This is a genomic window from Oceanicaulis alexandrii DSM 11625 (genome assembly GCF_000420265.1).
Lineage (GTDB): Bacteria > Pseudomonadota > Alphaproteobacteria > Caulobacterales > Maricaulaceae > Oceanicaulis > Oceanicaulis alexandrii.
The window spans coordinates 2,144,007-2,201,677 of the sequence record NZ_ATUP01000001.1 but is presented as its reverse complement, the minus strand read 5'-3'; the positions used below and the strand labels follow the sequence as shown (position 1 = coordinate 2,201,677).

Annotated in this window: 45 protein-coding genes and 1 tRNA gene (2 of these 46 cut by a window edge); 19 read left to right on the top strand and 27 right to left on the bottom strand. The window is 63.4% G+C overall.

Going from position 1 to position 57,671, the window contains the following annotated elements; translation table 11 throughout:
- Positions 1-220 carry the 3' portion of a dGTP triphosphohydrolase gene (gene dgt / locus G405_RS16825; protein ID WP_084683462.1) on the top strand. 1,127 nt of this gene lie to the left of the window's left edge, so only the last 220 of its 1,347 coding nucleotides appear in the window; its start codon lies beyond the left edge, outside the window; its stop codon occupies positions 218-220.
- A gap of 75 nt (positions 221-295) precedes the next feature.
- Here the strand turns inward: dgt and G405_RS0110470 are convergent, their stop codons facing one another.
- On the bottom strand, positions 296-1,897 hold the full coding sequence (locus tag G405_RS0110470) for an alkaline phosphatase (protein WP_022701473.1): 1,602 nt from the start codon (positions 1,895-1,897) through the stop codon (positions 296-298).
- 119 nt (positions 1,898-2,016) lie between these two features.
- On the opposite strand from G405_RS0110470, the gene G405_RS16590 reads away from it, so the two are divergent.
- Positions 2,017-2,910, top strand: coding sequence for a diacylglycerol/lipid kinase family protein (locus G405_RS16590; protein WP_169447516.1), 894 nt, complete (start codon positions 2,017-2,019; stop codon positions 2,908-2,910).
- On the top strand, positions 2,907-3,689 hold the full coding sequence (locus tag G405_RS15740; protein WP_022701471.1) for a metallophosphoesterase family protein: 783 nt from the start codon (positions 2,907-2,909) through the stop codon (positions 3,687-3,689). The genes G405_RS16590 and G405_RS15740 overlap by 4 nt, the downstream gene beginning before the upstream one ends.
- Before the next feature lie 75 nt (positions 3,690-3,764).
- Here the strand turns inward: G405_RS15740 and G405_RS0110455 are convergent, their stop codons facing one another.
- The 6 genes from G405_RS0110455 to G405_RS0110430 all read right to left on the bottom strand — a co-directional run bounded on the left by G405_RS0110455 (position 3,765) and on the right by G405_RS0110430 (position 15,929).
- Entirely contained in the window at positions 3,765-5,453 is a 1,689-nt protein-coding gene (locus G405_RS0110455; protein WP_084683460.1) for a serine hydrolase domain-containing protein, read from the bottom strand.
- Between the two features lie 117 nt (positions 5,454-5,570).
- Entirely contained in the window at positions 5,571-7,652 is a 2,082-nt protein-coding gene (locus G405_RS0110450; RefSeq protein WP_022701469.1) for a M13 family metallopeptidase, read from the bottom strand.
- 184 nt (positions 7,653-7,836) lie between these two features.
- On the bottom strand, positions 7,837-9,867 hold the full coding sequence (locus G405_RS0110445) for a M13 family metallopeptidase (protein WP_028284729.1): 2,031 nt from the start codon (positions 9,865-9,867) through the stop codon (positions 7,837-7,839).
- Positions 9,868-9,979: 112 nt separating this feature from the next.
- On the bottom strand, positions 9,980-13,201 hold the full coding sequence (locus G405_RS0110440) for an efflux RND transporter permease subunit (RefSeq protein ID WP_022701467.1): 3,222 nt from the start codon (positions 13,199-13,201) through the stop codon (positions 9,980-9,982).
- Positions 13,202-13,222: 21 nt separating this feature from the next.
- Complete coding sequence (locus G405_RS0110435; protein WP_022701466.1) at positions 13,223-14,500, bottom strand: efflux RND transporter periplasmic adaptor subunit; 1,278 nt, start codon at positions 14,498-14,500, stop codon at positions 13,223-13,225.
- Positions 14,501-14,546: 46 nt separating this feature from the next.
- Positions 14,547-15,929, bottom strand: a complete 1,383-nt coding sequence (locus tag G405_RS0110430) for an efflux transporter outer membrane subunit (protein ID WP_233346024.1) — start codon at positions 15,927-15,929, stop codon at positions 14,547-14,549.
- 202 nt (positions 15,930-16,131) lie between these two features.
- Between G405_RS0110430 and G405_RS15735 the strand changes: the two genes are divergently transcribed.
- From G405_RS15735 to phoB, 6 genes are all read left to right on the top strand, one after another.
- Positions 16,132-17,562 (top strand): sensor histidine kinase, encoded by a 1,431-nt coding sequence (locus G405_RS15735; RefSeq protein ID WP_022701464.1) that lies wholly within the window; start codon positions 16,132-16,134, stop codon positions 17,560-17,562.
- Positions 17,563-17,698: 136 nt separating this feature from the next.
- Positions 17,699-19,390 carry a phosphate ABC transporter permease subunit PstC gene (pstC, locus tag G405_RS0110420; RefSeq protein WP_022701463.1) on the top strand — a complete coding sequence of 564 codons (1,692 nt, stop codon included), beginning with the start codon at positions 17,699-17,701 and terminating at the stop codon, positions 19,388-19,390.
- Entirely contained in the window at positions 19,383-21,128 is a 1,746-nt protein-coding gene (gene pstA / locus G405_RS0110415; RefSeq protein ID WP_022701462.1) for a phosphate ABC transporter permease PstA, read from the top strand. Before pstC ends, pstA begins: the two co-directional genes overlap by 8 nt.
- 13 nt (positions 21,129-21,141) lie before the next feature.
- Positions 21,142-21,960 carry a phosphate ABC transporter ATP-binding protein PstB gene (pstB, locus tag G405_RS0110410; RefSeq protein WP_022701461.1) on the top strand — a complete coding sequence of 273 codons (819 nt, stop codon included), beginning with the start codon at positions 21,142-21,144 and terminating at the stop codon, positions 21,958-21,960.
- 37 nt (positions 21,961-21,997) lie between these two features.
- Complete coding sequence (phoU, locus tag G405_RS0110405) at positions 21,998-22,705, top strand: phosphate signaling complex protein PhoU (protein WP_022701460.1); 708 nt, start codon at positions 21,998-22,000, stop codon at positions 22,703-22,705.
- Positions 22,706-22,719: 14 nt separating this feature from the next.
- Positions 22,720-23,406 (top strand): phosphate regulon transcriptional regulator PhoB, encoded by a 687-nt coding sequence (gene phoB, locus G405_RS0110400; protein ID WP_022701459.1) that lies wholly within the window; start codon positions 22,720-22,722, stop codon positions 23,404-23,406.
- Between the two features lie 104 nt (positions 23,407-23,510).
- Here phoB and G405_RS0110395 read toward each other — a convergent pair whose 3' ends face one another.
- The 15 genes from G405_RS0110395 to G405_RS0110325 form a co-directional block, all read right to left on the bottom strand.
- Positions 23,511-24,713 (bottom strand): acetyl-CoA C-acyltransferase, encoded by a 1,203-nt coding sequence (locus G405_RS0110395; protein ID WP_022701458.1) that lies wholly within the window; start codon positions 24,711-24,713, stop codon positions 23,511-23,513.
- Positions 24,714-24,748: 35 nt separating this feature from the next.
- Entirely contained in the window at positions 24,749-25,672 is a 924-nt protein-coding gene (locus tag G405_RS0110390) for an SDR family NAD(P)-dependent oxidoreductase (protein WP_022701457.1), read from the bottom strand.
- Positions 25,673-25,767: 95 nt separating this feature from the next.
- A complete protein-coding gene (locus G405_RS0110385; RefSeq protein ID WP_022701456.1) occupies positions 25,768-26,298 on the bottom strand; it encodes a hypothetical protein in 531 nt (176 codons plus the stop codon).
- A gap of 222 nt (positions 26,299-26,520) precedes the next feature.
- Entirely contained in the window at positions 26,521-28,512 is a 1,992-nt protein-coding gene (locus G405_RS0110380) for a methyl-accepting chemotaxis protein (protein WP_084683459.1), read from the bottom strand.
- Between the two features lie 77 nt (positions 28,513-28,589).
- Positions 28,590-29,453, bottom strand: coding sequence for a M23 family metallopeptidase (locus G405_RS0110375; RefSeq protein WP_022701454.1), 864 nt, complete (start codon positions 29,451-29,453; stop codon positions 28,590-28,592).
- Positions 29,450-30,124: a hypothetical protein gene (locus G405_RS0110370; protein ID WP_156861469.1), complete on the bottom strand. Its 675-nt coding sequence runs from the start codon at positions 30,122-30,124 to the stop codon at positions 29,450-29,452. Before G405_RS0110370 ends, G405_RS0110375 begins: the two co-directional genes overlap by 4 nt.
- 29 nt (positions 30,125-30,153) lie before the next feature.
- On the bottom strand, positions 30,154-33,312 hold the full coding sequence (locus G405_RS15730; protein ID WP_022701452.1) for an efflux RND transporter permease subunit: 3,159 nt from the start codon (positions 33,310-33,312) through the stop codon (positions 30,154-30,156).
- Positions 33,296-34,561, bottom strand: coding sequence for an efflux RND transporter periplasmic adaptor subunit (locus G405_RS15725; RefSeq protein WP_022701451.1), 1,266 nt, complete (start codon positions 34,559-34,561; stop codon positions 33,296-33,298). Before G405_RS15725 ends, G405_RS15730 begins: the two co-directional genes overlap by 17 nt.
- A gap of 26 nt (positions 34,562-34,587) precedes the next feature.
- A complete protein-coding gene (locus tag G405_RS0110355; RefSeq protein ID WP_156861467.1) occupies positions 34,588-34,911 on the bottom strand; it encodes a hypothetical protein in 324 nt (107 codons plus the stop codon).
- A 136-nt stretch (positions 34,912-35,047) separates the two neighbouring features.
- Positions 35,048-35,124, bottom strand: a tRNA-Arg gene (locus tag G405_RS0110350).
- 171 nt (positions 35,125-35,295) lie between these two features.
- Complete coding sequence (locus tag G405_RS15720) at positions 35,296-36,990, bottom strand: methyl-accepting chemotaxis protein (protein WP_022701449.1); 1,695 nt, start codon at positions 36,988-36,990, stop codon at positions 35,296-35,298.
- A 136-nt stretch (positions 36,991-37,126) separates the two neighbouring features.
- Positions 37,127-39,124 carry a TonB-dependent receptor plug domain-containing protein gene (locus G405_RS0110340; RefSeq protein ID WP_022701448.1) on the bottom strand — a complete coding sequence of 666 codons (1,998 nt, stop codon included), beginning with the start codon at positions 39,122-39,124 and terminating at the stop codon, positions 37,127-37,129.
- A gap of 25 nt (positions 39,125-39,149) precedes the next feature.
- A complete protein-coding gene (locus G405_RS0110335) occupies positions 39,150-39,653 on the bottom strand; it encodes a hypothetical protein (protein ID WP_022701447.1) in 504 nt (167 codons plus the stop codon).
- Between the two features lie 170 nt (positions 39,654-39,823).
- The gene (locus G405_RS0110330; RefSeq protein WP_022701446.1) at positions 39,824-40,807 is read right to left on the bottom strand and encodes a P1 family peptidase; all 984 of its coding nucleotides are present in this window, start codon (positions 40,805-40,807) and stop codon (positions 39,824-39,826) included.
- A 106-nt stretch (positions 40,808-40,913) separates the two neighbouring features.
- Positions 40,914-43,334 (bottom strand): TonB-dependent receptor plug domain-containing protein, encoded by a 2,421-nt coding sequence (locus tag G405_RS0110325; RefSeq protein ID WP_022701445.1) that lies wholly within the window; start codon positions 43,332-43,334, stop codon positions 40,914-40,916.
- Between the two features lie 170 nt (positions 43,335-43,504).
- Here G405_RS0110325 and G405_RS15715 point away from each other — a divergent pair, with 170 nt between their 5' ends.
- Together G405_RS15715 and ggt are read left to right on the top strand one after the other, a co-directional pair.
- Positions 43,505-44,455, top strand: coding sequence for a LysR substrate-binding domain-containing protein (locus G405_RS15715; protein WP_084683458.1), 951 nt, complete (start codon positions 43,505-43,507; stop codon positions 44,453-44,455).
- A gap of 48 nt (positions 44,456-44,503) precedes the next feature.
- Positions 44,504-46,246, top strand: a complete 1,743-nt coding sequence (ggt, locus tag G405_RS0110315) for a gamma-glutamyltransferase (protein WP_022701443.1) — start codon at positions 44,504-44,506, stop codon at positions 46,244-46,246.
- 59 nt (positions 46,247-46,305) lie between these two features.
- On the opposite strand, the gene G405_RS0110310 is transcribed toward ggt, so the two are convergent.
- Together G405_RS0110310 and G405_RS15710 are read right to left on the bottom strand one after the other, a co-directional pair.
- On the bottom strand, positions 46,306-47,775 hold the full coding sequence (locus G405_RS0110310) for a RimK family protein (RefSeq protein ID WP_022701442.1): 1,470 nt from the start codon (positions 47,773-47,775) through the stop codon (positions 46,306-46,308).
- A complete protein-coding gene (locus G405_RS15710) occupies positions 47,772-48,320 on the bottom strand; it encodes a GNAT family N-acetyltransferase (RefSeq protein WP_022701441.1) in 549 nt (182 codons plus the stop codon). The genes G405_RS0110310 and G405_RS15710 overlap by 4 nt, the downstream gene beginning before the upstream one ends.
- A 202-nt stretch (positions 48,321-48,522) precedes the next feature.
- On the opposite strand from G405_RS15710, the gene G405_RS0110300 reads away from it, so the two are divergent.
- Together G405_RS0110300 and G405_RS16990 are read left to right on the top strand one after the other, a co-directional pair.
- Positions 48,523-48,708, top strand: a complete 186-nt coding sequence (locus G405_RS0110300; RefSeq protein WP_022701440.1) for a hypothetical protein — start codon at positions 48,523-48,525, stop codon at positions 48,706-48,708.
- Between the two features lie 75 nt (positions 48,709-48,783).
- Positions 48,784-48,951: a hypothetical protein gene (locus G405_RS16990; protein ID WP_022701439.1), complete on the top strand. Its 168-nt coding sequence runs from the start codon at positions 48,784-48,786 to the stop codon at positions 48,949-48,951.
- Between the two features lie 49 nt (positions 48,952-49,000).
- Here G405_RS16990 and G405_RS0110290 read toward each other — a convergent pair whose 3' ends face one another.
- From G405_RS0110290 to G405_RS0110280, 3 genes are read right to left on the bottom strand one after another with little or no spacing between them, the layout of a single operon-like run.
- Positions 49,001-50,467, bottom strand: a complete 1,467-nt coding sequence (locus G405_RS0110290) for a sensor histidine kinase (protein WP_022701438.1) — start codon at positions 50,465-50,467, stop codon at positions 49,001-49,003.
- 26 nt (positions 50,468-50,493) lie between these two features.
- A complete protein-coding gene (locus G405_RS0110285; protein WP_022701437.1) occupies positions 50,494-51,915 on the bottom strand; it encodes a dihydrolipoyl dehydrogenase family protein in 1,422 nt (473 codons plus the stop codon).
- Positions 51,912-52,670, bottom strand: a complete 759-nt coding sequence (locus G405_RS0110280) for a TVP38/TMEM64 family protein (RefSeq protein ID WP_022701436.1) — start codon at positions 52,668-52,670, stop codon at positions 51,912-51,914. The genes G405_RS0110285 and G405_RS0110280 overlap by 4 nt, the downstream gene beginning before the upstream one ends.
- Positions 52,671-52,939: 269 nt before the next feature.
- Between G405_RS0110280 and G405_RS15705 the strand changes: the two genes are divergently transcribed.
- The 6 genes from G405_RS15705 to G405_RS0110250 form a co-directional block, all read left to right on the top strand.
- Positions 52,940-53,602, top strand: coding sequence for a glutathione S-transferase family protein (locus G405_RS15705; RefSeq protein WP_022701435.1), 663 nt, complete (start codon positions 52,940-52,942; stop codon positions 53,600-53,602).
- Between the two features lie 140 nt (positions 53,603-53,742).
- The gene (rpmH, locus tag G405_RS0110270) at positions 53,743-53,877 is read left to right on the top strand and encodes a 50S ribosomal protein L34 (RefSeq protein WP_022701434.1); all 135 of its coding nucleotides are present in this window, start codon (positions 53,743-53,745) and stop codon (positions 53,875-53,877) included.
- Positions 53,878-53,900: 23 nt separating this feature from the next.
- Entirely contained in the window at positions 53,901-54,296 is a 396-nt protein-coding gene (gene rnpA / locus G405_RS0110265; protein WP_022701433.1) for a ribonuclease P protein component, read from the top strand.
- A 15-nt stretch (positions 54,297-54,311) separates the two neighbouring features.
- Positions 54,312-56,333, top strand: coding sequence for a membrane protein insertase YidC (gene yidC / locus G405_RS0110260; protein ID WP_022701432.1), 2,022 nt, complete (start codon positions 54,312-54,314; stop codon positions 56,331-56,333).
- Between the two features lie 96 nt (positions 56,334-56,429).
- Positions 56,430-56,996 carry a ribosome biogenesis GTP-binding protein YihA/YsxC gene (gene yihA, locus G405_RS0110255; protein WP_022701431.1) on the top strand — a complete coding sequence of 189 codons (567 nt, stop codon included), beginning with the start codon at positions 56,430-56,432 and terminating at the stop codon, positions 56,994-56,996.
- 59 nt (positions 56,997-57,055) lie between these two features.
- A protein-coding gene (locus G405_RS0110250; protein ID WP_022701430.1) for a DUF1036 domain-containing protein crosses the window boundary here: on the top strand, positions 57,056-57,671 show its 5' portion. The gene runs 362 nt beyond the window's last position; only the first 616 of its 978 coding nucleotides appear in the window; its start codon is at positions 57,056-57,058; the stop codon falls past the right edge of the window.

Below are 57,671 nucleotides of genomic sequence, written 5' to 3'. Positions count from 1 at the left end.
GTCATCAATTCTCCCCATATTTGAAGAACTCTACAGAAATAACTGGGAACCAAGCAAGCTCAGCAATTACAATGAAAAGATGGTTAGAGCCCTCGGTATTGATCTCAGAGATATCACAAATTCACGTGAAGCTCTTCACGCGTTAGCTGATTTCACTTCGGGAATGACTGACCGGTATGCAGTAGGCACTGCCCGCATGATAAGCGGAAGTGGAGTATAAGCATTTCTTTCTTCACACACAAAAAAAGCCCCGGTCACATCGACCGGGGCTTTGTCGTTTCAGGACTGACGCGACCTAGTCGTCATCATCCTCGTCTTCATCGTCGTCATAATCCGCATCCACCATCGCGGCGGTGGCGCTCCAGCCGTAAGCGTGGGTGATGACGTGGTGGAGAGTGTGTTGCTCCATCGAGCCGTCCACCAGATGCGCCCAGGGGCCGACGGCGTAGGCGATGACGTCTTCGCCCGAATGGGTTTCAGAGCCCATGGGCACCGCCGCTTGCTGGCGATAATCAGGGTCCATGACGATTTCGTCGGTCAGGGGCTCGGCATCGTCGCCGCGCGGACGCAGCGGTCCGCCATTGTGATAGCCCAGCGTGGTGTAGGGACGACCGTCGCCCGCCGGCAGCGGCGGGGTTTCAGCGTCACTGAGGTTCGGGGCGGGCGGTCGCACCAGCCCGAGGATCGGATTGCCGCGACGCGGATAGCCCGCAATGGTGAACACATGGCCGTGGTCGGCGGTGACGAGGATCAGCGTCTCGTCGAGATCGACCATGGACTGCGCCCGATCAATGGCTTCAGAGAACGCCAGCGCGTCATTGAGCGCGCGCGCGGCGTTGGCGCCATGGTGGGCGTGATCGATCCGGCCACCCTCAACCAGCAAATAATAGCCGTCGTCATTGTTGGAGAGCCGCTCGATGGCGAACTCGGTCAGCTCGGCCAGGGACGGCTCCACCGCCGCATCGCGATCCAGTTCAAAGCTGAGATGGGAGTTGGTGAACAAGCCCAGCACCGGCGCGTCGTCATCCGCATCCAGCGCGTCAAACCCGGCGCGATCCTCGATATAGACGCCGCCCAGATTCGCCCATTCGGCAGTGAGATCGCGGTCGGCGCGCTGGCCGCCCTGCTCCTGGGTGACAAAGGCCGCCCGGCCGCCCCCCAGCGCCAGATCAAGGCCATCGCCATACTCCCCTGTGCGCGTGCCGATCAGCTGTGCGGCGATGTCGGTGCAGCCCGCCGCTGCGGCATCTGCCGGCAGCGCCGTGTCGGTTTCCCAGTTGCGGCTCGTGACATGGGCGTAGGTGGTGGCGGGGGTGGCGTGCGTCAGCCGCGCCGAGGAGACGATGCCCGTGGACAGGCCGCGCGCTTCCGCCATCTCGACAAGCGTCTGCGGCACCGGGCCGCCCTGACAGGGTTCGATGGTGTCGCGTGCATAGACCGAGATGGCGCCTGAATGGGTTTTCACACCGGCATGAATGGCGGTCGCGGTCGCGGCGCTGTCTGGCACTTGCGCATTGTCGGAATAGGTCTTGATCAGCGCCGAATGGCCCCAGCGCTCGAACGGCAGGTAATTCTCCTCGCCGCTCATGCCGCGGTTCTGGCCGTCGAGGATGCGGGCGGCGGTGATCGTGCTGAGGTTCAGACCATCACCGATAAAGACGATGACGTTACGCGCCCGACCTTCGCGTTCGGGCCGCGCCAGACGATCCAGAATTTCGCTTTGCGCCAGCGTGCGCCAGTCTGCGCCCGGTCCGTCAAATTCGGCGGGAGCGACGGCGGCGGCCTCGGGTGCGTCATCATCACGGCCCGACCAATCGATATCGGACTGAACATTGACGGACTGACAGGCGGTGAGCGCCAGGGCGCTGACGGATAAAAGTATGGCGCGGACGATCATGATGGATCCCTTCTCAAACTTGGGCGTTGTTTAGCGCGGGAATGTGACGGATCAAAGCATCTCCCCTGACTTCCCTGCACGCGTGGCCTAGGGTGATCGCCTTCTTGGAGAGTAGACGCTTGAAAACCTTGTCCCTTGTGCTCAACGCCCATTCTGGAACCACGCGAGAGCTGGGACGGGACAAAGTGCTCGACGCCGTCACGCGGTCCGCCGACTGGGCGAAGGTGATCGTCCATGACTGCGGCGACGGGTTTGAAGACTGCATCAGCCAGGCCTGCGCCGAGCCGTCAGACTATATCGCGGTGGCCGGCGGGGACGGCACGGCGGCGGCGGTGCTCAACCAGCTGGTGCGCACCCGGTGCAAGACGCCGGTCATTCCCCTGCCATTGGGGACGGCGAACCTTTTGCCCAAACGGCTTTATGGCGAGCGCTCCATCGAGACCATTCTGAAAGAAGCGCCGGACTATCCCGTCGAGCCGTTGCACGCCGGCGAGGTGGAGGGGCATCTGTTTTTCTGCGCCCTGATGGCGGGCTTTCCCGTCCGGGTCGGTCAGGCGCGCGAGGCCTTGCGCCCCGACGGAGACGGCCGCCGTCCGTTGCGCGCCCTGACGCGGTTGCGTCAGGCGCTGCGCGCATTCCTGAAGACCCGGTTGCGGCTGACGCTGGATGATGACGAGGTGCGCAAGCTCAGCCGCGCCAACGCGCTGATGACCATTCCCGGCGGCGCCATGACAATGATCCACGGCGCCCGTCCGGGCGATGAGGTGCTCGAGCACATTTTCACCCATACCGATGACCTGGGCGACGCCCTGGGCGCGATGACCGGATTTCTGGGTGAGATGCTGAATATGGGCGAGCTCGCGCCCCAACGCTCCTATGAGAGCGCTGTGCTGGACGGCCCGTCGAAAGTCACGGTGATGCTGGATGGCGAAACCCTGACCCTGAAGACTCCGCTGCGCATCACCTTAAGGCCCAACGCCGCCCTGTTCGCTGCTCCGGAGGCCCAGGCATGACTCGACTGGCGCAGATTTCAGACCTGCATTTCGGCGCGGAATCCCCCGGCCTGCCCGACGCCTTGCTGGAGAGCCTCGCTGCGCTCAAACCCGACGCGGTGATCGCATCGGGCGATTTCACCCAATATGGCCGCCGACGCGAGTTTGACGCCGCACGCGATTTCTTCAGCGCCATTGATGCGCCTGTCATCGCGGCGCCGGGCAATCACGATACGCCCTATCTTAACCTCGCCGCCCGTGTCGCCGCGCCCTGGGCGCGCTTTGAAAAACGGCTCGGCCAGGGCGTCACGCCCAGCTGGCGTTCTCCGCTGGCGGCGGTGGAATCTTTTCTGACAGCGCGCGGCCTGCAAGCCCAGCTCGACTGGTCGCTGGGCCGGGCCAATCCCAGGCACGCCGCCAAAATTGGACAGATGCTGTCTGATTTTAACGGTCTCAAAGTCGTCGCCGCCCACCATCCGCTGGTGGCCCCGGGCGGCCTGCATGGACGCGCGAAGACTCATGGCGGTCGCGAAGCTGCAGAGATCTTCGCCCAATGCGGCGTCGACCTGGTGGTGACGGGCCACCTGCATCAGGTGTTCGCCCTGCCCCAACGCCGCCCCGACGGCAAGGCGTGCTGGTTTGTGGGCGCCGGCACGGCGCTGTCTCACCGCACACGCGGCGAACCGCCCAGCTTCAACCTGTTTGAGCATTCCCTGGAAGGCCTGAGCCTGACCGTCTATGCCGCGCAAGACGGCGAGAACCGCTTCGCCCCGATCAAGACCCAGGCGCTGCACGGATAGCGCGTCCCATGCGCTTAAGAAAAACCCCGGACGCGGCGCGCCCGGGGCTGATCCAGTTTCAGTGGCGTCGAACGCTTACTCGGTGACGCGCTCCGCCAGGATTTCCTGACCGCTCTGTTGCAGCGTGACAGACGGAGCCGGATCGCCTGAAGAGAAGACAAGGCGCGCATCCACGCCGGACACCAGAAACTCAACGTCGCTGATGGCGTTGATGGCGATGGGGTCCTGGCCTGTGAGCTGGGCTTCCAGAACGCCGGTCTCGGTGAACCGGATCTCAAGCACCGCAGCGCCCAGCGCATATGCGCCCACATAGGCTTCAAGCGTGCTGGCGGGCAGTTCGATGACGTCAGGTTGTTCTGGCACGGGGCCGGACCAGAGCGCGGGTTCCGCCTCGCTGGCGCCTTGCTGGTACATATTCATCTGAGACGTCCCATCGGATGAGGACACGATCTCAAACCAGGTCAGGCTGTTGGGGCCGTAAAAGAACCGATTGTCGCCCGCCGGAAAGACCTCGCTGGCGCTGCCACCAGAGCGCAGCGTGTACAGCTGGCCGTCACGAGCGAAGAACTGACGCGTGTCGTCCGTGCCTTCAATCGCATAGACCCCGTACAGATCTTCCAGGCTCGTCAGATCGGTCTCGACCGCTTCAAACAGCGGATAGGGATCGTTCAGCGCATAACTGGCGATGCGCCGCATCAAGACGCCCGCATCAAGCGGCGGTTGGTCTGAATTGGCCAGCACGGTGACGTACAGATTGTCGTCCGGCACATAGACGCTGTCAGTGTTGAAGCCGAAGATCCCGCCGCTATGGCCGATCGCGGGATGCCCGCGCACATCGTCCACAGACAGGCCGAAGCCATAGGGAATCTCCGTCCCGTCCGCCATCTGGGTCGGCGCCGTCATTTGCTGATAGAGCTCCGGCGAAACGATCTCGCCGCCATTAAGCGCTTCAAGCCAGAGCGCCAGGTCCTGGGTGTTTGCGATCAGCGCCCCGGCAGCGTGGGGCACGCTCATGTGAATGGGTGTGGACGCTTCAATCTCACCGTCATCGTTGAGGGTGTAGCCAGACGCCATGTTCGCCATGGACGCGCTGTCCCCGCCATAACGCAGCGTCTCAAGACCGAGCGGTTCAGCGATGCGCGCCTCGACAGCCTCGTGCCAGGCCATCCCGGTCTTCATCTCGATGATGGCGCCGAGAAGAACATAGCCTGAATTGTTATAGGCATAGGTCTCGCCCGGAGCGTTGGGCGCAGGAAGCTCTGAAAACTCGGCGATCAGCGCCTCGGTCGTATACGCCCTGTTGGTGTTGGCCTCGACCATCCAGCCCGGAATGCTCGTATAGGACTGAATACCGGAGGTGTGGTTGAGAAGCTGGCGCACGGTTGCGCTGGCGCCCGGCGCATCAAAGCCCTCAAACAGGTCACCGATGGTGTCGTCGAGGGAGAGTGCGCCCTCGTCCACGAGCTGCAAGATCACGGCGGCGGTGAATTGTTTGGTGATGGAGGCGAGGCGGAAGACGGTGTCAGGCGTCACAGCGTCCCCCGTTTCCAGATTCGCCAGCCCGGCCCCGCGCGCGTAAACGACATCGCCATTCTGGCGCACCAGAACCGAAACGCCCGGCGTTTGCGCCGTCCAGTGGGCCTCAATCAGGGCGTCGGCCTGGTCGGCCCAATCCGGCGCGGGATCGGATTGAGCAAAACCTGCGTTGAAGCCCGCGCCCATCAAGGCGACGGCGGATAGTCCGGCGCGTAACATGCTTGGCATTCGTCTCTTCCTTCTTTCAAGGCCTGGTCCCGGCGCCCCACCCTGTTGCGGGGCAAAAAATAACCCCGGGCGGCGAGCCACCCGGGGTCGTCAGTCATAATGATGCACGAAGTGCGCTTACCAGATGCGCACGCGCTGTTCTGGCGGCAGATAAAGCTCATGCTCTTCGGTGACGCCGAACGCTTCGTACCAGGCGTCCAGGTTCCGAACGACGCCATTGATGCGGTATTGCGGCGGGCTATGAGGTCCTTGCACCAGCTGAGCGCGCAGGGCGTCGTCGGTGTACAGGTTGCGCCAGACTTGCGCCCAGCCCAAGAAGAAACGCTGATCGCCGGTCAGACCGTCGATCACCGGCGCTTCGCCGCCATAGACTTCGTCCACATAGTCACGCCAGGCGGTGTAGGCCATTTGCAGGCCGCCCAGATCGCCGATGTTTTCGCCCATGCTCAACCGGCCGGAGACGCACATGTCGTCGATCGGACAGAAGCCGTCATACTGCTCGGCGAGCACGGAGGAGCGCTCTTCAAAGCGGCTGTTGGTTTCTTCCGTCCACCAGTCGCGCAGACGACCTTCAGAGTCGTACCGGCGGCCGTTATCGTCAAAGCCGTGGCCGATCTCGTGACCGATCACGCCGCCAATGCCGCCAAAGTTCAGCGCCGGGTCAGCGTTCGGGTCAAAGAACGGCGCCTGCAGGATGCCGGCGGGGAAGGTGATCTGGTTTTGCAGTGGATTGTAGCTGGCGTTGACGATCTGCGGCGGCCAGCCCCATTCGCGCGGGTCGACCGGATTGGCCAGGTCTTCCAGCTGTTCGGCCCAGCCGCGTTCGGCCATGCTCACCCGGTTGCCGAAATAGTCATCGGCGGAAATCTCAAGGCCCTCATAGGTGTCCCAGATTTCCGGATAGCCGATGCGCGGTTCGAAGGTGGACAGCTTGGTCAGCGCCTGTTCGCGCGTCTCGTCATCCATCCATTCCAGCTGCTCGAGGCGGCCGCGGAAGGCGGTGGTCAGACGGTTGACCAGGTCTTCCATCTGGGTTTTCGAACTCGGCGGGAAGTGACGCTGCACATAGATCTGGCCCACGGCGTGGCCTAGGGCGCCGCCCACCAGATTCACGCCCCGGCGGTCGCGCGGACGCTGTTCGGTCTGACCGCGCAGGGTCTGGCCGAAGAACTCAAAGCTCGCCTGATCAAATTCGGCCGGCAGCCAGGAGGCGCGGTCGGAGATGAAGTGGAAGGTCATCCACGCCTTGATGGTGTCGATGTCGGTCTCGGCGAAGATCGCGGAGGTCTGCTCGATGGCGGTGGGCTGCACCACGATCAGGTTTTCAACGTCCAGACCCAGCGCCTGAGCGCCTTCGACGAAGTTGAAGGACGGCGCCAGCGCATCCAGCTCGTCCATGGTCATGACGTTATAGGTCTGCGTCACGTCGCGGCTGTCTTCGCGGGTCCAATGCGCCTCGGCGATGCGGGTTTCCAGCGCCAGGATGGCGTCGGCGTTGGCTTCGCCGTTCTCAAGGCCCGCCAGCTCATGCAGGCGGATGATGTAGTTGCGATAGCCGTCGCGATATTCCTGGAAGCGCTCGGTGTCTTCGAGATAGTAGTCGCGATTGCCAAGGCCCAGACCGCCCTGGAACAGGCGCAGCGCGTTGACCGTGGGATCGGACGGATCCGCCCAGACCGCGAAGCCGTAAGGCGACTGATGGTGGATCGAGTTGAACAGGGCCGCTGCATCGTCCAGCGTCTCGACCGCGTCGATTTCAGCCAGATACGGCTGAAGCGGGGCGACGCCCGCCGCTTCGATGGCGTCGGCGTTCATCCAGGAGGCGTACAGATCGCCCACCAGCTGGCTGTTGGAGCCGGCTTCACCGCCTTCAGCGGCGGCGTCGTCAATGATCGCCTGAACCTGTTCCTCCGCTTCCAGCGCCAGGATCGAGAAGGTGCCGTAGCGAGAAAACTCGCCCGGAATCTCGGTTTCCGTCAGCCAGGTCCCGTTGGCGAACTGGTTGAAGTCATCACCGGCGTGAACGCTGGAGTCCATGCCGTCCACGTCAAAACCGAAGGTGCCATAGACCGGCGCGGCGGCGGTTTCGGTGGCGGCGACTTGCGCGCCAGAGTTTGAGTCAGCAGGCGCGTCGGCCGGGCCGCACGCCGCAAGGCTGAGCACGGCGAGCGCCGAGCATGACAGCAGCATTTGTTTCATATGATTTTCCCCTTGATCGTCACAGATGACGTCTGCCCGGCGCGCCGGGTGATGTCATAATTGTGCCGCACCCTCACGTTCGCCAAGATGGATAGCAAGTGAAATTGCTGAAAGTCTGGGCTAACCCCATGAAAAAGCCCGGCGCCGAGGCGCCGGGCTTCAACGGTTCCGATCAGAGGCTGGTCTACCAGATCGAAACACGTTGTTCGGGCGGCAGATAGAGCTCATCGCTCTCATCCACGTCGAACGCGGCATACCAGGCGTCGATATTGCGCACCACGCCGTTCACCCGATACTCGGACGGGCTGTGGGGGTCGGTCCGCAGACGGCTGATCAGATTGTCCTCGCGATACAGGCGACGCCAGACCTGAGCCCAGCCGAGGAAGAAGCGCTGATCGCCGGTGAAGCCGTCAATGACCGGCGCTTCACCGTCATAATGCTCGTCCACATAGGCGCGCCAGGCGGAGTACGCCATTTCCATCCCGCCCAGATCGCCAATGTTTTCACCCAGGGTGAAACGGCCATTGACGGTGTGGCCTTCGAGCGGTTCGAACTGGTCATACTGGGCGACCAGAGCGTCCGAGCGTTCGACAAAGCGCTCATTGGTCTCCGCCGTCCACCAGTCGCGGATGCGGCCCTGGGCGTCAAAGCGGCGACCCTGATCATCAAAGCCATGGCCGATTTCGTGCCCGATCACCGCGCCGATGCCGCCGAAATTGACCGCCATATCGGCGTTCGGGTCAAAGAACGGCGCCTGCAGGATGCCGGCGGGGAAGGTGATCTGGTTCAAAAGCGGATTATAGCTGGCGTTGACGATTTGCGGCGGCCAGCTCCATTCGCGACGATCCACGGGACCGGCGAGATCTTCCAGCTGTTCCGCCCAGGCGAGTTCGGCCATGCGGATCCGGTTGCCGAAATAGTCGTCCGCTGAAATCTCGAGACCGTCATAAGTGTCCCAGACTTCCGGATAGCCCACGCGCGATTCAAAGGTGGAGAGTTTCTCCAGCGCCTGCTCGCGGGTCTCGTCATCCATCCAGCTGAGGTTTTCAAGGCGAATGCGGAACGCGTCGCGCAGGCCCAGCACCAGCTCGTCCATCTGGGTTTTGGATTCCGGCGGGAAGTGCCGGTCCACATAGATCTGGCCCACGGCATGGCCCAGCGCCCCACCGATCAGATCCACGCCGCGCTTGTCGCGGTCGCGCTGTTCTTCGACGCCATTGAGGGTGCGCGAGAAGAACTCGAAACTGGCCTGATCAAAGTCATCGCCCAGCCAGCTGGCCCGGTCAGACAGGAAGTGGAAGGTCATATAGGCCTTCAGCGTGTCCAGATCCGTTTCGGAGAAAATCTCACCGGCGTCCGCGATGGCGCTCGGCGTGGCGACCATGAAGCTTTCCTGGCCGCCCAGGCCGAAACGCTCGAGATTGGCGCGGAAATCAAATGGCGGCGCGAGCGCCTCCACTTCATCCAGGCTCAGCACATTGTAGATCTCGGTGATCTCGCGGGTGCGCTCCTGGGTCCAGTGAACCTCGGCCAGCGCCGTTTCCAGCGCCATGATCGCCTGGGCCTTGTCGACGCCGCCGTCAATGCCGGCCAGATCGAAAATGCGTTCGATATAGGCGAGATAAGCCTCGCGATAGCGGGCGGAGGACTCATCGTCTTCCAGATAGTAATCGCGATCGGGCAGCCCCAGACCGCCCTGCCCCATATAGAGGGTGTAGCGGCTGGTGTCGGCAGGGTCGGGGATCACGCCCACGCCCCAGGGAGAGGCGTAATGCACGCTGGCGAACAGACGCGCCACATCCTCCCAGCTATTGGAGGCGTTGATCTCGTCGAGATAGGGCTGCGCCGGCGCCAGGCCGCGCGCATTGATCGTGTCGGCATCCATCCAGGACTTGAACAGATCCCCCACCAGCTGGGCGTTGGAGCCCGGTGCGGCGTCTGTGGCGGCGGCTTCGTCGACAATTTCGCGCACATGCTCGTCCGCTTCGATGGCGAGCTTGGTGAACATGCCGTAATTGGAGCGGTCGGACGGAATTTCCGTACGCTCAAGCCAAGCCTGGTTGGCGTACTGGAAGAAGTCGTCGCCCGGGTCGAGCGCGGCGTTCATGCCGGTGGCGTCAAAGCCGAAATCGCCCAGAACCGGGTCCTGAATGGCGAAGGCGGGCGCGGCGACGGCGAGCGCGATGAACGCGGCGCCGGTCATAAGATGTTTCATCATTTTCCCCTTTGAGATTTTTATTGCAGGCGCCTCAAAAAGATCGGCGTCAAAGGTAAAAGCTGTCGCGCGGAGCCTGTGAGGCAGCACTCCGCGCGACAATCCGGAGGGTTTATTCGGCCGGAGCCGCGCCCTCTTCAGGATGGCCCACATCAACGCCGTCCAGGCCAGAGTCATGACCACTATAGCTGTCGCCGACGCGGGGCTGTTTCTCGCCGGTCCACATGCCCTTGAAGAAGCGGCCGATATCCGCGCCGATCGCATAGAGCGCCGGCACCATCAGCAAGGTCAGGAACAGGGCGAAGATCACCGCGAAGCCCAGCGAGATCACCATGGGCTTGAGGAACTGCGCCGCGGTGGAGCGTTCCGCGATCATCGGCAGGATGCCGATAAAGGTGGTGACCGTGGTCAGCAGGATCGGCCGGAAGCGTTGCACGCCCGCATCCACCAGGGCCTGCATGGCCCCCACGCCGCGATCGCGCAGCCGGTTCACAAAGTCCACCAGCACCAGGTTGTCGTTGATCACGATCCCGGCCGCCGCCCCGATGCCGAACATGGAGAACAGCGCGAAGGGCTCGCCCAGGATCAGGTGGCCGAACACCGCCCCGGCATAGGCCATGGGGATGGCGGTCATGATCATGATGGGCTGGGCGTAGGACCGGAACGCCACCGCCAGCAGGACATACATCATCACCAGCATCATCAGCTGATACTTGATGACTTCGGCCAGGAACTGGGCTTCGCCCTCCGCCTCGCCGATAGCGCCGGTGGAGATGCCCGGAAAGCGCTCTTCCCACTGCGGGAAGAACTCTTCCTGCAATTCCTCGCGGATGCTGGCCGCCGCGTCATTGTCGGTCAGCTCGGCGCTGACCGTCACGGTGCGCTGACGCTCACGACGACGGATCTGGTTGATCCCCGGCGCAAACTCGGCGTCGACCACGGCCGCCAGCGGCACTTCCCGGCCGTCACTGGTGCGGATGCGTAGATTGTTCACCGCATCCAGGCTGTTGCGAGCCTCCCGGGGATAGCGAACCATCACCCGCACATCCTCGCCGTCACGCGGCAAGCGCTGGACTTCATAACCGTAGAACGCCTGGCCGACCTGGCGGGTCACGTCCGCCAGCGTCAGGCCCAGAGCCCGGGCGTCGGGACGCAGCGTCAGACGCAGCTCGTCCGCGGAGGACTGCAGATTGTCCACGATGTCATAGGTGGTCTCGAACGTCGCCAGATGCTGGCGCAGCTCCGCCGCCGCCGCTCGCAGAACGTCGAGATCGGGATGGTTGATGGCGAACTGGATCGCCGGACCATTGCCGTTCAGCGTCGCCTCGAAACGGATTTCCTCCGCGTCCGGCACAGGGCCGAGCGCATCGCGCAGACGCTGCGCCACATCCGCTGTCGGGATCCGCCCCGGACGGTTTTCCGGCGGGGCGATGTTGATCCAGGCGCGCACCGCGCCGTCCACGGCGAGGGTGGAGCGCGAGCGGATCATGTCGTCTTCGTCCGGAAACTCCTCGCGATACGCCTGCTGAACTTCCAACTCGGCCTCGTCCAGACGCGCCCGGATTTCGTCGGTGCGCGACCAGGGCGTGCCTTCGGCCAGCTGGATGTTCACCCGGATCAGATCGCTCTCGATTTCCGGCATGAAGGCGGACTTCACATAGCCGTTCGCCTGCAGGGCGATGGCCAGGCCGAACACGCCGATGAAGAACATCAAGGTGGCGTAGCGCAAGCGGATCGCCGTCGCCAGGATCGGCCCGTAAACGGCGTGCGCGAACCCGAGCAGGCTATCGGCGATCATCGCCTGGAACTTGATGAAAGGCCCGAAGAACCCGTCCGTGCGCTGCGGTTTGATATGCGCCAGGTGCGCCGGCAGGATCAAAAGCGATTCAATCAGCGAGAAGCCCAGGGCCGCAATGATCACCAGCGAGATCTGACGGGTGAACTGAACCTCAGGTCCCGACAGCATCATCCAGGGCGCGAACGCCATCATGGTGGTGATCACGGCGAACACCACAGGCTTGGCCACCATCTGGGTGCCCACGACCGCGGCCGTCAGGCCCTGTTCGCCCCGTTCCACACGGGCGTGAATGTTCTCACCCACGATGATGGCGTCATCGACCACCACCCCGATCACGATCAGGAAGGCGAACAGCGACAGGAAGTTCAGCGTCAGACCGATCATCGGCAGCACCAGGAAGGCGCCGGCGAAGGCCGTGGCGATACCGATGGTCACCCAGAAGGCCACGATGGGCCGCAGGAAGAGCACCAGAATGCCCAGCACCAGCACCAGACCCAAAAGGGCTGACGAGCCGATCACCTGCAATTGCGAATTGAACTGGTCGGCGCCGTCCCACCACACCGACAGCTGAACGGTGGAGGGCAGTTCGGTGTTCTTGCGCTCGAGATACTCCTTCATGGCGTTGGACACGTCGATAATGTCCGAGCTGCCGGTGGAGCGGATCGCGATGATCACCATCTGCTCGCCATCAAAGGTGGCGTTCAGATTGGCGTCCACCAGACCGTCAATCACGGTCGCCACATCGCCGACGCGCACCACGCCGCCATCAGGCGTCTGACGCACGATGATGTTTTCAAAGTCGTAAGCGGTGTCCGCCAGCTCTCGCGAGGCGATGCGCACATCGCCCAGATCCGTCCGGACCGAGCCGGCCGAGGTGTTGATGGAGGTGCTGGCGATAGCCTGGGCGATCTCGGCGAAGCCCACGCCATAGCGGCGCATGTCTTCTTCCGACACTTCAATCGCGACTTCCTCGCCCAGCGTGCCCATGATCTCGACCAGAGAGGCGCCGGGGATGGTGGAGGAAATCTCGTTGCGGATTTCACGGGCGATCCGTTGCAGATCACGGCGGTCAATCTCACCATGCAAGGCGAAGCCGGCGATCTGGTCGGAGTTCTGCCAGCGCGAGACCTGCGGGCGATAGGATTCGCGCGGCAGGTTGTTGATGGAGTCCACGCGCAGCTTGATCTCGTCAATAAAGGCCGAGGCTTCCTGGCTGGGCAGACCGGACACATAGACCGAGCCTGAGCCTTCACGGGCGACGGCGGAGAGTTCGTCCACCCCGTCCAGATCGCTCAGCGCTTCTTCAATGCGCACGATGATCTGTTCTTCAATCTCCTGGGGCGACGCGCCCGGCCAGGCGACCGAGATCGATGCACCGGGGAAGACGGCGCCGGGGTTGTTCTCCCGTTGCATGGAGAAATACCCCACGACGCCGCCGATCAGCGCGATCAGCATCAGAAGGTTGGCGGCCACCGAATTCTTGGCCCACCAGGCCAGGATGCCGGTGTGTTGGTCATGTTCAGGATTATGAACCATGATCGTTCTCCTCAATCCTGATTAATTGGCCCGCGACGCGGTGGTGGTCTGTTCGACCATCGCATCCGTGGCGGGTTCATCTTCGGACTCGTCTTCGGCCTCAGGCTCGGGGTCGAGCGGATCGCCATTGGCGTCCAGCGCGCGCACCAGCATGCCGTCGGCTGCGCCGCGCAGCGGCGAGGTGACGATGCGGTCGCCCGGCTCAACGCCAGCGGTGACCACAACGCGCTCCGCGCTGGTGTCGATCACCGTCACGCGATGGATGGCCAACGTGCCGTCCAGCTGCGCCACGAACACCTGGTCCGCGCCGCGCAAGGCGCTGCGCGGCAGCACGATGGCGTTCTCCAGCTCGCGCCCGTCAATGCGAGCCGTGACGAACAGGCCCACAGCCAGCGGGGCGCCGGCGGCTTCAGCCGCTTCCCCGTAAGGGTCTTCAACCTCGATGATGGCGCTCATGGTGCGGGTCTGCGGGTCGATGGCGCTTTCAGAGCGCACCAGCAGGCCTTCCCAGTTGCGCACCTGGCCGGCCACGTTCGCGCTCAAATGCGCCGGGCGGCCCGGATTGGTTTCATTGGCGTGGAAGGCCAGCGGCAGGTTCAAGGTGGCCAGCTCGGCATTCGTCAACGGCAGACGCACCTGCACCCGGTTCGTGGCGAACACGCGACCCAGTCGTGCGCCCGGGCCCACATACTGGCCCAAGTCAGCGGACTTGGCGCGCACCCGGCCTTCAAACGGGGCGGTGATGCGGGTGCGGCTCAGATTGAGGCGGGCTTCATCCAGGGTGGCCTGAGCAGACGCCAATTGGGCACGCGCTTCGGCCATTTGCGGTTCACGCAAAGTCAGCGGGCTGGCTTCGCCTTCACCCAGAGAGGCCCATTCTTCACGCGCCAGCTCGGCTTCGGCCTGTTCACGCACCAGCGCCTGGCGGCTCTGGGCGACAAGGGCTTCCGCACGGGTGACGGCGAGGCGGTAGTCGGCGTCTTCCAGGCGAACGAGCACTTCGCCCGCCTCAAAGAAACCGCCATCCACGAAATTGGGGTTCACATAGGTGATCCGGCCCGACACTTGCGCCGTCAAATCGATCTCGGTGAGCGGGGTGACCTCGCCCTGGGTGGTGACCGACAATTGCACCGGGCTCAACTCGGCTTCGGTGACGAACACCGCAGACGGCCGCGCGACGACTTCAGCGCGCTCAGCCTGCGGCGCAGCCGCCGCCAGCACGACGTACAGAACGATGAATGCGAAGAGCACCGCGACCGGCAACCCTATAATCAACAAACGACCAACAAACTTGCTCATGACCAACCTCTATTATGCCTGACCGGTATGCCGGTCTTATGATGTCCTAGTTATCGATATTGGATGCAGTGACGCCGCCGCCGGCGCGAAAATCGCCCGCAATGGCCAGATGCAGCGCGATCCGGTTGTCGACCCGGTCATTGCGCGCTGTGATCAGCTGCGACTGCGCGGAGATCTGTCGTGTCTGCGCGTCAATCAGTTCAAAGATCGTGGACAATCCCGACGCGTACTGACGCTCGACCAGCGCCAGCGCTTCGCGGGCTTCATCCGCCGCAACGGTCAGCGCTGCGACCCGCTGGTCCAGACGGCGGTCCGCCTCGATGGCGTCCTCCGCTTCACGCAGCGCCGTCAGCGCCGTGCTCACCAGCCGGGCGGACAGTTGCTCGGCCTGGGCGTCAGCCTGATCGCGCTGCGCGCGCAGGCGGCCGCCCTGGAAGATCGGCGCGGTGATGGACCCTGCGACGGTGCGGACCAGATCGTCAAAATCGAGCGCATCGGCCAGATCCGCGCCGCCATCGCCCAGGCTGGCCCGCAGGCTCAGACCGGGATAGAGCGCTTTTTGCGCCGCAGAGGCGGAATAGCCCGCCGCCGCCAGACGCGCCTGAGCCGCCACCACGTCAGGACGACGCGCCAGCATGGCTTCAGGACGCCCCGGATTGGGCAAAGCGCCCAGCGTCGGCAGATCTTCGGCCGGCAGGATCTGGGCGGAGGGATACCGGCCCAGATTGACCTCCAGAGCGCGCGCTGCGTTAGACACCGCCCGCTGGCGCGAGGCCAACGTGGCTTCAGACGACGCCAGAGCAGAGCGCGCCGTGCGCACGTCCGAAGAGCGGACAACCCCGCGCTGGAAGCGACGCTCGACGATTTCAAGCTGATTGGTGCGCGCCTCGACATCGGCCTGGGCGAGCGCGGCCTGCTGGCTGGCGCCGATCAGGGCGTACCAGGACCGCGCCACTGAGGCCGCGATCGACAGCCGCGCCCCGTACCAGTCCGCACGGGCGGCGTCAGCCGTCAGCGCGCCGGATCGGGCCTGATCGCTTAACCGGCCCCAGACATCCGCCTGCCAGCTGGCTTCAAGACCTGAGGACCAGCCCGTATTGCCCGGCGTCTGGTCGGTATATCCGCCAGACGCGTCCAGAGACGGCAAACGCGCTGCGCCGGAAACCCGCGCCCCGGCCTGCGCCGCATCAAAGTTGGCGAGCGCCGCAGCGACGGTGGGGTTGGCGTCGAGCGCTTCAGACACCAGAGCCTGCAAAATGGGATCCTCAAACGCCGCCACCCAGTCAGAAGCGGACGCATCCATCTCCGATGGGATCGCTGAAAACGTTTCAGGAGAAACGACAAGGTCCGATGCGCCTGGCGTGACGACGCTGGCGCAAGCGCCCAGCAGCAAAGGCGCAAAAAACGGTGAAATACGCAAAAGGGACACGGGCCCTCCCCCGAACAAAAAGTACAAAACCTGAATTGCACCCTATAAGCGCGCTCTCGAAAGTCAATCAAAGATTATCGAAAAACGCTAAAAGTTTCTCGAATTACAAAAAATTTAGGCGCTCACACTTAGCGTCAGACATGTTGAATCCATAAAACAACAAGGGTTTCCGAGGTGTCACATTCCCGTGCTACCAAAAGGCATGGCTGAAGACCGCACCCCTGCTCCAAAGCGCCTCACCGGTGATCGTCCGCGTCGGCGCGACATCGCCCTGACCGCCTCGATCGGACTCAGCGTCATGCTGGTTCTGACCCTGGCTGGCGAATTGTCAGCGGGCGCGTTTCTAGGGGGAAGCCTGGCCTTTATCGCCTTGGGATTGATCTATTATCTCACCGCTCTGACCACCGCCGAGCCTCGCCCGCGGCCGGCGACAGTGAACACGCCGCGCGACCTGGAGGGCGAAGCCAGCGTCACCATGCTGGAGCGTCTGCCCATCCCGGTTCTGCTGATCGGCGCGGGCGGGCGAATCGAGCGCGCCAACCCTGCTGCGCGGACGTTTCTGGGCTTGGGATCGGAACGCGGGCTTCTATCGACCGTGCTGCGGCAGCCCCGCGTGCTGGAAGCGGTGAGCGCGGCCCTGCGCGGCGATCGAGGCGCGACGGTCGAGTATTCCACCCTGGCGCCGCTGGAAAGCCATGTGCGCGCTTTTGTGGAGCCGATCCGCCTGTCTGCGCCCGGACCCATGCCGTTCCGCGCCATGCTGGTGCTGGCCGACGACACCAACTCCAAGCGCGCCGAACGGATGCGCGCAGATTTTCTGGCCAACGCCAGTCACGAATTGCGCACGCCGCTCGCCTCGCTGGCCGGCTTTATCGAAACCCTGTCCGGCCCGGCGCGGGACGATGAAGAAGCCCGAGACCGGTTCCTGGGCATCATGACCGTCCAGACCGAGCGCATGCGTCGCCTGATCAATGATCTTCTGTCGCTGAGCCGCGTCGAGATGAACGAACACATGCCGCCCACCGGGCTGGTTGATCTTAACGCGTTGACCGTCGACGTGGCCGAAGCGCTGGCTCCCGTGGCGACGAGCCGGAACATCACCTTGAAGCTTGATGAAACCGAGAACGGCGTCGCGCCGGTTCGTGGCGAGCGTGATCAACTCTACGAAGTGATCGAGAACCTGGTGCAAAACGCCATCAAGTATTCGCCCGACGGCTCCCGGATCGACATCAGCGTCAGCCATAGCATTTCGCGCGACGCCGCCGAGCATCTGGGCGCGCGCATCGCCCCGGATTCAGGACGGTTGACCCTGACCGCACCCGCGCTGGATCCAGACGCCCGCTTTGGCGTTGTCCGCGTACAGGACCAGGGCGGCGGCATCGAGCGGCGCTATCTGCCCCGGCTGGCGGAACGGTTCTTCCGAGTGGACGGTCAGAAAAGCGGACCAACCTCGGGGACCGGATTGGGGCTGGCGATCGTCAAACACATCGTCAATCGCCACCGCGGCGGCTTCACTGTTGAAAGCGCTCCCGATATCGGTTCGGTTTTCACGGTCTTCTTCCCGGTCGCCACAGAGTCAAAAGGCTCAACGCAGGCTGAAGGGCAACGGATCGAAACCAGCGCAGGACAATAAGCCGACCGTCTGCGTCACGAAACTGTCATCATTCCTTCATATTGGATTGATCGATCCCGACCATGTTCCCGGCTCAATCAGTCTGAAAGGGCCCTGATCCGTTTCTTGCGGAACCGAGCCCTCACCCGGTGGGTTCATGCAATCGTCTCTCTTTGCTGTCTTGGCGCTTTTGGTGCTGACAGCTGTCGGATTTCTGGTCGGTCGTCGCCGCGCTGTCGCGGTGTCGAACGGGCGTGCGTCCTGGTTGCATTCCCTGCCCAATTACTACGGCTATTATCTGGCGCTGTGGACCGGACTGCCCGCCTTCATTTTGCTGGCTGTTTATGGCCTGTTCGGCGCAAGCCTGGTCAACACGCTGGCCTTTGGCGAGCTTGAGCGCGAAGCCGCGCCGCTGATCCGCGAATACGAAGCCCAGATCGCCGCCGACGCGGATTATCAAGCTCTGGCCGAGCAAGCGCTGCGCATTGAAGCCGAGGCGCAATCGGCGCGCGACGCCATGTCCCGCGCCGAACGTGAGGGCGGCGACGCCGAGCGTTATTTGCGGGCCCTCGGGGCGTTGACCGCCGAGCGCAATGAAATCGCCGCCGAGCGTGAAGCGCGCCGGACGATGATCGCAACCTCCGTCGCCGCCCGCGCGCCGCATACCGTTCCAGGCGTACGCGCCCGCGCCGGTTTTGAGTACTGGCGGGCGCCCAGAGAGCGGCGCGAGCTTTTCATCGCTGACGCCCGCGCGCTGGCCTTCAATGAGGGCCTCGCCAGCCGCAACACCGAAGATGTGCGCGCCGCCGCGCTGGCGCTGCGCCCCTGGGAGGACCTGTTTCGCTGGAGCGCGGCGGGCGTCGCCCTGTCCCTGGCGCTGGCGGGGCTGGCTTTCGCCCGCACCCGCATCAAGACGGACTTTCGCGCCCGCGACCGTGTGGAAGGCATGGTCAGCCTGGCGCTGATGATGACCTCGGCCATCGCGATCCTGACCACATTGGGCATTGTCTTCTCGCTGTTGTTTGAATCGATCCGCTTCTTCGCCTCCATCGACTGGCGCATACACGAGTTCCTGTTCGGTCTTCACTGGAGCCCGCAAATCGCCATTCGCGCGGACCAGATTGGCCAGTCGGGCGCCTTCGGCGCTGTGCCGCTGTTCGCCGGCACGGCCTTGATCACCCTAATCGCCATGACCGTGGCCGCGCCCATCGGTTTGCTCTCCGCGATCTATCTGTCGGAATACGCCAGCCCCCGCATGCGCGCCTGGGCCAAGCCTGCGCTCGAGATTCTGGCGGGCGTGCCCACCGTGGTCTACGGCTTCTTCGCGCTGTTGACGGTGGGCCCGTTCCTGCGCCAGTTCGCCCTGATGCTGGGCTATGAAGACGCCGTCACCCAGTCCGCCCTGTCCGCCGGGCTGGTGATGGGCGTGATGATCATTCCGTTCGTCTCCTCGCTGTCGGATGACGTCATTAACGCCGTGCCTCAGGCGTTGCGCGACGGCAGCTACGCCATGGGCGCGACGAAGTCCGAGACCGTCCGGCATGTGGTGTTTCCCGCCGCCCTGCCCGGCATAGTCGGCGCGCTGCTGCTGGCGGTGTCGCGCGCGGTGGGCGAAACCATGATCGTGGTGATGGCCGCCGGACAGGGCGCGAACCTGACCGCGAACCCGCTGGAATCGGTCACCACCATCACCGTTCAGATCGTCATGCTGCTGACCGGCGACCAGGAATTCGACAGCCCCAAAACCCTCTCCGCCTTCGCGCTGGGGCTGGTGCTGTTTGTCATGACGCTGATCTTGAACATCATCGCGCTGCGCGTGGTGCAACGCTTCCGGGAACGCTATGAGTAACGCGCCGTCCATACGCGACGCGGTTCAGGCGCGCCTGGCCCGCCGGCATCGCGCCGAGCAACGTTTCCAGTTCTACGGACTGGCGGCGATCAGCGCAGCCGTGTTGTTTTTGTGCCTGCTTCTGGGCTCGATCATCGTGCAGTCGCTGCCCGCCTTCACGGCGCACCGGATGGTGCTGGATGTGCAAATCCACGCCGAGATCGCCGATCCGCGCGGCGATCGCAGCGAAGCCTCGCTCAGGCGCGGCGCGTATAACACCTTGATTCAGAACAGCCTGCGAGAACAGTTTCCGGAAGCTGACACGGTCAGCGAGCTGCGCGAACTGTACGGACTCTATAGCGCGGTCAACGCCGCACGCCTGCTCAATCAGGTCGTCAACGCACCTGAATTGATCGGCGAACGCGTATCTTTCTCTTTTCCGCTGTCTGATGACGCCGACCTGTATCTCAAAGGCCTGGCCACAGATGAACGCCGTCTGTCGGGCGACGCGCCGATCACATTGAGTCAAAGCGCGAACGGCCCCGTCGAGATTCAGTCCGCAAGCGCCGACCCGGTCTTCGCGGACTTCGTCAACAGCGTGCGCACCCGCCTGGAAGTCGCTGCCGATGAGGCCCGGCTGCGCGCCGCGCGAGCCCGCGAAGACGCGCAGGCCGAACTGGACTCCGACGCCCGCGACAGCCTGGACTTTGAAGCCCGGCGGGCCGAGGCCCTGGCGGAGCGACTGAGCGCAGAAGCCCGATCAGACAACGTGATCACGCTGGGTCCGCAAACCGCCTCGTTGATGTTGCGAGCGCAGGGCGGGGTGCTGCGGGTCAATGAAATCCGTGCGGACGCCCGGCAGGCGACCGGCGAATGGCTGATCGCGCCGGACGACGCGGCGCGCACCGTCGAGCGCTGGTCGCTCTGGGTCATTGAAACGCCCGCCATCGCCCGGCGCATCAGTGATCGCCAGATCGTCTGGGCGCGGGCGTTGAAAGAGCGCGGCCTGGTCAAGAACGGGCTCAACACCACCCTGTTCACCAGCGCCGACAGCCGCGAGCCGGAACTGGCGGGCGTGGCCGGCGCGCTGGCGGGCTCGGTGCTGACCATGATCATCACCATGTTCCTGGCGGTGCCGATCGGTGTGGGCGCGGCGATCTATCTGGAAGAATTCGCGCCCAAGAACCGGCTGACCGATTTCATCGAGGTGAACATCAACAATCTCGCCGCCGTGCCCTCCATCGTGTTCGGGCTGTTGGGGCTGGCGGTTTTCATAAACCTGTTCGGCCTGCCGCGGTCCGCGCCGCTGGTGGGCGGCATGGTGCTCGCCTTGATGACGCTGCCCACGGTGATCATTTCGGCCCGCGCTTCACTGAAAGCGGTGCCGCCCTCCATCCGCGAGGCGGCTCTGGGCGTGGGCGCCTCGCGGACCCAGGCGGTCTTCCACCACGTTCTGCCGCTGGCCATGCCGGGCATCCTGACCGGTTCGATCATCGGTCTGGCGCAGGGCTTGGGCGAGACCGCCCCTTTGCTTATGATCGGCATGGTGGCGTTTATCGCCGACCCGCCCACGCTGGGGCTCGCGGGCTTCACGGAACCGGCCACGGTCATGCCGGTTCAGATTTATATCTGGTCTTCAAGCGCAGAGCGCGCCTTCGAAGCGCGCACCGCCGCAGCGATCCTGGCGCTGTTGACGCTGCTGATCAGCTTCAACGCCGTCGCCATCTATCTGCGGCGCCGATTTGAGAGGCGCTGGTAAGGTGAACACACTGATGAAACCTGATGTCCAAGCTCAGGGTGAGCCGACGCGCTATCACCCGCTGACAACGCAGCTTCCCATCAAGGTGGCGACGCAAGACGTCAGCGTGCGGTATGGCGACAAGCCGGCGCTGGAAAACGTCTCGCTGGAAATTCCAGACCGGGCGGTCACCGCCTGCATCGGTCCGTCTGGCTGTGGCAAGTCCACCTTCCTGCGCTGTCTGAACCGCATGAACGACACCATCGACAATGCGCGTGTCTCCGGCTCCATCCGCATCGACTCAGAAGAGGTGAACGGACGCGATGTGGACCCGGTGGTGCTGCGCGCCCGGGTCGGCATGGTGTTCCAGAAGCCCAACCCCTTCCCGAAATCCATTTTCGAGAACGTGGCCTATGGCGCCCGCATTCACGGACTGGCGGACACCAAGAGCGAGCTTGAAGACATTGTCGAGACCAGCCTGGTCAAGGCCGGGCTCTGGGCTGAAGTCTCAGACCGTCTGCACCATCCCGGCACCTCGCTGTCGGGCGGCCAGCAGCAACGCCTGGTGATCGCGCGCGCTATCGCGGTGAACCCCGAAGTCATCTTGATGGACGAGCCGTGTTCGGCGCTCGATCCCATCGCCACCGCGCGCATTGAAGAGCTGATCGACGAACTGCGCGAGAATTACACGCTGATCATCGTCACCCACTCCATGGCCCAGGCGGCGCGGGTGTCGCAAATGACCGCCTTCTTCCACCTTGGAAAGCTCGTCGAGTACGGGCCGACCGAAGAGATTTTCACCAACCCGCTCGACCAACGTACGCAGGACTACATCACCGGACGTTTTGGATAAGCCTCACGCGGCAACGGACCTTTGAAAGGCCATCGCAATGAACACGACGCATAACGCGCCGCACATCGTCAAAGCCTTCTCTGAAGAGCTTGAACAATTGACCGCAGATGTCGCGGCCATGGGCGGTCTGGCCGAAAGCATGGTCAGGGATGCGCTGCATGCCGCGACCAGTCGTGACGGCGATCTGGCCGACGAGGTGCGCCTTCGTGACGCCCGAGTCGACCAGATGCAGCGTGATATCGAGAAGAAGATCATCCGCCTGCTCGCCCTGCGCCAGCCCATCGCGCAGGATCTGCGCGTGTGCATTGCAGCGCTGAAGATCGTGTCCGATCTCGAACGCGTTGGCGATCTGGCCAAATCCATCGCCCGCCGCGTGCATACGCTGAACGCGTCCGAACCCACCGCGCTCAACAGCGCGGTGGAACGGATGGGGCGTGTGGTGCAAAGCCATCTCCATCAGGTTCTGGACGCCTACGCGACCGGCGAAGCCAGCCGGGCCGTCGCTGTCTGGGAACGCGATGACGATGTGGATGAGCATTACAATGCTCTGTTCCGCGATCTCGTCACCGCCATGCGCGAAGACGGTTCGATGATCGAACCGGGCGCGCACCTTCTCTTCATCGCGAAGAATCTTGAGCGTATCGGCGACCATGCAACCAATGTCGCCGAAGTGGTCCATTACCTGGTTACCGGGCAAGAGCTGACGGCTGATCGGCCGCGCGGCCCTCGTCCTGAAACGTCCTGACGAAGGGGATCGCCATGCAACCGCATGTCCTGGTCGTAGAAGACGAAGACGCTCTGTCCGAGCTGCTTCAGTACAATCTGAAAAAAGAAGGCTTCCGGGTCTCCCTCGCCGCCGATGGCGAAGAGGCGATGATGCTGGTGGAGGAGCGCCAGCCCGATGTGGTGGTGCTCGACTGGATGCTGCCGAAAATCTCGGGCATCGAAGTCTGCCGCCGGCTGCGCAGCCGTCATGAGACGCGCAATCTGCCGATCATCATGCTGACTGCACGCGGCGAGGAAGCAGACCGGATTCGCGGGCTCGACACCGGGGCGGACGACTACATCGTCAAACCCTTCTTGATGAAAGAGCTGTTTGCGCGGGTCCGCGCCGTTCTGCGCCGCATCCGGCCGGGCCTGGCGGAAGACACGGTCAATGTCGGCGACATCACCATCGACCGGGTGGCCCACCGCGTGGTGCGGGCTGACACGGAAATCCATCTCGGCCCGACCGAATTCAGGCTGCTCGACTATCTGATGCAGCACCCCGGACGGGTGTTCTCACGCGAGCAACTGCTTGATGCTGTGTGGGGCTCTGATGTTTATGTAGAGGCGCGCACCGTCGACGTGCATATTGGTCGCCTGCGGAAGGCGTTGAGCATCGGGGGCGAACTCGACCCGATCCGCACCGTGCGGTCAGCGGGCTATGCGCTGAACGCCGGATAGAATTCAAATGCGGCGATTTGGGAACTGCAGACCCTGAAACGCTGTTAAAAAAGGCCGGCCTGGATCACCAGGCCGGCCTTTAACATTTCGGGATATTGAGCGCCTTACAGCACTTCAAACAAGCCCGCAGCGCCCATGCCGCCGCCGACGCACATGGTGCAGACGACGTATTTCACGCCGCGGCGTTTGCCCTCGATCAGCGCGTGGCCGACCATGCGAGCGCCGGACATGCCATAGGGGTGACCCACCGAGATCGCGCCGCCATTGACGTTGAGATTCTCGTTCGGGATGCCCAGCTTGTCGCGGCTGTACAGGACCTGCACGGCGAAGGCTTCATTGAGCTCCCACAGGCCGATATCATCCATGGTCAGGCCGTTCGCTTTCAGAAGCTTGGGCACGGCGTAGACCGGGCCAATGCCCATCTCGTCAGGGTCCAGACCCGCCACCGCGATGCCGCGATAGGCGCCCAGCGGCTCAAGACCGCGTTTTTCAGCCTCTTTGCCTTCCATCAGCACGGCGGCGGAGCCGCCATCAGACAGCTGGGACGCGTTGCCCGCCGTGATGAACTTGCCTTCCTTGATCTGCTGACCATGAGCAAAGACCGGATTCAGACCCTGCAGGCTTTCCAACGTGGTGGACGGGCGGTTGCCTTCGTCCTTCTCAAGCGTGACCTGTTGTTTGGAGATCTCGCCCGTGGCCTTGTCCTTCACCAGCATGGTGGAGGGCAGCGGCACGATCTCGTCGTCAAACTTGCCCGCCGCCTGCGCGGCTGCGGTGCGCTGTTGCGATTGCAGGGCGTATTCATCCTGGGCTTCGCGGGACACGCCATAGCGCTCGGCGACGATCTCGGCGGTTTCCAGCATGGACATGTACAGGTCCGGGCGGTGTTCGTTGATCCACGGATCAAACGCCTTGTGCAGATTCATATGCTCGTTCTGCACCAGAGAGATGGATTCCAGGCCGCCGCCGACGGTGACGTTCATGCCGTCAGAGATGATCTGCTTGGCGGCGGTGGCGATGGCCATCATGCCCGAGGCGCACTGGCGGTCCATGCTCATGCCTGACACAGAGGTGGGCAGGCCGGCACGAATGGCGGCCTGACGGCCGATATTCTGGAAGGTCGAGCCCTGCTGCATGGCGGCGCCGATGATCACGTCCTCGATCTCGTCAGGCGCGACCTTGGAGCGTTCGACGGCGTGCTTGATGGCGTGGCCGCCCAGTTCCTGGGCCTGGGTGTCGTTAAAGGCGCCGCGATAGGCCTTGCCGATCGGCGTACGGGCGGTGGAGACGATAAGCGCTTCACGCATGGTGAGGCTCCTTTGCTGGCGTTAAGGGGGGGGACCTAGCCCAGGGCGAGGTCGAAATGCTTGGCGGCGTACTGGATGAATTTGAAGGTCTGGCGCGCGCCTTCTTCATATTCTTCCTGGCCATGATCAGAGGTGATCTTGTCCATATTGGCCATGACGTTCTCGGCCGTCTGGTCTTCAGGCGGCAGATAGACGCCCGGCGTCTCGTAAATCTTGGTGGCGGCGTACCCGCCGGCGCCGGCGCACAGAATGGTGCGGTCTGGCGCGTTTTCGGCGCACAGGGCGACCAGGCCCGCGGTGACGCTTTCGGGCGTCATCAGCTTGGCGGCCTCTTCAGGGATCAGCCCTTCGGTCATGCGGGTATGGGCGGTGGGCGACAGGGTGTTGACCTTGATGTTGTTCTTGCGCCCTTCCAGATGGAGGACGTTCATCAGGCCCACAACCCCCATCTTGGCGGCGCCGTAGTTGGACTGGCCGAAATTGCCATAGATTCCAGAGGATGAGCTGGTCATCACGATTCGGCCATAACCCGCCTCTTTCATGTGATCCCAGACCGCTTTGGTGCAGACAACCGCACCCCACAGATGGACCTCCATCACGGCGCGGAAGTCCTCAAGGCTCATTTTTGTGAAGCTCTTGTCGCGCAAGATCCCGGCATTGTTCACCAGGATGTCGACCTTGCCCCAAGTCTCGCGCGCGGCGGCGACCATGGCGGCGACTTCATCGGGGTTGGTGACATTGGCGCCGTTGGCCATCGCCTCGCCGCCAGCGGCCTTGATCTCTTCGACGACGGTTTCGGCGGCGCTGAGCGAAGAGCCTGTGCCATCCACGGCACCGCCCAGATCATTGACGACGACTTTGGCGCCGCGACGCGCCAGCTCCAGCGCATGAGACCGGCCCAAACCGGCGCCTGCGCCCGTGACGATGGCTACGCGCCCGTCAAAACGAATATCGCTCATGGCAATATGCCTCCCTGATCAATCGGTCTTTTCGCTTATGCGAACCGGTTTTGATCAGGAAAGCAATTGCTGCGGCGCCGCGCAAGCTAGTTAAGCTATAAAAGAAATGCCGGTTCAGACACGGTGTCAAAACCGCTGCGGCTGATAAAGGCCTGTACCGACGCGGCGGAGAGCCCGGCGATAAAGGCCGTATCGGCGAGCGGGTGTCCGCCATCGGACGATCGGCTGACAGCGCTGCGCTCATCGCCTTTGGCGCCCACATGACGTTCCCAGTCCTCAATCGCCAGTTCGATAGCGGTCGGGTCCAGGTTGAGCGCATCCACACAGGCGGACAACCGCGCGCCCGTCATATGGCGCAGGTCGAGCACAATCTGAAGCTTGAGCACTTCTACAATCGGCCAGAGTCTCATGCGCCCGCCATGGGGGCGCACGCCATGAACAGCCTTGATGAAACCCAGACGCTGCAGGTGACGCAATACGCCGGTCGAGACGGGCCGATCCACCGCTTCGGTGATCACTTCGTCATCAGTGAGCAGTTTTCGCAAACGCCAATCGTAAACAAGCAAGGCCCCAAGAGCGCCAGGGTCACGCAGGGTGAAATCCGTCCGTTCGGCGAAAGCTGGCATATCTGCCCCCTATTTATCCGTGCGAATCTCAATATTGAATACATATATTGAGTTCGTCTAATAAACAGATTCGTCGAATTGTCTTAACGAAGCATTTCCACGATTCCTGAGTTATACGCAAATAACTCTCAGAAAATTCGATTAACCCCTTGGATTAAATATAAAAACCCCGGAAACGGGCGTTTCCGGGGCACGAAAATAAAATCACCTAAGCGTGTATTGCTAGAAGCGCACTTGCAATCCGCCGCCTTTTCCATCCGACCAGCGCACCTGGCAAGACATTGTTTTTCCTTCATATTCCAACTGGAAATGGCGTCCGATATCGATTGACGTCAACCCTTTGACTTTGAAACCGCCCTCGCTCTGATCCACCAGCTTCACTTCACGCCGTTCATCACCGCTTGTCAGCACGATCGTATCGCCAACGACAGGAGTCCGGTTTGACTGGCGACGATCCGTCTTGGTCTCGCCTGCACTGAGATGCTTCGACACCTCTTCAAGCAAGCTGACCACTTCGCTGCTGGCGGTCTCAAGCGCTTTGAGCTCTTCAATGGCTCGATCCTGATCGCCGGCTTCATGGGCCTTCAACGCAGCGCGGGCGACTTCATGGACCCTGGCGTGCGGCGCTTCGAGCGCTTGCATCGGGGCGATCCGCTTCAGCGACTCATCGGCGGTTGAATCAAACCACCGGCCCAGCCGGCAGCTATGATGGTCCGGCACATCTGCTGACGGCCAGGTCTCCTTGCCGAGCACGACCTCGACCACGCGCTTCTTGAACAAGACGTGATCGATTTTCGCCATCTCGCACAAGGACCGGTCAGAGCCATTGCGGTGCCATTGCCCGGCAGTCCCGGCGAAGCGCGAATTGCTCGCCCGCAAGGCCTCTGCGATGGCGGACAGGCGCTCGGCGTTATCTTCAGTCAGATCCGACATCTCTCCGGCGTGTTCGGAGATTTTGGTGCTTGAGTCCTTTTGCTGTTCGAGAATCCCGGCGACTTCACTCATCCCGCGCGTCACAGAGCCCATCCGGCTGCCCGCTTCTTCGATCTGAACGCTGGTTTCATCGAGCGTGCTCTCGCCTGTCTGCAAAGCCTCATGGGTTTCAGCGAATCCAGCGCTGATCGCTTCAATCCCGCGCTGCAGCGCCTCGATCTTGCCGCCGATATCCTCGGTGGCGGAGGCGGCCTGACTGGCGAGCGCCTTCACCTCGCTGGCCACCACCGCAAACCCCTTGCCCGCTTCACCGGCGCGCGCGGCTTCGATCGTCGCGTTCAGCGCCAGAAGATTGGTCTGATCGGAAATGGACTGGATCACCCCCAGAAAGTCGGTGATCTCCTGGGAGGCCTGTTGCAACGCCTTGAGGCTCTCTGTTGACCGTTGCGCCGCACCGGTCACGCTCGTGATGGCGGATTTGGCCTGCATCATGCTCTGCACGCCGTCGCGCAGCGCTTCATGGGTCTGCTCAGCCTCACTGGACGCCGATTGCGAGGTCTCCGCGATCTGCTGCATGGCCTCGACCAGTTGGCCTACGGAGTCCGAAATCGCATGACTGCCCGTGGTGGTTTTTGCAGTCGAGCTGCTGAGCACCGCCAGGTTGAGCATCACCTCATTGAGCTCGACAATCGTGCTCGCGACGGTTCTCAGGCTCGTATAGTCGTTCTCCTCGCGCCAGCTCTGGCTTTCTTGCTGGTTGACGCCCATGGAATAGGTCGCATCCGCCACTCCCATGTCCAGAAACATGCGTGAAATCAGGATCTGCAAATCACCCGCCGCGCGCTGCGGCGTAAAGCGGTGCGCCTGCAAGATGGCCGGGATCGCCTCCATCAAAACGACGCCATACCCGGCGATGAACCAGTCAGAGGAAAGCCCGATGCGCACATGCGCTTCGCCGACTTTACGGGCGCGCGCGTCAAAGGCGTCATCAACCGGGCTGCAGAACATGGCGCGCCAGTGCTCAGTCTGTGACGCCTTGAGCTTGGCCACGCCCTGCTGGGAGCCTTGCAGAATCGCGTTCAGGTGCGGCTGGTTCTGAATATGCGTGTAAAAATGATCCAGAATGCGCGGCAAGGCCGGTTCGAGTTGCGACCAGATCGCCTTGGCTCGGGCCCCATTGGGGTCGGCCTTGTCCAGAAAGCTCAGTAATTGCCGTCCCGATGCCGCACCCTCTTGAGGGGCCGGATCCATCGCAGCCTGTCTTGAAAGCGCCGACGCCATTTCCACCTCCTGGTCACAGAGGTTCAGAACGGACCATCATTCCACTTGTAGATGTGTTAATCATACGCGTCAGGCGCTTAACCGTGATCGCTCTCGCCTTCAGACAACAGCTGCTGATAGCTGTCCACAAGCGCGACATAGGGTGGAACATTGACGTTCTGCAGGCCATGAGGCGTCTCAAGCGCCATCTTGATCTCGAAATGCAAGTGAATGGTGGTGGGCGTGCCGCCAAACTCGTTAGACACGAAGCCCAAGCGCTCGCCTTTGTTGACGGTGTCACCCGGCTCCACCTGTAAGCTGTCGCGCTCCAGATGCAGATAGGTGTAGCGAACGCCGGTCTCGCTCATCAGGCGGACCGAGTAACTGCCCACAGACGTGATCACGCCGTCATCAGCAGCCACGGCCCAATGCACCGCGTCCTGACAGGTTGCGGGACGGATATCCTGCCCCTGATGACCCGTGCCGGACGGACAGAGCGGCGCGGAGTATGATCGCGTTTCGCAAAAATTATCGCGCCAGGCATAGGCATAGTTCGCGGCGTCGCACTGGCCGCCCCCCGGCCCCAGATAACCGCCATGCCCATAAACCTGAGAGTTGGCGTAAGCCTGTCCGGCCTCCAGCGGAAACCGCATCTGCGGGGCATAATTGATCTGCTCGGTCTGCCCCGATCCACTGCCCGGCGTCAGATCGCCCGGCGGCATGAATGACACCGGGTCACCCGACGCATCAACAACAGGCCCTTCCGGCTCAGGCTCCTCAGGCGGTTCGACGGGAGGTTCAGCCTCTTCCTCGGACGGCTCGGCCTCTTCAGCGGGCGCCTCCTGTTCGGCAGGCGTATCAGGGGGCGGCGTGTCCGAAGCGTGCGGCCAGAACACCAGCACTGCGCCGCCGACAAAAGCGACCAGAAGCGCGAGCCCGTAGTCGACTGAACGCCGGCTCATCCCGCGCCCTCCCGTCCCCGTGTTCCGGGCATCACTTGCAGCGATTGCATCAAACGCTCGCCATACTCGGGCTCAACGCAGCGCACATCCTGCTCAGGAGCGTCACACTCGAGCGTGATGGAATAGGCTGCATTGTAGCGGTTGAAGCTGAGCTCTCGCCCCGAACGCGTGCGCGTCGTGCGATAGCCCTCGGGGCCTGATCCGCGCAGGAAGCGTGCAGATCTCGCATCCTCGACCGGTGCATGGGCCAGCCGGGTGCCGAACACCTCGATGATGACGCCTTCGCCCTGGATGACGAGCGTGTAAAAGTCTCCGCGGGCGAACAGAAGGACCTCGGCCTGACGCTCAAACCCCAGCGCCGCAGTGCTCGGCGTCAGGATCGGAACCTCTGTCTCGATGGATTGGCCAGCCTCAAGATTGCGCGGCAGCACCGGAAAGATCACAGGCCGCGCCGCTGTCAGCCGCCCGGCGCTCTGGCTTCGGGCGACATCAGCGCGCACCGCGTCCCAGTCCACTTCGGCCGCGACCGGCTGGTCTGGCCGGGGGATATTCTGGGGCTGAGCGAGACGGGCCGGCTGCGCGGTCTGGGCCTGCGCCGCAAAACCGCCGCAGATGGCGAGACTTAGCCCCGCCAGCATGGCTCCCAAACCTCGACTGCGCCCGTCAGACATGCGCGCCTCCCGACGCCAGAATACCAGATTTACCCTAATTCTGGCGCGGTTTTTTGCGATCCTGTCGGCCCTCCTTGTATTTCAAGATCTTGCGGGTGTTCGGGATAGGCTGGCGCGAACCAGGCGTAGACCGCAGGCAGGATGAACAGGGTCACCAGGGTCGAACTGACCAGACCGCCGATCACAACAACCGCTAGCGGGCGCTGCACTTCCGAGCCCACGCCATCGGCGAACAATAAGGGCGCCAATCCCAGCAAGGTCGTGGACGCCGTCATCAGAACAGGCCGGACTCGCAACAGCGCGCCCGTCACGCTCAACGCGCGGCGATCGCGCTGCGTGACCGCCAGACGGTCCAGAAAGGACACCAGGACCATGGCGTTGCCCAGCGCAATGCCGAACAGGGCGATAAAGCCCACGGACGCTGGCACCGACAGATTCAGCCCCGACGCCCACAGCGCCACCAGCCCGCCAACCAGCGCCAGCGGGATGTTCAACACGATCAGGACCGCGCTTTTGAGGCGGTTGAACGACATGAGCAACAAGACAAAGACCAGCGCCAACGTCACCGGGATGATCATGGCGAACCGGGTGTTCGCCTGTTGCTGCAACTCGAACTGGCCGCCCCATTCCACGAGATAGCCGGGCGGCAGATCCACCTCTTGCTCTACGGCGGCGCGCGCCGCTTCCACGAAGGAGCCGATATCGCGCGCCCTCACATTGCTCTGAATGGTGATGAAACGCCGTCCGTTCTCGCGCGTCACCTGACGTGGCCCTTCAATGCGCTCCACCCGCGCCAGGGCGCCCAGCGGCATGCGCTCGCCATTGGGCCCCTCTATCAGGGTGCGGGCGATGCGTTCAGGCGTGTCCCGATCGGCTTCGGCATAGCGGGCGACAATGTCAAACCGGCGCACCCCGTCATAGACCTGCCCCGCCTGGGCGCCGCCGACCGCCTGTCGGACCGTCTCCAGAACGTCTGCGACCTGCAGGCCGTAGCGGGCGATGGCGGCGCGATCCACCACGATGCTGATCTGCGGCGCGCCGGTGACCTGTTCCACCTGCACATCCGCTGCGCCGCGCACGCCGCCCACCACCGAAGCGATGCGGTTCGCCTGTCGCGCCAGCACATCCGTATCAGGACCAAACAGCTTGATGGCGATCTCGGCGCGCGATCCCGTCAGCAGCTCATCGGTCGCGGCGGCGATCGGCTGGGTGAAGTTGAACTGGGCGCCGGGGAAATCCTCGAACGCTTCACTCATCTGATCAAGCAACTGAGCCTGATTGCGGGCCGTCACCCAGTCTGACCGCGGTTTGAGCGCCAGAAAGGCTTCCGCATTGTTGACTGGATCGGCATGGGCGCCCACCTCGCCGCGACCCACGCGCGTCACCACACGCTCGACCTCGGGAAAGCGCTCAAGCACTTGCCGTTCAAACCGCGTAACGGTCTCGCCCGCCGCTTCGAGTGAAATCGACGGCGCCATGGTCAGACGCACCAGAATATCGCCCTCGTTCAGACGCGGCGAGAACTCCGAACCGAGCCGGGTATACGCCAGACCGCCCATGAGCAGCATCACCGCCGCCAAGCCGGCGGCCAGGCTGCGCCGACCCACGAAAAACCCGATCGCCCGCCCCATCAGCCGGTCGATCCGTCCTGCGCTGACCGCCTGAGCGCGCGAGACTCTCAAAAACCGCGATGCGGACGGCGCGATCACCAGCGCAAACACCAAAGACCCCGCCATGGCGAGGATGACGGAGAAAGCGAGCGGCCGGAAGGTCTTGCCCTCCACACCCTGCAAGGTGAGAATCGGCAGGAAGACCAGCATCACAATGGCGATGGAGACGCTCAAGGGTTTGAGCACCTCCGTCACCGCACCGGCGATGACGCTCGCGCGATCGCTGTGCGCCGTCTCGGACACATGCCGACGAGCGTTCTCGACGATGACCACGGCGCCATCCACCATCATGCCGATGGCGATGGCGATCCCGCCCAGAGACATCAGGTTCACAGACACCCCGAAGCCCCGCATGGCGATCAGGGCGAAGGCGACCGAAAACGGGATCGAGGCGGCGACGATAAGTCCAGGTCGCCAGCCGCCCATGAACACCATCAGGACCAGCCCCACCAGCAACGCCCCCTGCCAGAGCGCGGTCGTCATGGTGGAGACCGCCTGCCCGACCAGTTCGGACTGGTCATAATAGGGCCGCGCCACCACACCGTCGGGCAAGGCCTCATTAATGGCGTCGAGGCGCGCCTGGACGCCCTCGATAACGGCGGTCGTATTGGCGCCGATCAGTTTGAGGACCAGTCCGGCGACGATCTCGCCCTCGCCATTCATGGTGGCCAGCCCCTGCCTCGGGGCGCCGCCTACGGCGATCTCGGCGATCTGGCTCATCAACACCGGCACGCCGTCCACTGCCTTGACGACCACCTGGCGCAAATCCGCCTCACCTTGCAAAAGCCCCTCGGCGCGCACGGTGTATTGCTCGCCATTCTCCACAATGTATTGCGCGCCGGCGTTCAGGTTCGCGCGTTCGAGCGCGGTTACGACTTGGCTCATGCTCAGATCGTACTGGACCAGCGCCTGGGGGCGCACATTGACCTGGTACTGGCGCTCAAACCCGCCCAGCGACAACACTTCAGCGACCCCCGGCACAGTCTGGAGGTCAAGCTTCACCAGCCAGTCCTGCACCGTGCGCAGACCGATCAGATCGCCATCCGCGCTGTCGAGATAGTAAAACAGGACCTGGCCCAGCCCCGAGGCGAGCGGCCCGAGTTCAGGCTCGCCAAAGCCGTCCGGGATAGCGTCTCGCGCCGCCGCCAGACGTTCAGACACCAGCTGGCGCGCCAGATAAATATCCGTCCCGTCTTCGAAATACACCGTCACCACGGACAGGCCGAAGCTTGAGTTCGAGCGCACCTGCCGCACGCCGGGCAGGCCGCTCATCACGGTCTCCACCGGGAAGGTCACATAGCGCTCCACCTCCTGGGGCGACAGCCCGTCCGTCGTCGTGAAGACCTGAACCAGCGGCGGGGTGATGTCGGGAAAGGCGTCCACCGGCGTGGTGCGCCAGGCCCAGACGCCCGCAGCTAGCACGGCCAGGAAAAGCAGCGCCGCGAGGCTGCGCGCCGAGACAATGTTTCGAACCAAGCTGAAAGCCGCCGAAGGCGCGGCGTTAATGGGCGTGGCCATCACCAAACTCCCCTTTTTGAAGTTCGGCCTTGAGCGCAAAGGCGCCCTCCACCACAAGCGCATCGCCCAAAGCGAGCCCGGAGACGATCTCGACATAGTCCGGCCCGCGACGGCCCAGGCGGACCGGGCGCGCCTCAAACCTGTCGCCCTCAGGGACGAACACCACCGTCTCGCCCTCCAGCATCTGGATGGCGCTCGCCGGCGCCCGCAGGCTTTGCGCCGCCGCTGCGTCCTCAAGCTCGACCGTCACGAACGCGCCGGGCATCAGCCGCCCGTCCGCATTGTCCACGATCAGGCGCGCCAGACCGGTCCGGGTCGCCTCGCCGATCTGGGGCGCCACGAAACTGACGACCGAGGCGATCTGCTCCGCGTCAGCAAGCCGGATGCGGGCGCGAGCGCCCTGACGGACCCGCAACATGTCCGGCCCGTAGATCGCCGCATCCACCCAGACCTGGCGGGAATCGGCGATGACGAAGGTCGGCTCCACATCGCCAGCCTCGGCGAATTCACCGCGCACCGCATGGCGCTCGGTGATCACGCCGTCCATGGGCGCGATCAAGGCGTAACGGCTGAGCGCCCCCGTCTCAGGATCCGCCAAGGCGTCGCGGGCGGTCTCATCCACGCCCAGCGCGTCCAGCTGGTATTGCGCGCTTCTGACGGCGATGCGGGCTTCTTCCAGCGCCCGGCGCGCGGTCTGAAACCGGCTTTCGGTGGACACGCCGCGGTCAAAAAGTTCGCGCTCGCGCTCAAATTCGGGCCGCACCAATTCCAGCGACGCCAGGGTCGATAGATAGGCCGCCTTGGCTTCGGCCAGCTCCCGGCTGTCGAGCACCGCCAGCACATCGCCTTGCCGCACCTGATCGCCGACGCTGGCGAACACGTCTCGGATCACGCCCTCAACCGGCGCCGAGACCAGAGCGATGCGGTTCTCATCAAAGCGCACCTCGCCGGGCAGCTCGACCCAGCCGTCGACCGGCCCGCGGCTGACCGCGCCCAGCACCACGCCGAGCGCATCGCGCTCGGCGTCGGTCAGCGCGATATCGGTGTGGGAGTCAGCGTGGCCGGACGGGTCAGACTCACCCGCCTCACCAAGAGGCGCGTGGCCGTCAGCGTGATCATTCTCGTCCGCATGCGAATGTGAAAGCTCTCCCGGCGCAGCATCGCCGCACCCGGTCAAAGCCAGGCTCCACGCTGCGCTGCACGCGGCGAGGAAGAGGGCCAAGCGCCCCCGTTCATAAGTCAATGTCATGTCAGTCCCTGGAGGTCAGTGCGTCTTCAAACGGATAAGACGGTGACGCTCCGGGGCGGTGAAAATGGCGGCGCAGCGGGGATGGAGGTGAACGCCATAGGCTTCAAAACCCGACGGATCGGCAAAGCGGCGCGCGCTTCTGTGACGGCCAGATCGGGGAAAATCACCAGATGGTGCGTGGCGCACACATCCGCGCACGGCCCGTCCGCGTCATGCTCTTCTTCGGCGTGATGGATGGAATGCCCGGGTCCCGCCTCGGTCACCGCGTCCACAGCCGCGCACGCGATCTGTCCGCCGAGCAGGATGAGGGCCAGCGAAACAAACACGATTTTGAACGCGCGAAACATCATGATCGTGAAACTAGACAGCACCGTCTTCGCGGGCAAGCCGGGCCGAACAGACTGCACATTCACAAACGGAACAGAGCCCGCCAAGTTTCTGACGAGCTGAAAGATCAAAGATTATAGATTTGGGTTTTGGGAAGAATGGCGCGCCGGGGAAGATTCGAACTCCCGACCCCCAGATTCGTAGTCTGGTGCTCTATCCAGCTGAGCTACCGGCGCCTGTGTCGCTTGCGGGAGCGCGTTGCGTCCCTGTCGGCGAGGCGCGGAAACTAGCCAAGGGATTTGGCCTTGGCAAGCGTCCTGACTGCGCTTTTCTCACCTTAACTGCAAACGGGCCGGCCGCAGCTGAGACCTGGGGTCTCTTCACTGCGACCGGCCCGCTGAAAAGCCTTACGCTGCGCGGACAGCCGAGAGGAATTCGCGCACCCGGCTGGCCAGCCCGCCCGCTTCCTGGCGGACAGTGGCGGCGGTTTCCTGCACGGTGCCGGCCTGACCACTGGTCTCGTCCGCAGAGCGGCTGACCTGTTCGATATTGGCGGAGACGCGCTGGGTTTCAGACGCTGCGCTCTGCGCCGAGCTGGCGATCTCGTTAGAGGCTGCCCGCTGCTCGTCAATGGCCGCATTGATGGCCGAGGCCACGTTCAACATTTCCTCAATCACGCCGCGCACTTCATCCATGGCGCTTTCCACGGCGCCGGTGGCGGACTGGATCTGGGTGATCTGATTGGAGATCTGCCCGGTCGCCCGGCCGGTCTGTTCGGCCAGCGTCTTCACTTCACTGGCCACCACAGCGAAGCCCTTGCCGGCTTCGCCGGCGCGGGCCGCCTCGATGGTGGCGTTCAGGGCCAGCAGATTGGTCTGCTCGGCGATGTCGGAGATCAGCTTGACCACCTGGTCGATTTCATTGGCGGCGCTGGTCAGTTGGGTCATCTCGGAGGAAGCGCGCTCCATCCGGTCCTTGGCCTGGCCCGACACATCGCTCGAACGTTCGACCTGGGCCGCGATCTCGGAGACCGAGGCGGAGAGTTCTTCAGCCGCCGAGGCCACCGTGGCCACAGCTTGGGACGCCACGGCGCCGGCGCCTGACACTTCGCCTGCGCGGCTGGTGGTGTTGGCGGACGCGCCAACCAGCACTTCAGCGGTTTCCTGCAGCGCGCTGGCGGACATGGTCACCGCTTCCAGCGTGCGTTCCACGGCAGAGTCAAAATCAGCCGCCAGGGTTTCAATCTTGCGGGCGCGTTCAGCCTCGGCCTCAGTTGCGCGTTGACGCTCTTCTTGCAGCTTGAAGGCTTCCTGGCCGCTATTGCGGAAGGTCTCAAGCGATTCAACGATCGAACCGAGTTCGTCTGCGCGCTTGAGAGAGGCCACTTCGACCGCGAAGTCACCGCCCGCCAGTTTCTGTGTGGCGTTCGCGATCTTTTTCACCGACTGGCTGACCGCTCGGCCAAAGCCGAAGGCGACCCCAGTCAGACCCAGAGCCACCAGCAGGGTGACAATGGCGAACATCCATTTGGTCTGAGCGGCAGACGCCTTCGCGGCGTCCGCGCCCGCCTGGGCCTCGGCGACTGCGGTTTCACTCAGATTGACGATATCCGCGTTCATTTGCGCGAACACTTCATCAAACGGCTCGACAAAACCGACGGCGCTGGCGAAATCCATTTCCAGCATGGAGCCCACGACCTCAAGGCCGCCGGCGTAAAGCTCCAGCTGTTCGTCAAGATTGGCGAAGACGGCCTGACTCTCCGGGCCGGCTTCGGCGCCCATCAGGGCGAAGCTTTCCCGCAGCTCGCCCACGCGGGCGATATAGCCGTCAAAAGCGGCGAATACGTCCACCGACTGCCCCGCTGCGACAGCGGTCAGCGTCTGGTAGACATCAGCGTTCAGGGATTCGGTTTCAGTTCTCAGGGAATCGAGCGCAATGACGCCCGTCAGGCGCTGGACGGTTTCTTCCTGGCTTTTGGCCACCCCGTTGAGGGCGAACCCGCCCATCAGGGCGATGCCGATCAAGGCCAGAACCGCCAGAGCCGGCGCGACGCCAAACTTGAGCGAAAATGGCCAGTCATTAAATCTCAGACGCTTGAACATGATAGCGCGACCCCTTGTAATCCCAGCGCGAGCATATGGTTATCACCAACCTAAGCCTGATAGTTTAATAGGTTATGGATGCTCGTTGCGGCATCGCCGCCCCGTCACAGACGAGGCGGCGATACAATCAGGCCTTTTAGAAGTTCGCCCGCAGGCTCACCCAGTACCGCGCCTCGGTCTCATAAACCGGGGTGGTCAGCTCGCCATCATCGAAGTTGACGTTCTGGGCTGTCACCGACAGGTCCAGATTGTCGGTGAGGGCGTAGCTGGCGCGGCCAGAGAAGGACACATGACCATCGATCTCACGCGATGACACCAGGCCGAAAACCGGCTGGAACGGCATGGTCGTTTCCGACACATAATTCATGTAGCCGTCCAGGCTCAGCTTGCCGCCCGTCCAGCCCACATGGGCGTTGAAAGTATGCTCGGGCGTCACGCCTTCAAAGTCCAACAACGTCGTCGTCGGGAACGGCGTCAGATCATCTTCAACAGACTTGTAGGTGTAGTTGACGTCCCAGTTCACGCTCTCGCCGATCATGCCCGCGAGCGAGCCTTCAAAGCCCCAGAGCTGGCTTTCACCCCGGTTTCCGAACACATAGGCCGGAAGCGGTGCATTAGGCGGGAACACTGTCGGCGCACCACCCAAGGACGATTTCACATCGTCGGTGTTTTGCCAGAACAGCGCCGAGCGCAGCTGAACGCCATTGGACAAGGTGCGATCATACGCGACTTCCAGATTGTCCACGATCGCCGGCTGGATCGACGGATCGCCGATCAGGACCGCAGTGCCAACCGGCAGCAGGAAGCCCATGTCGAACATGGTTGGCGCCTGAATGCCGCGGGCGGCGGAGAGGCGAACCGTGCCGCCGAATTCCGGCGTGTAGACCAGAGCCGCGTTATAGCTGAACTCTTCGATGCTGACGTCAAAGTCAGCCTGGGTATACGGATAGAGCGCCGGGTTCGGCGAGCCGTCACGGCTCCAGTCCACCATGTCATAGCGAACCGCCAGAGTGGTCTCGAGCGAGCTGGAGAACTTGTGGTTCCACATGCCCGAGAACGCCAGGGTTTCATAGTTCAGATCACCGGCCGTCGTATCCGGGAAGGATGCAGTCTGGGCGGTGCGGAATTCGACCGCTACGCGGACCGTATCATTCGTACCGATCTTGATCAGATCCTGCAGCTTGAACGAAGTCAGTTCGCCTTCAAGATCGCCAAAGCTGTAGGCAATCTCGGAATCATTGCGATACGCGCTGAGCGTGATGTAGCCAAAGTCCGTGTCAGCGCCGAATTCGGCCTGATATGAAGTCAGGTCATATGCGTTAGCGGCGGACGAATAAATCGAAGTCAGTTCGAGCACTTCGGCTTCGGACTGGGTGTATTCAAAGGTCAGGCCCACTTTACCGGTGAACTGAACCGTACCGCCGAGTGCGAAATGTTCACGCTCGAAGTCAGGGTTGGCGGCGCGCAGGGTGTTGGCTTCGATCGCGTCCGGCTCAACGTCAAAGTCGCGAGCATCCGTACGGCCATAGCTGAAGCGCAGAGCGATCTGGTCATTGAGCGCGCGACCGCCAGACAGGCGATATTGCTGGTAGCCGTTGGTCCCCACTTCCGCCGTTGCGTTGGCGTAATCGCCATAGGCGGGGTTGCGGGTGATGATGTTGATGACGCCGGCCACGGCATTAAAGCCGTAAAGCGCCGACTGGGGCCCTTTGACCACTTCGATCTGCTGGATCTCTTCCAAGGTCACCGGCAGGGTCGACCAGGCGGTGTAGCCATAGCTGTCGAGATAGACTTCGCGGCCGTTCACCAGCACCAGAAGGCGCGGGGTGTAGGGCGTGGCGGCGGAGCGGATGCCCACTTCGCCCTGGCCCATGGAGAACCGGGCCACATCCACGCCGCTGTAATGGCGCAGAATGCCGGGGAGGTCGTATTCCGGCGCACTGGCGATATCATCCTGGGTGATGATGATCATCGTTGCGGGCACTTCGGTGGAGCGCTGCGGCGCACCGGTAGCGCCGGTAGTCACCGGCTCGCCGAACATGTCGCCCATCACCTGATAGTCGATGGACTGGGCGTTGGCGGCTGCGGAGGTCGCGATCAGCGCCGCCGCGGAATAAAGCAGGGTATTTTTCATCGTCTCGATTCCTTAGGAGGCGGCGTTAGATTTCTTCGACCATCATGGCGAAAGCGGTGGAGAAGCTGACAGAGGCTGAGCTTGCAGCCGCGTTGTTCACCACAATGCGCACGGAGGGCTCGCTCTGGACGCCCATCACGCAATTGCCGGCCTGCACGCAGGCCATGTCTGTGGAGACTGTCATCACGCCGGCAGAGGTGGCCGCTTGCACGGCGCCCGCGTCAGAGGCTGCGCCCCCGACGAACATGGCGGCATGTACGCCGCTGACCGCCTGGCCCAGCGGGACAAGCTGACCGTTCAGGGTCACGCGGCCTGCGCTGAGACCGCCCGCCATGGCCGCGTTCAGTGCTTCGGCTTCCGCCTGGCTCGCCGGATCAAACACGATAGCGACGGTCCGGTCAGAACCGGACGCGCCCTCAAGGAAGCTGAGCGCTCGACCGACCACAGCCAGGTCGCGCTCGGTTGTTTGCGCGGTGGCCGCGCTGCTCAGCAGCAGGGCCAGGCCGGCTGCACTTAAAATGCGGATCATTCTCAAACCCCAACACAAGTATAGTGAACTCATTCACTGCAGGGATGGAGCAAAGCCGTGAACAGCCTCTTAATCGAGTGTTCCCCACTCAGGGGAATTGGGGGAAAGCCCTATAAAAAACAAATGTATACAGAAATGCTTTTTTAGTTGGGGAGTTATTGTCGCATTCATCAAGGTCGTGCTTGATGCACCGCACGGGCGATTGAACGCGTTAAGCAATCGGCTGCCAGATTTCCCAACCGAGTCAGTGTATAGGCTGACGGCTCGGGCAAATCCCGGCGTTCGGTCGACAGAGCAAAAACCACATCACCGTCGAACGGGGCATGTACAGGACGAATCGCTCGCGCCAGTCCGTCTTGCGCCATCACAGCCAGACGTTGTGCCTGATCCTTGGTCAGGCGCGCGTCCGTCGCGACAACAGCAATTGTCGTATTCCCCAACGGCCGTCCATCCAGCTTCGCCGCGCCCCACTCGCCGGGCTCCATCCGGTAATCCGGGGCCGGACGCTTACCGCCGAACTCACCGTCGATCTCGTAGGGCCAGGCCCAGAACGCCTCACTGCCCGGCATGTAGACAGAGCCGAAACAGTTCACGCAGGCCAGGGCTGCGACGGTGATGCCGTCCTCGGTTACAATACTGGCCGACCCGGTCCCGCCCGGATGCGCGCCGGCTTGCGCGCCATATCCCGCACCCGCCCTCCCCTGGCGCAATGGCTCCTCGCCCGCCATGCGATACGCGGCGGCCCCAAGCCCGGCGTACGGGGGCGCATTGCTCCAGGACTTGTCCCCACCATTGGCGAGATCATAAAGGATTGCGGCGGGCACGATCGGCGTCGGCGGCACGCCCTCCATCTCCATCAGGGCGAAACCCCGGCCATCCTTGCAAAGCTCGGCCGACACCCCGTCCGCCGCCGCCAGGCCGAAGGCGGATCCGCCCGACAGGCACACCGCATCCACACGTTCCACCAGACGCCCCGACGCCAGCGCATCGGTTTCACGGGTTCCCGGCCCCCCGCCCGCCACGTCCACACTGGCGATCGCGGGCGCGTCGCAGACCACCACCGTCACACCTGTATTGACGGCCTCATCCTCGACCTGGCCCACGCGCAGGCCGGCGATGTCGGTGATGTCATTCTTCGGGCCGGGACGGGCCATGGCGCACTCCTTCATGTCAGGCGCGCAAAGACTAGCGGCGCCGCGATAAAAAACGACCCCCGCCAGAGCACTCTGACGAGGGTCGTGGTCACAAACAGGCGTGCGCTTACCAGGCGTAGCGAATGCGCCCGTAGACATAGCGTCCCGAGAAGCCGAACGGGCTGAAGCCGGAGAACGGGAAGATGTCCGAGAACGTCCCCGCCAGATTGGGATCAAGCGACGTCGCGTCGGGATACTCGTCAAACAGATTGTTCGCCCCGAAGGACACGGTCAGGCCTTCAAAGACATCTGCAGAGAATTCCGCGTCCACAATGGTCTTGGGATCCAGCACTTCATCACCCGATCCATCCGCCGCCGAGCCCGGATCGACCGTCTCGCCGAAGCGGGTAGCGCGCAGCACGCCGCCAAAGGCGCCGCGGGTCCAGTTGACCGAACCGATCAGCTTGTCGTCCGGCTGGCCCTCTTCAAAGCGCGCGATTTCCCGACGCGCGAACAAGGTCACGCCCGGAAGCACTTCAGAGCTTGGCGCCTGGGTGACCTCGGTGTCGTTGCGGTTATAGCCCAGAGTGAAGTTGAAATCACCGAACCGCTCGGTGTCCACGCCATAGGTCGCCACCACATCGACGCCGCGCGTCTCGGTCTCGACCCCGTTGATGAAGAAGCGCGCACGGGTCACGCCGTTGACGCCCGCCGCCTGCAGGAGGCTCTCCACCGTCGCGCCCGAAAGGTTCTCAGACAGGACGATGCGGTTGTCGATATCAATGGCGTACGCGTCCACGGTCAGGCTGAAAGCGCCCTGGGTGAAGACGACGCCGCCCGAATAGTTCATCGACTCTTCAGCATCGAGCGGTTCCCCGCCCAGCGCAGCAGCGACGGCGCTGTCAGCGGGGAAGGTCCCCACTTCAACAGGCGTGGGCGGCGTCCCAACAAAGACGGTCGAAGTGGACGTGAAATAGGCCTGCTGCAGCGACGGCGCCCGGAAGCCGTTGGAAATCGCGCCACGAAGGGCGACAGTCTCGCTCAGCTCATAGCGTGCGGACACGCGGCCCGTCACGGTCTCGCCGAAGTCTGAATAGGTCTCCGCCCGCACGGCGCCTGTCAGCAAGAGCCGGTCCGTGACATCAGCTTCGAGATCGAGATAGACGCCAAAGGAATCGCGGTCTTCATCGACCTCATTGCCCGGCTGGAAGCCTGGAAAGACCTGGCTGCCGCCCGCTTTGGTCGGATCGCCCGTGATATAGCTGGCTTCCTCGCCCGCTTGGATTTCATAGCCTTCAAGGCGGTATTCAGCGCCAAACGCCACCGAGAGCGGGCCGGCGAATCCATCCAGATCATAAGAGCGGACGAAATCGAGATTGCCGGTGATCTGGTCATAGATCAGCGAACCGGCGTCAAACGACGTCGGGCTGGATGCGCCCAGGGACGTATTGAGCGAATTCTCCACGCCATAGGCCAGCTCGTTGCGGCCATAGCCCAGGGACGCGTCCCAATCCCAGCCGCCAATAACGCCGCGCGCGCCGCCCACAGCTGAGAAGTCCTCGATATCGGTGGTGATCAACGGCAGGAAGCCGTCCGGATAGATCGCCAGCACATTGCGGCTGTCCTGAGCGCGGCGATAAAAGCCGGCCGCCTCGCCTTCTCGGGACTGATAGCCCGCCCAGCCGTAAAGCTCGGTCGTTGCATTGATCGGCAGGCCTGCATTGGCGAAGAAAGAGAACGCTTCCGCGTCCGCCAGGCCAAAGCGGTGATTGATGCGATCAAAAGTCTGCTCACGCGGGTCGAGCCCGCCGCCAGGCAGGCTGGGATATTGCTGGCGCGGATCGGGGCCGGCGCGGTTGGTGGGCGCGCGATCAAGATATTCCGCCGACAAGGTCAGGAACCCGTCTGCGCCGAGCGGCAGCCCCACCCAGCCCGAAAGGTTGACGGTTTCGCCATCGCTGGCGGTGCGCTCGCCCGTGGTCAGCGGAATGTCCGTGGCGTAACGGCCATAAGTGGCGCTGACCTGCCCGCCTTCGCTGGCCTCACGCAGTTGAACATCGATCACCCCGGCGATGGCGTCAGAGCCATATTGCGCCGAAGCGCCGTCCCGCAGCACCTGCACCTGGCCGATCGCGGCGGTGGGTATGGTGTTGAGGTCCACAGCGGCGGAACCACGCCCGACCGAACCGCCCAGATTGACCAGGGCCGAGGCGTGACGACGGCGCGAATTGACCAGGACCAGCGTCTGGTCCGGCCCCAGGCCGCGCAAGGTCGCCGGGCGCACATGGTCAGTACCGTCGGTGATGGAGGGGCTTGGGAAGTTGAACGACGGCAAGCTGTACGCCAGCGCCGCGTTGAGTTCGGTGATCCCGGTGTTTTCAAGCGCGCTGACATCCACCACGTCTACAGGCGCTGTGGTTTGAAGCGCGGTCCGGCCCTCGGACCGGGTTCCCACCACCACGATGGTGTCGTCAGTGTCAGCGGATTGTGCGTAAGCCGTCGCAGCCGTCAGCGCAGCTAATGATACGGCGCCCAAAATCTTTTTCATTGTGTCACACCCTTTTGCTCAAAAGACACAAAACCAGTGCACCCCTCAATGCACGCACACCTTCATCATAAAATATACCTGCTATATCAAATGGCAGATATACGTACGACGATGGATCAAGCGAAACGCTGAACGATGTCGCAGCGCAACACAATTGAGCAACACTGAAGATGGATTTAGAAAATCTAACTCTTAGCCATGCACCGCCCTTGCCGCTCAACGCCTTGCGGGCGTTTGAGTGCGTGGCCCGTCACGGAAGCGTGACCCAGGCGGCCGCAGAACTGGGGGTGACGAGCGGCGCCGTGTCTCAACAGATCCGGCTGCTGGAAGAGCTGATCGGCACGAAACTGACCGTCCGCGCCGGGCGCGGCGTGGCGCTGACCGCCCAGGGACGCGCCACCGCAGAAATGGTCCATGATGCGTTTCAGCGGCTGCGCGAAGCCAGCGTCCGGTTAAGCGCGCATCAGGACCCTGGCCTGATCCGGCTGGGCGCGCCTGGCGCGTTCGCGGCGCGGTGGCTGTCTTCTCGCATCAATCGCTTTGAAGCCGAGCATCGCGACTATCGGGTGCAATTGGTGACGGACCCTGCACCTGAAAGCCTGCACCGGTTCCAGCTGGACCTGGAAATCCGGTTTTCAGACACGCCCCCTTCTGGTGTCCAGGCGCTGGAGCTTTTGAGCGAAAGCCTGACGCCTGCGCTTTCACCGACCCTGCTGGGACCAAAACCGGACCTTGTGAACTGGCGCACCGCCGTTGAGACCATGCCGCTGGTCCATCATGAGCGTACGGGCGGCGAACCGGTGGGACCCAGCTGGGCGCAATGGCTGGCTCAACGCGGCGTCAAACGCGCCGACACGCTGAGCGGGGACCGCTACAACCGCCACGACCATGTGCTGGAGGCCGCTGTTCATCAGCGCGGACTGGCGCTGGCGCGGCGAAGCCTGGCGGAGCCCGACATCGCCGCCGGTCGTTTGGTGTTCCTGATCGGCTCTGGCGTGACCCCGCTTGGTTGGGGGTATCATATCGTTTGGCCAGACGGTCGCGCGCTGCATAGCGCTGCACGGCGATTGAAAGACTACTTGATGGACGAGGCCCGTCCGTTCGAAACTCCCGGCCTGTAAACCGGCCCAGACGCGAAACCGGCCTCCAAAGGGCTGTGAAAGGACTCCATGACCCGCTTCACCTTGCTGACCGCCGCCTCCGCCATCGCCCTTGCGGGCTGCAACGCGCCGTCCGAAACAAGCCCGGCGCCGTCAATTGAAGCGGACGCACCGGCCGCCACGGCGCCGGTTGGCGGCATGGTCGCCGCCGCGAACCCGGACGCCGTCGAGGCCGGGCTCGCCGCCCTGCGCGCCGGCGGCGATGCGGTGGACGCCGCCATCGCGGTGCAGACCGTGCTCAGCCTTGTGGAGCCGCAAAGCTCGGGCATTGGCGGCGGCGCCTTCATGGTCCATTACGAGGCGGATACCGGCGAGGTCAGCGTCTATAACGGGCGTGAGCGCGCACCGATGAGCGCGGACGAAGACCTGTTCATCAATCCCGAAACCGGCGCCCCCTACCCGTATGTTCAGGCGTGGCGCTCGGGCCTGTCCACAGGGGCGCCCGGCGCCATCGCCATGCTGCACATGGCCCATTCAGAGCATGGCGCGCTGGATTGGGCGGAGAATTTCACATTCGCCATCGACCTCGCAGACACCGGCTTTGAGGTCGCGCCGCGCCTGAGCAATATTTCCCAGCGCATGGCCGGCTTCACCGACATGGAAGAGAGCGGCGCCGCCGCCCGCTATCTGTTTGACGAAAACGGCGAGGCCTGGCCCGTCGGTCATGTGCTGACCAATCCCGATTATGCCGACAGCCTGCGTCTGATCGCGCAGGACTGGCGCAATTTCTATGAAGGCGATCTCGCCCAGGACATCGTCGCCACGGTCAATGAAGCGCCCCGTCCCGGTTATCTGACCGTGGAGGATCTGGCGAATTACGAGCCTGAAAAGGTCAGCGCTTTGTGCTCGCCCTATCGCGGCTATCAGATTTGCTCGGCTCCCCCGCCCGCCTCCGGCGGGATCGCCGTGGGCGCCATTCTGGGCATGCTCGAGACCTTCGACATGAGCGCGCATGGTCCCGAAACAGCGGACGGCTGGGCGCTGTTCATCGAGGCGAGCCGCCTCGCCTATGCCGATCGTGATCATTATGTGGGCGACACGGCGTTTGTGGACGTGCCGGTCGAAGGGCTTCTGGATCGCGACTATCTCGCCGCGCGCGCCGGGCTGATTGATCCCGCCCAGGCCATTCCCGCCGTCACCCACGGTACGCCGCCGGGCGCTGACGAGCAGCCCGACGACGCCACCGATGATCGTCCGGGCACCAGCCATTTCGTGATCATGGACGCGGACGGCGATGTGGTCTCCATGACCACGACCGTGGAAAGCCCGTTCGGGTCGGGTCGCATGGTGGGCGGCTTCTTCCTCAACAACCAGCTCACCGACTTCTCCTTCATCGCGCGTGACGAGGACGGCCGACTGCTGCCCAACGCCGTCCAGCCGGGCAAGCGTCCCCGCTCGTCCATGTCGCCCACCATCGTGCTCGATTCAGACGGCGCGTTTGAACTGGCCACAGGCTCGCCCGGCGGCAACTCGATCATCGCTTACACCGCCAAATCGCTCGTCGGCATGCTCGACTGGGGGCTGAGCCCGATCGAGGCCGCCAGCCTGCCCAATGTGGTCGCGCGCGGCGATACGGTGAATATCGAGGAGGGCTTTGATGAGACCCTCATGGCCGAGCTGCGGGATCGCGGCTTCACCATCCAGGGCGGACGCGGGGAGAATTCCGGCATCCATATCATCCGCGAGCTTGAAGACGGCACGCTGATCGGGGCCGCCGACCCGCGCCGCGACGGCATCGCTGAACAACCTTAGTTCGGCAAGCCGTGTCAGGAATACAAAAGGGCCGCGTAGTGTGCGGCCCTTTTTTGCATTCAGCGTCCGGCGGAGAGGCGCTTTTCCAGCCGGGTCGAGAACCAGTCGACGATGGCCTTCCACAGCGCGTCTTTCAGCACAGCGCCCTCAACGGAGTGCTCCAGATTGGGGTTGTCATTGATCTCCATGACCATGACGCCCTGATCGGTCTGTTTGAGGTCCACGCCGTAAAGCCCGTCACCGATCAGCCGGGCGGCGCGCACGGCGGTTTCAACCACTTCCTGCGGTGCGTCTTCAATGGCGAGGGTGGACGTGCGTCCCGCCGTCATCTTGCCGTTCTCGCCATGTTTGACGATCTGCCAATGCCCTTTCGCCATACCATAGCGGCAGGCGAACAGAGGCTGGCCGCCCAGCACGCCGATGCGCCAGTCAAAGGTGGTCGGCACAAAGCCCTGCGCGATCAGAAGCGCGGTCTCGCCAAACAGGCGTTTCGCGCCCGCCTGCAATTCCTCGAGCGTATTCGCCTTGACCATGTCCAGCCCGAACGAGCCGTCCGGCGTTTTCAGGATCACCGGCGCACCGAGGCGCTCAAACACCTTTTTAAGGTCTGACTTCTTGTCGATGACTTCCGTGGGCGGGATGGGCACGCCGGCCTTTTCCAGCAATTCCTTGAGATAGACCTTGTTGGTGCAGCGGATCATCGACACCGGATCGTCGATCACCGGCATGCCTTCCTGATCGGCACGGCGCGCGAAGCGATAGGTGATGTTGTCTATGGCTGTGGTCGCCCGGATGAAGAGCGCGTCAAACTCGGCCAGGCTTGTCAGGTCGTTGGTGTCGAGCACCTCCACATCCACGCCCATCCTGCCCGCAACCTCCATTAGGCGGTTGATGTCTGAGGGTTGCGAAGGCGGGGTGTGTTCATGGGGATCGACCAGCACCGCCAGCGACCATTTCGCCACGGCCCGCGCCTTGGGCGAGCGCACCGCGCTGCGCGTATAGCCCGCCAACGCCTCCAGGAAGAACGCGCGTTGTTCCGCGCTCATCTTGTGGAGCGGGACGGGCCGGATGCGGGTGATGCGCGGCGTGCGCTCATGGCTGATCTCAAGCTCCAGCGCCGGCGTGCGGAACCAGTCGCTGACCTCACGCGCCAGACGGCCATAGCCGGTCTGGGGCGTCTTGGAGAAGGCGATGAAGACCTCTTCCACAGGCGCGACGCCCTTGCCCAGAGTATCGGTCAGCCGGGCGTTGAGGTCCGGCAGGGCGTGCGCGTACAAATCCTTGCGAGACAGCTCGACCATGGTCTGCACCGTCGGGCTGACCCTGTGGCCGCGCGCCTCGGCCAGCAAAGCGGCGTAATAGCCCGCGCCCTGATAGGCGTAGGAGCGCGCGAGATTGAGCACATAGGGCCGCCGCGCCGCGAACAGTGCGGGGCTGGTCAGATAGTCTGACACCCGCATCACCTTGTGGGGCGTTTCGGTCTGCTTGAGGTCTGACTCGCTCTCAACCAGGATCAGCCAGTCCGTCATCGTGTCTGTATCTCCGCAGGTCCGCTCGGGACCTCTTTGTCCATGATCAACGCAGCTGTTCCGTCCGCGTAATGCGCGGGCATGACGCCGCGATCCGCAAAGGCGCACTTGCGATAGAGGCTGCGGGCCGCGGCGTTGTCGGGACGCACCTCAAGGCTCACCCGCGCGCAGCCTGCGCGCCGGGCATAGGCCAACGCCGCCTCCACCAGCGCCTGACCGACGCCGCGCCCCTGAGCGCGCGGATCCACCGCCAGCGAATAGAGGCGCATCGTCTGCGATCCCTTGCGGGTCAGCACGACCGCCGCCCCCAGAACCTCTGTCTCAGCTGTATCCGAAACCGCCACGACAGCGCATCCCCGGCGCGCGATGAACCGCCGCCAGCTAGCTGCGGAAATCCGGTCGCCTTCAGGGAAGAGCGTTTCGAGATGCATCAGAGCAGGAAGGTCCGAAGCCGTTGCGGCGCGGACGCTGACGCCTTGCGTCATGGACGCCAGAACTCCACAAGCTGACAGTCCGGTCCGCGCGCCCTCGCGCAGCTCCGCCATTGCGGCGGTCAATACGCCCGAAGCACGAAGCCTGCAACTGAAAACAAGGGCAGACCCGGATTTGAAACAATTTGTTTTCAGGCGCTAAAAATCTCCACTTGCCGAAAACAGAGTTCAGCCGCCATCTATTGGACGTGACGCCGCTCGCGTCGCGACGCCGTAGCATTCGCCGGCGCCTATCTTGTTATGGAGAGTGTGCGCCATGCGCACGCAATATCAGTCCTCAATCGCCAGCTCGGCCCGTTCGGCCATGTTTGGTGGTGAAGCCGCCTCTCTTTACAGACCCAGCAGCTCTGACGCCCGCCTTCATCCCGGCGCGGAAACTCCGCGACCGCGCAAGGTTCGCGCACGCGATCTGTGGGCCATGCTGTCCGCCGTCGGCCGATAACCACCGACCAGACGCCTCACGGGCGGGCCTCAGACCCGCTCGGTTTCCAACTCTCAACCTTCAGGATGATCGGCCATGGCCGGATTGAAAAAAACGGGCCCCGCCCAGAAAGCCAAGAAACGTCGCGCTGCCCCGCCGTGGACGCCCAGCTATCCGTTCGAAACGGATCGCTCAGTGCGCTTCAACCCGCATCGCCGGGATAGCGTCGAGCATCGTTATGACGCGGAGTTTGACGAGCTCTAGGCGCTGACAGGCGAACTGACAGACCGGGCAGGATCACCGCCTGTCCGGTCTAGCCGCCCATGGCCGGAAGGCGTACTTCAAAGACGGCTCCCGCGTCGGAACTGGTCTTGAGATAGACATCGCCGCCCATCACCCGCGCCAGCTCGCGCACGATGGACAGGCCCAGCCCGGACCCGCCCCTGGAGCCCGTCCGCCCAAAGGGCTCAAACAGGGTTTCCGCAATCCGGTCCGGCACGCCCGGCCCGGTGTCGCACACCTCGACCAGAACATACTCTCCCGCGCGCGACAGACGGGCGCGGACTTGGATCAAAGGAGAGTCAGATTTCTCCATCGCCTGCAACGCATTGCGAAACAGGTTGAGGAAGATGCGGTGCAGATGGTCAGGGTCCGCCTGGGCCTGCAGACTCTCGTCAATCTCATTGCGCCAATCCGCTGCGCCAGTCGCTGCGAAAGCGTCACCCGCCGCATCGTCCAGCGCCGCGCGCAAAACGACCGGCTGCAGCTCGGGCGGACGCTCTTCAGACCGGCCATATTGCAGCGTGTCCTCACACAGGCGGATGCCGCGATCGACCGCGCGCACCAGACGCGCGCCCATGGCCGCCACCCGGTCATCGGCATTGGTGGCCAAACGATCGGAAATCAGCTGGGCGCTGGTCAGCACATTGCGCAAATCGTGATTGATGCGCGCCACCGCCCCGCCCAGCGCCGCCAGACGCTCGCGCTGGCGAAAGGCGGTGCGCACTTCGTCCTGCATCGCCGCCAGCGCGCTTTCGGCTTCGCCGATTTCATCAGAGCGACGGGACAGGGACACCGTGCAGGCCGGATTGCCGGGGTCTTGCTGAAACTGGGTCATCGCCTGGGCCAGCTTGCGCATGGGGCGCACGAACATGAACATCAGGCACAGATAGATCAGGCCGCCGGTCATCACCGCGATGAAGATCGACAGCCAGAGCACCCGGCCTGAATAAGCGTAGAGATCGCGCTTGAGGCCCGCTTCAGGCACCACGACGCTGACCAGACCCACCTCACCCGCCATGGGTTCGTCAATGATCAGCAGATACCGCCCCTCCGGCGCCAGGAACACGCCGATCGTGTTGAAGATGCGCTCAAAGAGGTTCTCCTCCGCCAGCATCACCTCCACCACCGGCGCCGCGCCGATGCCGCCGGGGCGCGCCAGCAAGGGCACGTTCATGCCGTCATACACCCGGCCGACGATCACGGCGTCCGCGCTGGTGAGCAGATTGGCGATCATCTCGTCGCCCAGCCCCATCTCGTCCGCGGTCTCCACCGCCAGCGAGGCGAGATAGGCGTCATCGGTGCGCTCTGTGAGCCAGTCAGACCGGTAATTGGCGGCGGAGGGGAAGAAAATCAGGATTTCCGCCAGCAGCACAAAGCCGATGGACAGGCCCAGCAACTTGCCCGGCATGGACAGGACCGCCTTGCGCACGGCCTTGATCGCCTGGATCGCAGCGGCCTGGCGCGCGGCGCCGTGCTGGTTGTTGACCCTGATCTCCACGCCGCCTCCCCAGCCGGTCTTGGGCTTTAGTGAAACGCGCTCAGCACGCGGGCGAGCAATTTCGCCATCGCGCCGAACACCACCGGTTCATAATAGGATCCCGCCGCACGCTTGAAGATCTCGCCGCGGGTCGGATACGGCGCCACCGGGCTGGTGAGATCGCGCACCGTACCGCCGCGCGACATCACGCCGCCAGCGATCTGGATCAGATCATCGGCGCGGGCGCCGGCCGCATGCGCGCCCAGCACCTTGCCGCCCTTGCCCAGGATCAGCTTGACGCCGCCGCGCACGTCCGATTCCGCAATGGCGCGGTCATTATCGTCAAACCCCCAGCTTGCAACTTTGATTTTATCGCCATGCTCGGCCCGCGCCTGCGCTTCGGTCAATCCGACCTGGGCGATGGGCGGATCGGTATAGACCGCGCCGGGAATGGGCTGAGAGGACTGACCGGTGCTCAGGCCATAATAGAGATTGCGCAAGATCACGCTGCCATGCCAACCCGCCAGATGGGTCAATCCGCCCTTGCCCGCAATGTCGCCCGCCGCCAGCACGCGCTTGTTCGAGGTGCGCAAACGGTCGTCGCAGACAATGCCGCGCGCATCGGTTTCAACGCCTGCGGCCTCCAGATTGAGACCGTCCAGCACCGGCTTGCGACCGGTGGCGACCAGGATATGGCTGCCGGTGACGCTTTGGCCGTCTGACAGAGTGACCGTGACACCCTTATCGTCATGGCTGACCTTTGTGGCGCTGAGGCCCGCATGCAAGCTGACGCCGTCGCTCATCAGGGCGTCGGTCACCAAAGCCGCATGTTCAGACTCAAACCGCGCCAGCGGCACGCCGGCTTCGATGATCGTGACGTCAGATCCCAGACGCCGGAACGCCTGTCCAAGCTCTGAGCCGATCGGCCCCGCGCCCAGCACGATCAGATGCTCAGGCAAGGTCTCGAGCGACCAGATGGTTTCATTGGTCAGATACGGCGCGCCCGACAGGCCGTCGATCGGCGGAATGAAAGCGCGCGTGCCGGTGGCGACGACGATGCGCTTGGCTTTCACCTCGACGCTGTCTGAGACGATCGTGTCCTCGTTTTCAAACCGCGCGTATTCACGCACCACCTTGACGCCGAAGCCTTCAAACCGCTCCTGGCTGTCATTGGGTTCGATGGTGGTGATGGCGGTCTGGATCGTCTCGCGCACCTTGGCGAAGTCCACGCTGGGTTCGCCGACGGTGATGCCGTACCTGGATGCTTCACGGATGGCGTGAACCTTGTGCGCGGCGGTCAGGATCGCCTTGGACGGCACGCAGCCATAATTGAGGCAATCGCCGCCCATCTCGCCCGCTTCAAACAGGACAACCTTGCGGCCCAGCTGTGCGGCGCCCGAGGCGGTGACGAGACCCGCCGCGCCTGCGCCGATAATGGCGAGATCGGCCTTTATGCGTTCGCGGCTCATGCGGCGTCTCCCTTGGACTGGGTCATCCGGCGATACACCACCGGCAGAACCGCCAGCACGGCGAACGCCACCATGGCGAAAATCAGTTCAGGCGTCAGAAGCGACCCAAAGGACGGCACGCCGGTATCGGCGGCGCGTTTGATGGTCGCGCCGACGGTCGCATACACATAGGCGCCGGGGATGACGCCCACCAGCGTGCCCAGCGCATAGGCGCGCACCGGAACGTTGAGCAAAGCGGTCGCAATATTGATGCCGAAGAAGGGCAAGACCGGGATCAGCCGCAAGATCACGACATAGGTGAAGGCGTCGCGCGAAAACCCGTCCTGCAGCTTTTTCACATAGCCGGGAAATTTCTCGCGCACCCAGTCAGCGAACGCGTAACGGGCGGCGAGAAAGATGATCGTCGCGCCGGCGGTCGCGCCGATCACGGCGACGCCGGTCCCCAGATAGGGGCCGAACAGGAAACCGGATCCGATGGTGAACCACAGCGCGCCCGGCACCGAAATGGCGACCGCGAGCGCGTAGAAGATCATGTAAGCGACGAGCGCCAGCACCAGATTGTCCTGAACCCAGCCGTCCACGCTGCGTAAAACGCCCTGTGCGCGCTCCGCATCCAGATATTGCGGCCCGCCCAGCGCGAAAAAGGCGACCAGACCCGCGATCAGGACGACCAGCGGCGCCAACCGGCGCCAGAGCGGCTTGGCCGGCTTGGCCGCAGTCGGCGCGTCTTCAATGGTGTGCTCGTCCGTTTCCATCGGGAAATCCCTTTTCTCGTCTCAGCGTTGTGACTGCATATAGACCGTGGTGTCGAGTAGGGGAAAACCACATCCCCACGACCGAGCATCACCTTGGTGTGAAAGTTTATTTCAAAATCACGCGCTTATGACGCGTCTGCGTAATTCTACGTGCGCAATGAACCGGATACCGCTGCGCGCCGTCACACGGCAGCTAGGTGCGCACAGGCGGCCCCACCGCCCTTTCCCAACGCGGGCGTGATCGCGCCCTGACAAGAAGGACGCGCACCATGTCATATCCCGATATCCAGCTTTTTACCGCAGCCACCATGAATGGCTGGAAACCGCTGATCTTTCTGGAGGAAGCCGGTGCGGAGTACGAGCTTGTGGGGGTCGATTTCTCCACCCGCGCGCACAAGGCGCCCGACTTTCTGGCGCTGAACCCCAACGGCAAGATTCCCGCCCTGATCGACCGGGGCAATAATGATTTCGCCGTGTTCGAATCAGGCGCCATGCTGTGGTATCTGGCCGAGAAATACGGACAGTTTCTCTCGGCCGATCCCAATACCCGTTCTGAAACCCTGCAATGGCTGATGCTACAGATGGGCGGCGTCGGTCCGGCCATGGGTCAGGCCATGTTTTTTGCGCGTTTCGCGGAAGACGCCGGTCAGGCCAGCGCAGCCGCGACCGCGCGCTTCACCGGCGAATCCCGCCGCCTGTTCGAGGTGCTCGACACCCGTCTTCAGGAGCGCGACTGGCTGGTAGGTGACGCCTATTCCATCGCCGACATGGCGATATTCCCCTGGGTGCGATGCCATTCCTGGGCGACCATTTCCATGGACGGGCTGGACCATCTCGCCGCCTGGATCGAGCGCCTGGATGCACGCCCGGCGGTGGCCCGCGCACTGCAACTTCCCAACCCGGCGCCGAAATTTCTGGCCCGGTACGACTGAAAAGCATGCTAAAAGTGCAGTTCATGGCCGCCTACAAAGGCGGTGGGGCGCTTGACTCAAGGCCCTACCTCCCGTATCCACCGCGGCTCGAATTTTGAAGCGCCGGGGGCCCGGCCGCTGATCCCAATGGGAGCCGAACCGTGAAACGTACATTCCAGCCGTCCAATCTGGTCCGCAAGCGCCGCCACGGCTTCCGTGCCCGCGCCGCCACCAAAGCCGGTCGTCAGGTTCTGGCGCGTCGCCGCGCCAAGGGCCGTAAGCGTCTGTCCGCCTGATTCAGGCGACAGTCGACACGACGATGTATCCAGATCGCGCCGCACGGATTACCGAGCGGCGCGATTTTTTGCGCGCGCGTGAAGCGCCGCGCATCGCCAGGCCGTCTGTTGTCATTCAGATGCTTGCGCGCAAGGATGACCCCGACGGGCCGACCCGTGCGGGGTTCACCGCGACCAAGAAAATCGGCAACGCTGTGGCGCGCAATCGCGCCAAGCGCCGGTTGCGCGCAGCTGCGCGCCTGTTACTGCCCCTCCACGGGCGGCTCGGAACCGACTATGTGTTCATTGCGCGCGCTCAAACAGCGAACCGGTCCTGGCCGGCCTTGCTTGACGATGTCAAAGCCGCGTTGATAAGCCTCGCGCGGCGTGAGCGTGGATCGACGGGCGATCTGCGGGATCACACGCCCTCAAAGACGTAAGGGATCGTTCCTCCCATGGGTGAGAACCGCAACTTCCTGCTCGCAGCCGTAATCGCGATCGGCATCCTGCTGCTGTATCAGGTGTTCGTGCTGGATCCGATGGCCCGCGACCGGGAGGCCGCTGAAGCGGCCATAGCCGCTAGCCAGGCTGAAACCACCAACACGGACGACGCCCCTCAGGCGGAACCCAGCGCCTTCGCGCCCGGCAGCGGCGAAAACGGTCTCAGCCGCGAAGACGCGCTCGCCCGCTCCCAGCGCATTGGAATCCGCACCGAGGCGGTGTCCGGTTCGCTCTCGCTCACCGGCGCGCGCCTGGATGACCTGCAATTGCTGCGTTATGACACCGAAGTGGATTCCGGCGAGGCGGTCACGGTTCTAAGTCCGGAAGGCTTTGACGGGTACCAGTTCGCCGCCTCTGGCTGGCTGGGGGACGCCAATGCGCCCCAGGGCTTGCCGGGTCTGAGCACGCAATGGACCCTGGCGGAAGGCGATGTGCTGACGCCTGACACGCCGGTGGTGCTCGAACACCAGGCCGGCGATCTGACTTTCCGCCGCACCATCACTGTGGACGATAATTACCTGTTCACCGTGTCAGACAGCGTTGTGAACAACGGCTCTGCGGCGGTGTCGCTGCGTCCGTATTCGCTGGTGCGCCAGCATGGCGTGCCGCAGGACCTGCAAAACTTCTTCGTGCTGCATGAAGGTGCGGTCGGCGTCGTGGACGGCACGCACTTCTCCCGTAAGTTCAAGAAGTGGGAAGATGAAGGCCTGATCGAGCGCTCCGGTCCCGGCGGCTGGATGGGCATCACCTCCAAATACTGGCTCGCCGCCGTCGCCCCGCAGGATCAGGGCAATGTGCGCGCCCAGTTCCGCGTGGTCTCGCGCCCTGACCGTCCCGTTTTTGAAGCCAATTATCTCAGCGATGCGCAAATCCTGGCGCCGGGCGCCAGCCTGGAAGCGTCGAGCTATGTGTTCGCCGGCGCCAAAGCGCAGCCCATCCTCGCCGCCTATGAAAACGAGCTGGGTATTGACCGGCTGACCATGGCGATCGACTGGGGCATGTTCTGGTTCCTGACCCGGCCCTTCTTCGCCGCCCTGCACTTCTTCTACGGACTTCTGGGCAATTACGGCCTGGCGATCATGGTCGTGACCTTGCTGATCAAGCTGGTGTTGTTCCCGCTGAACAACCGCGCCTTCGCATCCATGGCCAAGATGCGCTCCGCCGCGCCGAAAATGAAAGAGATCCGCGAGCGCCATAAGGACGACCCGCAGGCCCAGCAAAAGGCCATGATGGAGCTCTATCGCAAAGAGCGGATCAATCCGGTGGCGGGCTGTTTGCCCATCCTGCCGCAGATCCCGATCTTCTTTGCGCTCTACAAGACGGTGTTCATCTCGCTGGACGCGCGCCATGCGCCGTTCTTTGGCTGGATTCAGGACATGTCCGCGCCGGACCCGACCATGTTCGGCAATCTGTTCGGTCTGCTGCCCTACGACCCGTCCGGCATTCCGCTGATCGGTCAGATCCTGGCGATCGGCGTCTGGCCGCTGCTCATGGGCGTGACCATGTGGGCGCAGCAATCACTGAACCCGCCGCCGCCAGACAAGATCCAGCGTCAGATCTTCGCCTTCATGCCGATCATCTTCACCATCATCATGGCACCCTTCCCGGCGGCCCTGATCATCTACTGGTCGTGGAACAACACGCTGACCATCGCCCAGCAATACCTGATCATGCGCCGTCAGGGCGTGGTGACCGAGCTGGACCGCAACTTCTTCAAGGTCCGCGCCAAGCTCACCGGCTCGGCCGTACCCGCCAAATACCAGGGCGAGGACACCCCGACCGCCACCAATCAGGTGATCGAGGGCAAGGTGGAGAAAGCCGTCACAGAACTGGCGGAAGACGCCAACGCTGACGCTGCGATCACAGACGGCGAAACTCCGGCCAACCCCGAGACGCCCGCCAAGCCCGCTACGCCGGGTCGCCGGGTCAGCTCCAACCCCGCGGCCAAAAAGCCGCGCGGCGGCAAGAAGAAATAGGAGGCGGCCCTGACCGAGCCCTCTCCAGACGCCCAGGCTGAAACTGCGGCCCGCTTTGCGGCGGGCCGCAAGCTGTTCTCCGGCGAGATCGACTTCATGCTGGGCGTGGTGTCCATGGACACCTTGCCGGATTCCGACGTCCCCGAGATCGCGTTTGCGGGACGGTCGAATGTGGGCAAATCCTCGCTGATCAACGCTCTGACCGGCCGCAAGCAACTTGCTCGCGCCTCCACGGAACCGGGGCGTACGCGCGAGCTGAACTTCTTTGACATGCAAGGCCGGCTGCGCATCGTCGACCTGCCGGGCTATGGCTTCGCCAAAGCCCCCAAGGAGGTCGCTGCGCGCTGGACGCGGCTGACGCAGAACTATCTGCGCGGTCGGGTCAATCTCAAGCGGGTCTTCTTGCTGATCGACTCCCGGCACGGCATCAAGCCGTCTGACGAAGCGATCATGAAGGTTCTTGATAGCGCCGCCGTGGTGTACCAGATCGTTCTGACCAAGACCGACAAGCTAAAGCCCAGCGAAGCGCAGAAGCGCCTTGAGGAAACCTCGCAGAAAATCGCCCGGCGGCCCGCCGCCTTTCCGGTGATCTCGGCGACTTCAAGCGCCAAACGCGACGGGCTGGACGAGCTGCGCGGGGAAATCTCCACCCTGGCCCTGTAAGCGGCCGAGGCCCCGCCCTAATATACAAAACGGGCGAGTGGAGCGACGGGAGCCTTGAGATGCTGAACCGGATCATGCTGGCCCTGGTGTTGATGCTGGGCTTTGGCGGCGCCGCCCAAGCGGGACAGGTCTGTAATGAGACCAGCTTCATGGTGGAGGCGGCCAAGGCCTGGCGCACGCCGTCAGGATTGGCGGTGGAAGGCTGGGCGCGCATCGCCCCGGGGGGCTGCGCCGAGATCGGCCCCGCCACAGACACCGAACAATACCTCTATGCGCGCACCACCCGCGCCTATCTGGGCGGAGTGCGCGAATGGCGCGGCAGCCTGGACATCTGCGTGGATGAGGCGGACTTCGCGTTTGAGGGCGTCGCCGATTGCGAGACTCTGGGGCTGGAAACTCGCAAATTCCGACAATTGACGGACGCCGAACGCGACAGTGCGGTGCTTGTCGAAGTCGCCGATTTCGGCGACCGGGCCGAAGAGGCCGGGCTGCAACGCCTGTTGCAATCGGCCGGGTACGACATCAACGTCATCGACGGCTATGCCGGTCGCCGCACGCGTCGCCAGGTCGCCGCGTTTGAAGCCGATATTGGCCGCAGTTTCGGCGCGGATCGGAGCGATTTGATCCAGGCGCTGCATGAGCGCGCGCTGGAACGCAATACAAGCCTGGGCCTGC

Bases quoted from the DNA above. Each gene is read 5' to 3' on its own strand.
- rnpA (WP_022701433.1), top strand. From the start codon at position 53,901: ATGTATCCAGATCGCGCCGCACGGATTACCGAGCGGCGCGATTTTTTG.
- G405_RS0110325 (WP_022701445.1), bottom strand. From the start codon at position 43,334: ATGAAAAAGATTTTGGGCGCCGTATCATTAGCTGCGCTGACGGCTGCG.
- G405_RS0110395 (WP_022701458.1), bottom strand. From the start codon at position 24,713: ATGCGTGAAGCGCTTATCGTCTCCACCGCCCGTACGCCGATCGGCAAG.
- G405_RS0110435 (WP_022701466.1), bottom strand. From the start codon at position 14,500: ATGAGCAAGTTTGTTGGTCGTTTGTTGATTATAGGGTTGCCGGTCGCG.
- G405_RS0110330 (WP_022701446.1), bottom strand. From the start codon at position 40,807: ATGGCCCGTCCCGGCCCGAAGAATGACATCACCGACATCGCCGGCCTG.
- G405_RS0110440 (WP_022701467.1), bottom strand. From the start codon at position 13,201: ATGGTTCATAATCCTGAACATGACCAACACACCGGCATCCTGGCCTGG.
- G405_RS15725 (WP_022701451.1), bottom strand. From the start codon at position 34,561: ATGACATTGACTTATGAACGGGGGCGCTTGGCCCTCTTCCTCGCCGCG.
- G405_RS15710 (WP_022701441.1), bottom strand. From the start codon at position 48,320: ATGGCGGAGCTGCGCGAGGGCGCGCGGACCGGACTGTCAGCTTGTGGA.
- G405_RS0110380 (WP_084683459.1), bottom strand. From the start codon at position 28,512: ATGGCGTCGGCGCTTTCAAGACAGGCTGCGATGGATCCGGCCCCTCAA.
- G405_RS0110300 (WP_022701440.1), top strand. From the start codon at position 48,523: ATGCGCACGCAATATCAGTCCTCAATCGCCAGCTCGGCCCGTTCGGCC.
- pstB (WP_022701461.1), top strand. From the start codon at position 21,142: ATGAAACCTGATGTCCAAGCTCAGGGTGAGCCGACGCGCTATCACCCG.
- G405_RS15740 (WP_022701471.1), top strand. From the start codon at position 2,907: ATGACTCGACTGGCGCAGATTTCAGACCTGCATTTCGGCGCGGAATCC.
- G405_RS0110445 (WP_028284729.1), bottom strand. From the start codon at position 9,867: ATGAAACATCTTATGACCGGCGCCGCGTTCATCGCGCTCGCCGTCGCC.
- phoB (WP_022701459.1), top strand. From the start codon at position 22,720: ATGCAACCGCATGTCCTGGTCGTAGAAGACGAAGACGCTCTGTCCGAG.
- yidC (WP_022701432.1), top strand. From the start codon at position 54,312: ATGGGTGAGAACCGCAACTTCCTGCTCGCAGCCGTAATCGCGATCGGC.
- pstA (WP_022701462.1), top strand. From the start codon at position 19,383: ATGAGTAACGCGCCGTCCATACGCGACGCGGTTCAGGCGCGCCTGGCC.
- G405_RS15720 (WP_022701449.1), bottom strand. From the start codon at position 36,990: ATGTTCAAGCGTCTGAGATTTAATGACTGGCCATTTTCGCTCAAGTTT.
- G405_RS15715 (WP_084683458.1), top strand. From the start codon at position 43,505: ATGGATTTAGAAAATCTAACTCTTAGCCATGCACCGCCCTTGCCGCTC.
- yihA (WP_022701431.1), top strand. From the start codon at position 56,430: ATGCTGGGCGTGGTGTCCATGGACACCTTGCCGGATTCCGACGTCCCC.
- G405_RS15735 (WP_022701464.1), top strand. From the start codon at position 16,132: ATGGCTGAAGACCGCACCCCTGCTCCAAAGCGCCTCACCGGTGATCGT.
- G405_RS16990 (WP_022701439.1), top strand. From the start codon at position 48,784: ATGGCCGGATTGAAAAAAACGGGCCCCGCCCAGAAAGCCAAGAAACGT.
- pstC (WP_022701463.1), top strand. From the start codon at position 17,699: ATGCAATCGTCTCTCTTTGCTGTCTTGGCGCTTTTGGTGCTGACAGCT.
- G405_RS0110375 (WP_022701454.1), bottom strand. From the start codon at position 29,453: ATGAGCCGGCGTTCAGTCGACTACGGGCTCGCGCTTCTGGTCGCTTTT.
- G405_RS0110355 (WP_156861467.1), bottom strand. From the start codon at position 34,911: ATGATGTTTCGCGCGTTCAAAATCGTGTTTGTTTCGCTGGCCCTCATC.
- G405_RS0110285 (WP_022701437.1), bottom strand. From the start codon at position 51,915: ATGAGCCGCGAACGCATAAAGGCCGATCTCGCCATTATCGGCGCAGGC.
- G405_RS0110455 (WP_084683460.1), bottom strand. From the start codon at position 5,453: ATGCCAAGCATGTTACGCGCCGGACTATCCGCCGTCGCCTTGATGGGC.
- G405_RS0110390 (WP_022701457.1), bottom strand. From the start codon at position 25,672: ATGAGCGATATTCGTTTTGACGGGCGCGTAGCCATCGTCACGGGCGCA.
- G405_RS0110280 (WP_022701436.1), bottom strand. From the start codon at position 52,670: ATGGAAACGGACGAGCACACCATTGAAGACGCGCCGACTGCGGCCAAG.
- phoU (WP_022701460.1), top strand. From the start codon at position 21,998: ATGAACACGACGCATAACGCGCCGCACATCGTCAAAGCCTTCTCTGAA.
- G405_RS0110370 (WP_156861469.1), bottom strand. From the start codon at position 30,124: ATGTCTGACGGGCGCAGTCGAGGTTTGGGAGCCATGCTGGCGGGGCTA.
- G405_RS15730 (WP_022701452.1), bottom strand. From the start codon at position 33,312: ATGGCCACGCCCATTAACGCCGCGCCTTCGGCGGCTTTCAGCTTGGTT.
- ggt (WP_022701443.1), top strand. From the start codon at position 44,504: ATGACCCGCTTCACCTTGCTGACCGCCGCCTCCGCCATCGCCCTTGCG.
- G405_RS0110385 (WP_022701456.1), bottom strand. From the start codon at position 26,298: ATGCCAGCTTTCGCCGAACGGACGGATTTCACCCTGCGTGACCCTGGC.
- G405_RS0110450 (WP_022701469.1), bottom strand. From the start codon at position 7,652: ATGAAACAAATGCTGCTGTCATGCTCGGCGCTCGCCGTGCTCAGCCTT.
- G405_RS0110335 (WP_022701447.1), bottom strand. From the start codon at position 39,653: ATGATCCGCATTTTAAGTGCAGCCGGCCTGGCCCTGCTGCTGAGCAGC.
- G405_RS0110470 (WP_022701473.1), bottom strand. From the start codon at position 1,897: ATGATCGTCCGCGCCATACTTTTATCCGTCAGCGCCCTGGCGCTCACC.
- G405_RS0110340 (WP_022701448.1), bottom strand. From the start codon at position 39,124: ATGAAAAATACCCTGCTTTATTCCGCGGCGGCGCTGATCGCGACCTCC.
- G405_RS15705 (WP_022701435.1), top strand. From the start codon at position 52,940: ATGTCATATCCCGATATCCAGCTTTTTACCGCAGCCACCATGAATGGC.
- G405_RS0110310 (WP_022701442.1), bottom strand. From the start codon at position 47,775: ATGACGGACTGGCTGATCCTGGTTGAGAGCGAGTCAGACCTCAAGCAG.